Annotated in this window: 47 protein-coding genes (1 of these 47 only partly in view); 13 read left to right on the top strand and 34 right to left on the bottom strand. The window is 62.2% G+C overall.

Features of this window, described 5'->3' with window-relative positions:
- Positions 1 to 136 precede the first annotated feature (136 nt).
- Positions 137 to 1168: an IS110 family RNA-guided transposase gene (locus NCT03_RS07745; protein ID WP_250470253.1), complete on the top strand. Its 1032-nt coding sequence runs from the start codon at positions 137 to 139 to the stop codon at positions 1166 to 1168.
- Between the two features lie 349 nt (positions 1169 to 1517).
- Here NCT03_RS07745 and NCT03_RS07740 read toward each other — a convergent pair whose 3' ends face one another.
- The 3 genes from NCT03_RS07740 to NCT03_RS07730 all read right to left on the bottom strand — a co-directional run bounded on the left by NCT03_RS07740 (position 1518) and on the right by NCT03_RS07730 (position 3685).
- Positions 1518 to 2744, bottom strand: coding sequence for an RNA polymerase sigma factor (locus tag NCT03_RS07740; RefSeq protein ID WP_250492407.1), 1227 nt, complete (start codon positions 2742 to 2744; stop codon positions 1518 to 1520).
- 71 nt (positions 2745 to 2815) lie between these two features.
- On the bottom strand, positions 2816 to 3214 hold the full coding sequence (locus NCT03_RS07735) for a VOC family protein (RefSeq protein ID WP_244827868.1): 399 nt from the start codon (positions 3212 to 3214) through the stop codon (positions 2816 to 2818).
- Between the two features lie 114 nt (positions 3215 to 3328).
- Positions 3329 to 3685: a YciI family protein gene (locus tag NCT03_RS07730; protein ID WP_250492395.1), complete on the bottom strand. Its 357-nt coding sequence runs from the start codon at positions 3683 to 3685 to the stop codon at positions 3329 to 3331.
- Between the two features lie 472 nt (positions 3686 to 4157).
- On the opposite strand from NCT03_RS07730, the gene NCT03_RS07725 reads away from it, so the two are divergent.
- Together NCT03_RS07725 and NCT03_RS07720 are read left to right on the top strand one after the other, a co-directional pair.
- The gene (locus NCT03_RS07725; RefSeq protein WP_250492394.1) at positions 4158 to 6110 is read left to right on the top strand and encodes a hypothetical protein; all 1953 of its coding nucleotides are present in this window, start codon (positions 4158 to 4160) and stop codon (positions 6108 to 6110) included.
- A gap of 327 nt (positions 6111 to 6437) precedes the next feature.
- Positions 6438 to 6818, top strand: a complete 381-nt coding sequence (locus tag NCT03_RS07720; protein WP_250492393.1) for a DUF2917 domain-containing protein — start codon at positions 6438 to 6440, stop codon at positions 6816 to 6818.
- A 21-nt stretch (positions 6819 to 6839) separates the two neighbouring features.
- Here the strand turns inward: NCT03_RS07720 and NCT03_RS07715 are convergent, their stop codons facing one another.
- Positions 6840 to 8468, bottom strand: coding sequence for a tannase/feruloyl esterase family alpha/beta hydrolase (locus tag NCT03_RS07715; RefSeq protein WP_250492392.1), 1629 nt, complete (start codon positions 8466 to 8468; stop codon positions 6840 to 6842).
- Between the two features lie 185 nt (positions 8469 to 8653).
- Positions 8654 to 9514 (bottom strand): LysR family transcriptional regulator, encoded by an 861-nt coding sequence (locus NCT03_RS07710; protein WP_250492391.1) that lies wholly within the window; start codon positions 9512 to 9514, stop codon positions 8654 to 8656.
- Between the two features lie 161 nt (positions 9515 to 9675).
- On the opposite strand from NCT03_RS07710, the gene NCT03_RS07705 reads away from it, so the two are divergent.
- The gene (locus NCT03_RS07705) at positions 9676 to 11061 is read left to right on the top strand and encodes a DHA2 family efflux MFS transporter permease subunit (protein ID WP_244827874.1); all 1386 of its coding nucleotides are present in this window, start codon (positions 9676 to 9678) and stop codon (positions 11059 to 11061) included.
- 86 nt (positions 11062 to 11147) lie between these two features.
- The gene (locus NCT03_RS07700) at positions 11148 to 12143 is read left to right on the top strand and encodes an aldo/keto reductase (protein ID WP_244827875.1); all 996 of its coding nucleotides are present in this window, start codon (positions 11148 to 11150) and stop codon (positions 12141 to 12143) included.
- Here NCT03_RS07700 and rarD read toward each other — a convergent pair whose 3' ends face one another.
- Positions 12144 to 13019: an EamA family transporter RarD gene (gene rarD / locus NCT03_RS07695; protein WP_250492390.1), complete on the bottom strand. Its 876-nt coding sequence runs from the start codon at positions 13017 to 13019 to the stop codon at positions 12144 to 12146. It abuts the gene before it with no gap.
- Between the two features lie 258 nt (positions 13020 to 13277).
- On the opposite strand from rarD, the gene NCT03_RS07690 reads away from it, so the two are divergent.
- Positions 13278 to 14336, top strand: coding sequence for an AI-2E family transporter (locus NCT03_RS07690; RefSeq protein WP_244827876.1), 1059 nt, complete (start codon positions 13278 to 13280; stop codon positions 14334 to 14336).
- A 62-nt stretch (positions 14337 to 14398) separates the two neighbouring features.
- Here NCT03_RS07690 and NCT03_RS07685 read toward each other — a convergent pair whose 3' ends face one another.
- The 3 genes from NCT03_RS07685 to NCT03_RS07675 all read right to left on the bottom strand — a co-directional run bounded on the left by NCT03_RS07685 (position 14399) and on the right by NCT03_RS07675 (position 19450).
- Complete coding sequence (locus tag NCT03_RS07685) at positions 14399 to 15922, bottom strand: SpoVR family protein (RefSeq protein ID WP_250492406.1); 1524 nt, start codon at positions 15920 to 15922, stop codon at positions 14399 to 14401.
- Positions 15923 to 16077: 155 nt separating this feature from the next.
- Entirely contained in the window at positions 16078 to 17343 is a 1266-nt protein-coding gene (locus NCT03_RS07680) for a YeaH/YhbH family protein (RefSeq protein ID WP_244827878.1), read from the bottom strand.
- A 184-nt stretch (positions 17344 to 17527) separates the two neighbouring features.
- Positions 17528 to 19450 (bottom strand): PrkA family serine protein kinase, encoded by a 1923-nt coding sequence (locus NCT03_RS07675; protein WP_244827879.1) that lies wholly within the window; start codon positions 19448 to 19450, stop codon positions 17528 to 17530.
- 464 nt (positions 19451 to 19914) lie between these two features.
- On the opposite strand from NCT03_RS07675, the gene NCT03_RS34370 reads away from it, so the two are divergent.
- Positions 19915 to 20733, top strand: coding sequence for a zinc-finger domain-containing protein (locus NCT03_RS34370; protein ID WP_502800358.1), 819 nt, complete (start codon positions 19915 to 19917; stop codon positions 20731 to 20733).
- Between the two features lie 50 nt (positions 20734 to 20783).
- Here NCT03_RS34370 and NCT03_RS07665 read toward each other — a convergent pair whose 3' ends face one another.
- The 7 genes from NCT03_RS07665 to NCT03_RS07635 all read right to left on the bottom strand — a co-directional run bounded on the left by NCT03_RS07665 (position 20784) and on the right by NCT03_RS07635 (position 29352).
- The gene (locus NCT03_RS07665) at positions 20784 to 22508 is read right to left on the bottom strand and encodes a methyl-accepting chemotaxis protein (protein ID WP_250492388.1); all 1725 of its coding nucleotides are present in this window, start codon (positions 22506 to 22508) and stop codon (positions 20784 to 20786) included.
- Positions 22509 to 22715: 207 nt separating this feature from the next.
- On the bottom strand, positions 22716 to 23663 hold the full coding sequence (gene rbsK, locus NCT03_RS07660; protein ID WP_250492387.1) for a ribokinase: 948 nt from the start codon (positions 23661 to 23663) through the stop codon (positions 22716 to 22718).
- Positions 23664 to 23689: 26 nt separating this feature from the next.
- On the bottom strand, positions 23690 to 24709 hold the full coding sequence (locus NCT03_RS07655) for a LacI family DNA-binding transcriptional regulator (RefSeq protein ID WP_244827883.1): 1020 nt from the start codon (positions 24707 to 24709) through the stop codon (positions 23690 to 23692).
- A gap of 235 nt (positions 24710 to 24944) precedes the next feature.
- Complete coding sequence (locus tag NCT03_RS07650) at positions 24945 to 25943, bottom strand: ABC transporter permease (protein ID WP_244827884.1); 999 nt, start codon at positions 25941 to 25943, stop codon at positions 24945 to 24947.
- Complete coding sequence (locus NCT03_RS07645; protein WP_250492386.1) at positions 25944 to 27533, bottom strand: sugar ABC transporter ATP-binding protein; 1590 nt, start codon at positions 27531 to 27533, stop codon at positions 25944 to 25946.
- Positions 27534 to 27822: 289 nt separating this feature from the next.
- Complete coding sequence (locus tag NCT03_RS07640; protein WP_244827886.1) at positions 27823 to 28785, bottom strand: sugar ABC transporter substrate-binding protein; 963 nt, start codon at positions 28783 to 28785, stop codon at positions 27823 to 27825.
- A gap of 285 nt (positions 28786 to 29070) precedes the next feature.
- Entirely contained in the window at positions 29071 to 29352 is a 282-nt protein-coding gene (locus tag NCT03_RS07635; RefSeq protein WP_244827887.1) for a hypothetical protein, read from the bottom strand.
- Between the two features lie 315 nt (positions 29353 to 29667).
- Here NCT03_RS07635 and NCT03_RS07630 point away from each other — a divergent pair, with 315 nt between their 5' ends.
- From NCT03_RS07630 to NCT03_RS07620, 3 genes are all read left to right on the top strand, one after another.
- Positions 29668 to 29970, top strand: a complete 303-nt coding sequence (locus tag NCT03_RS07630; protein WP_244827888.1) for a PsiF family protein — start codon at positions 29668 to 29670, stop codon at positions 29968 to 29970.
- A gap of 236 nt (positions 29971 to 30206) precedes the next feature.
- On the top strand, positions 30207 to 30689 hold the full coding sequence (locus tag NCT03_RS07625; RefSeq protein ID WP_250492385.1) for a hypothetical protein: 483 nt from the start codon (positions 30207 to 30209) through the stop codon (positions 30687 to 30689).
- Positions 30690 to 31090: 401 nt separating this feature from the next.
- Positions 31091 to 31681, top strand: coding sequence for a BPSL1445 family SYLF domain-containing lipoprotein (locus tag NCT03_RS07620; RefSeq protein WP_244827890.1), 591 nt, complete (start codon positions 31091 to 31093; stop codon positions 31679 to 31681).
- 125 nt (positions 31682 to 31806) lie between these two features.
- Here the strand turns inward: NCT03_RS07620 and NCT03_RS07615 are convergent, their stop codons facing one another.
- From NCT03_RS07615 to mltG, 10 genes are all read right to left on the bottom strand, one after another.
- Positions 31807 to 32874 (bottom strand): glycosyltransferase family 4 protein, encoded by a 1068-nt coding sequence (locus tag NCT03_RS07615; RefSeq protein WP_244827891.1) that lies wholly within the window; start codon positions 32872 to 32874, stop codon positions 31807 to 31809.
- Positions 32875 to 33183: 309 nt separating this feature from the next.
- Positions 33184 to 34599, bottom strand: a complete 1416-nt coding sequence (gene otsA / locus NCT03_RS07610; protein WP_244827892.1) for an alpha,alpha-trehalose-phosphate synthase (UDP-forming) — start codon at positions 34597 to 34599, stop codon at positions 33184 to 33186.
- Between the two features lie 70 nt (positions 34600 to 34669).
- On the bottom strand, positions 34670 to 35902 hold the full coding sequence (locus NCT03_RS07605) for a mechanosensitive ion channel family protein (protein WP_250492384.1): 1233 nt from the start codon (positions 35900 to 35902) through the stop codon (positions 34670 to 34672).
- Between the two features lie 212 nt (positions 35903 to 36114).
- A complete protein-coding gene (locus NCT03_RS07600) occupies positions 36115 to 36471 on the bottom strand; it encodes a Rap1a/Tai family immunity protein (protein WP_250492383.1) in 357 nt (118 codons plus the stop codon).
- A 76-nt stretch (positions 36472 to 36547) separates the two neighbouring features.
- Entirely contained in the window at positions 36548 to 37222 is a 675-nt protein-coding gene (locus NCT03_RS07595; protein WP_244828029.1) for an ankyrin repeat domain-containing protein, read from the bottom strand.
- A gap of 129 nt (positions 37223 to 37351) precedes the next feature.
- Entirely contained in the window at positions 37352 to 38146 is a 795-nt protein-coding gene (locus tag NCT03_RS07590) for a TatD family hydrolase (RefSeq protein ID WP_250492382.1), read from the bottom strand.
- 3 nt (positions 38147 to 38149) lie between these two features.
- Positions 38150 to 38662, bottom strand: coding sequence for a GNAT family N-acetyltransferase (locus NCT03_RS07585; protein ID WP_250492381.1), 513 nt, complete (start codon positions 38660 to 38662; stop codon positions 38150 to 38152).
- 19 nt (positions 38663 to 38681) lie between these two features.
- Complete coding sequence (locus tag NCT03_RS07580; protein WP_250492380.1) at positions 38682 to 39731, bottom strand: DNA polymerase III subunit delta'; 1050 nt, start codon at positions 39729 to 39731, stop codon at positions 38682 to 38684.
- Between the two features lie 37 nt (positions 39732 to 39768).
- Complete coding sequence (gene tmk, locus NCT03_RS07575) at positions 39769 to 40389, bottom strand: dTMP kinase (RefSeq protein ID WP_244827898.1); 621 nt, start codon at positions 40387 to 40389, stop codon at positions 39769 to 39771.
- Positions 40390 to 41400, bottom strand: coding sequence for an endolytic transglycosylase MltG (gene mltG / locus NCT03_RS07570; protein ID WP_250464856.1), 1011 nt, complete (start codon positions 41398 to 41400; stop codon positions 40390 to 40392).
- A gap of 103 nt (positions 41401 to 41503) precedes the next feature.
- Here mltG and ygfZ point away from each other — a divergent pair, with 103 nt between their 5' ends.
- Positions 41504 to 42514: a CAF17-like 4Fe-4S cluster assembly/insertion protein YgfZ gene (gene ygfZ, locus NCT03_RS07565; protein ID WP_250492379.1), complete on the top strand. Its 1011-nt coding sequence runs from the start codon at positions 41504 to 41506 to the stop codon at positions 42512 to 42514.
- 5 nt (positions 42515 to 42519) lie between these two features.
- Positions 42520 to 43338, top strand: coding sequence for an NRDE family protein (locus NCT03_RS07560; protein ID WP_250492378.1), 819 nt, complete (start codon positions 42520 to 42522; stop codon positions 43336 to 43338).
- A gap of 101 nt (positions 43339 to 43439) precedes the next feature.
- Here the strand turns inward: NCT03_RS07560 and NCT03_RS07555 are convergent, their stop codons facing one another.
- The 8 genes from NCT03_RS07555 to NCT03_RS07520 all read right to left on the bottom strand — a co-directional run bounded on the left by NCT03_RS07555 (position 43440) and on the right by NCT03_RS07520 (position 51716).
- The gene (locus NCT03_RS07555) at positions 43440 to 44393 is read right to left on the bottom strand and encodes an alpha/beta hydrolase (RefSeq protein WP_250492377.1); all 954 of its coding nucleotides are present in this window, start codon (positions 44391 to 44393) and stop codon (positions 43440 to 43442) included.
- Between the two features lie 19 nt (positions 44394 to 44412).
- Complete coding sequence (locus NCT03_RS07550) at positions 44413 to 45267, bottom strand: SDR family oxidoreductase (protein WP_250492376.1); 855 nt, start codon at positions 45265 to 45267, stop codon at positions 44413 to 44415.
- Positions 45268 to 45304: 37 nt separating this feature from the next.
- Entirely contained in the window at positions 45305 to 46309 is a 1005-nt protein-coding gene (locus NCT03_RS07545) for an NADP-dependent oxidoreductase (RefSeq protein ID WP_250492375.1), read from the bottom strand.
- Between the two features lie 25 nt (positions 46310 to 46334).
- On the bottom strand, positions 46335 to 46805 hold the full coding sequence (locus NCT03_RS07540) for a PaaI family thioesterase (protein ID WP_250464844.1): 471 nt from the start codon (positions 46803 to 46805) through the stop codon (positions 46335 to 46337).
- Positions 46806 to 46810: 5 nt separating this feature from the next.
- Positions 46811 to 47113 (bottom strand): Dabb family protein, encoded by a 303-nt coding sequence (locus NCT03_RS07535; protein WP_244827908.1) that lies wholly within the window; start codon positions 47111 to 47113, stop codon positions 46811 to 46813.
- A gap of 68 nt (positions 47114 to 47181) precedes the next feature.
- Positions 47182 to 47808 (bottom strand): bifunctional nicotinamidase/pyrazinamidase, encoded by a 627-nt coding sequence (gene pncA / locus NCT03_RS07530; RefSeq protein ID WP_250492405.1) that lies wholly within the window; start codon positions 47806 to 47808, stop codon positions 47182 to 47184.
- An 11-nt stretch (positions 47809 to 47819) separates the two neighbouring features.
- A complete protein-coding gene (locus tag NCT03_RS07525; RefSeq protein WP_250492374.1) occupies positions 47820 to 49904 on the bottom strand; it encodes a 3-hydroxyacyl-CoA dehydrogenase NAD-binding domain-containing protein in 2085 nt (694 codons plus the stop codon).
- 153 nt (positions 49905 to 50057) lie between these two features.
- On the bottom strand, positions 50058 to 51716 hold the full coding sequence (locus NCT03_RS07520; RefSeq protein WP_250464839.1) for a 3-(methylthio)propionyl-CoA ligase: 1659 nt from the start codon (positions 51714 to 51716) through the stop codon (positions 50058 to 50060).
- Between the two features lie 150 nt (positions 51717 to 51866).
- On the opposite strand from NCT03_RS07520, the gene NCT03_RS07515 reads away from it, so the two are divergent.
- Positions 51867 to 53180, top strand: the 5' portion of a protein-coding gene (locus NCT03_RS07515) for a protein adenylyltransferase SelO (protein WP_502800357.1). Its footprint extends 297 nt past the window's final position; the window shows 1314 of its 1611 coding nt (coding positions 1-1314); its start codon is at positions 51867 to 51869; its stop codon lies beyond the right edge, outside the window.

Here is a 53180-nt window from a genome sequence, read left to right as displayed (position 1 = left end):
CGCGGGGTAAGCTTAGGCGGCTCGAAGCGGACATTTGAATCTGGCTAAAAGCAATGGGATGGACTCCTCCTCACCCCGCGGGAACAGGGCGCATGATTGCAGTTGTCTTCAACCGGTCAATCAGGAGGAACACAAGATGGACATCATTCGCGTCGGGATCGATCTCGCAAAAAATGTCTTTCAAGTTCACGGCGTGGATCGACGCGAGAAGACGGTCTGGCGTCGCAAGCTTGCACGCGATGAATGGCTGGATATCCTGCGCAAAACGGTTCCCCTGCATGCACAGATCGGAATGGAGGCGTGTGGCGGGGCTCACTATTGGGCACGGCGTCTCCAGATGCTTGGATATACGGTCAAGCTTATCGCTCCGCAGTTCGTGAAGCCGTACGTCAAGAGCAATAAGAACGACGCCAACGATGCTGAAGCTATCTGTGAAGCGATAAGTCGGCCTGGCATGCGTTTCGTCTCCGTCAAGACGGTCGGGCAACAAGACGTGCAGGCAGCTCACCGGGTGCGCACTGGACTGATGGAGCAACGAACCGCGAAAGCAAACCAGATTCGTGGCTTGGCCTCCGAGTACGGTCTCGTGGCTCCCAAACAGATACTTCAGCTACGACGCGCAGTTCCTGTTTGGCTCGAAGATACCAACTGCGGTCTGAGTGATCGTTTCCGTCGACTGCTCACGGGGATCTGGGAAGACCTGCGCTCACTGGACGATCGGATAGCACAACTAGACCGCGAAATCACTGCCATCGCGGCATCTGATCCCGTAGCGGTGCGTCTGCAGCAGTTGCGTGGCGTCGGTCCGATGGTCGCCACGGCCTTGTTGGCCGCAGTGGGCGATGCCAGGCAATTTGCCAATGGACGACAGATGGCTGCATCGCTGGGGTTGACGCCCAAGCAGAACAGTTCAGGCGGCAAGGAACGGCTTCTCGGAATCAGTAAGAGAGGCGATTCTTATGTGCGTTGCCTCTTGATTCACGGCGCTCGAGCGATGATCCAGATGGCCAAACGCAGGACTGATGCGCTAAGTCTCTGGGTCATGCGTATTGCGGCAAGCCGGCATCCCAACGTTGCCGCGGTCGCCTTGGCGAACAAGACTACGAGGATCGCGTGGGCGATGATCACACGGCAAACAGATTACCAGCCAAGGCTGGCTGCGCAGTAAAGTCGTTCGCGACTAGCGATACCTTCTTTAAGATTGCAAAACAAGCCGCATGATGGCCAACAGGTCGAACCGGCGCTGATCGAACCCGCTAATGTCCGGGGCTTCGAGCCCGTAAAAGCGATTGGGAATCAGCGCGCGAATAGCCCATCAGGGTCCGCTGCCTCATTGAGGCGCAGCTTCATGAGACCGGATATACGTGAGCGATCGATACTAGGGCTGACACGCGGAGTGTTTGCAAACGAGGAGGAGTCCATATACGGACATTACAATCTAGCCGCTACACGCAAAAACTGCGCTAATTTATCTTATGTAAACTCAAAGATTAGACACAGCAACCACGACCCCAACATCACCCCATTTCCTCCGCCCGCCTCAAAAGAAACGCCTGCTCCCGAGCATTCCTAGTCAACGCAGCCGCACGCGCAAACTCCTCGCGCGCTTCGTCTTTGCGTCCCAACTTCGCCAGCAAATCCGCACGCACACTTGGCAACCAGGGATAAGTCCTGAGCGCTGGCTCCTTCCGCAAATCATCGACGATATCGAGCGCAGCCTGCGGCCCATAAGCCATGCTCACCGCGACCGCGCGATTCAGCTCGACCACCGGCGTGGGCGCCGTTTGCATGAGCGCGTCGTATAACGCGACGATCATCAGCCAGTCAGTCGCGTCGGCGCTCGGTGCGCGCGCGTGACACGCGGCAAGCGCCGCCTGTAGCGCATACACGCCGCGCGCGCCGCCCAAGGTCTCCGAGCGCTGCAAGGCCGTCAACCCGCGACGAATCAAAAGCGGGTCCCAGCGGCTGCGGTCCTGATCGGGCAGCAAAATCGGCCGTCCTTGGGCATCGACACGCGCCTTCGTGCGCGACGCCTGAATCTCCATCAACGCGACGAGGCCGTGAACTTCGCTCTCCGTGGGCATCAGCTCGGCGAGAATGCGTCCGAGACGCAGTGCGTCTTCACAGAGCGCGGGGCGCATCCAGTCGTCGCCGGCGGTCGCTGAATAACCTTCGTTGAAAATCAAATAGATGACTTCGAGCACCGACGCAAGCCGCGCCGCCCGCGCGTCCGCCTGCGGCACCTCGAACGGCACGCGCGCCGCCGTCAGTGTGCGCTTCGCGCGCACGATCCGCTGCGCGATGGTCGGCTCCGGCACCAGAAACGCGCGCGCGATTTCATCGGTCGTCAAGCCGCCGAGCAGGCGCAACGTCAGCGCGGCGCGGGCATCGACGGAAAGAACGGGATGACACGCCGTGAAAATCAGCCGAAGAAGATCATCGCCGATGTCGTCTTCGCGGGCCGCGTCGAGGGCATCGACGAAATCGGGCGTGATGTGCATCTCCTGGGCGTCGAGATCGCGGCCCAGTTCCTCGTGCTTGCGCGCGTGCAGCGTGTGCTGCCGCAGCCGGTCGAGCGCCTTGTTCTTCGCTGTCGTCATGAGCCACGCTCCCGGCTTGTCCGGCACGCCCGCATCGGTCCAATGCTCGAGCGCCGCGACGAACGCGTCCTGCGCGAGTTCCTCGGCAAGCGCGACGTCGCGCACCACGCGGGCCACGCTCGCAATCACTTTCGCCGATTCCATTCGCCACACCGCGTCGATGGTCTTGCGCGTCGCGATCGACTGAGCCGCCCGCCCGGCGTCCGAACGCTCGCTCACGCCGCTTCCGGATTCATATGCACGAGTTCCCAGATGTGACCGTCCAGATCCTCGAAGCCGTGGCCATACATGAAGCCGTGATCCTGCGGTTCGCGCGGCGCGCGCCCGCCCGCCTTCAACGCCTTCGCGACGAGGTCGTCCACTTCCGCCCTGCTCTCGCACGACAAACACACGAGCGTTTCGGTGGCCTCGTGCGCATCGACGATCGCTTTTGCGGTGAAGGTCTGGAAGAACTTCTCGACGAGCAGCATCGCGAAGATGTTTTCGCCGATAACGAGGCACGCGGCGTCGTCATTGGTAAAAGCCGGGTTGAACGAGAGGCCGAGTTCCTTGAAGAAGGTCATCGAGCGCTTCAGATCGCGCACGGGCAAGTTGACGAAAATCTGTTGATGCATGGCGTAAGGCTCCGACGCGAATGGGAAGACGAGCGAAATTGCCGGCTTCATTGGGACGACGTTTGACGCGCCCGTCGATCGACAGGAAATCGCCCGGGAGCAGCGAAACTCGTCTCAGAGATAGCACGGCCCGACTTTGCGGACCTCGATCGTGCACCACGCGGCCGCCGGGCACGTTGCGGCAATTTCAACTGCTTCGGCGTGCGTTTCGCAATCGAGCAGGAAAAATCCGCCGATCATTTCTTTTGCCTCGGCGAACGGTCCGTCGATGATTCTCGCGTCATCCGCCGATGCCCGCGAAACCCGCGACGCATCCTTGAGCGAAGTCAGCGACTCGCATGCGCGCAAAACGCCACGCGCTTTCAGGCTGTCGGCGAACTCTCCCATCTGCCGATACGCCTCGCGCCCCTCTTCTGGCGTGCGTTGGCTGCGTTGCTCCACGGGCTCGATCACAAGTAGCAGATAAGCCACATCCACCTCCACGAAAAGTTTTTTAGCGTCGCTCAAGTTAAACCGTCGGGGCGCTATCGGCAAGGCTGGCGTGGGTTTGCCATGCGAATTCAAGCAAAAATCTATCCTCATACGTAACATTTTGTTACTCAGTATTACTCAACGCCATTCAATCCATCGAGTAGTATTTGCTTCCGACGAGTCGGAAATGTCTTAGAAACGAGCAATAGTTACCTTGCATCGATTTCTTCTCATCATTAGTTCCAGCAGACCACCCGCTTTTCGTCACCCTTCTATCTCGCGATATCGAGCGATATAGCAAACGTTTGCGCGTTCAACCGTTCGTGTAGCAAAAGCGGGATGCGTGCATGTCGAAGCCGGTCGGATGGCGTATCAGAACCCAGCCCGCCTGTCGAAAACCAGATGCTTTTTGCATCGCTGGGCGTAATCGAAATAACGCCTGGTTTTATCTGCGCTTATGCGTTTTGAATCGATGACCAAAAGTCCTTTCCTGCTTTCGACGCTCGTTCTCGCTCTTGCCGGTTGCGGCGGCAGCGACGGCGGTTCTCCCGCCTCCACGAGCGCGGCTAGCGCCGGCCCCGCCGGCGTGGCAAACGCCTCCGCCGCCTCCGGCTCCGAAGCCGATGCCACCGAACAAGCGGTTGCCAAGGCTGCCTCGAATTTGCGTCTGACGTGTGCTTCGCCGGCGGTGTCGTCGGCATCGGCCGGCAACGGCAAGATCACCGTCGATACCCCCGGAGGCGACGGTTCGCGCATGTTCGCGATCAACGCCAAGTTCAAGGTCGCCGTCACCACGCGCGCCGGCAGCGCCGATACGCTCAAGTGGACTATCGCCGACGCGCTCGGCAAGACGGTCGCGAGCGGCAGTTTCGCGGTGCCTTCGGTTGCAACGACCACCACCCTCACCTGCTCGTCCACGCTCGCCGGCTACTTTGCCGTGTCCGCGACGCTCGCCAATGGCGGCGGCCAGGTGCAAACCTCGGGCACGCGTCCGAATGGCTTCGCGAGCTTCGGCGTGACGCCGGATCTGAGCGGCACGATTCCGGCCGTGACCTACACGAAGCAGGAACAACATCGCTTCGGCATGCAAGGCTTCAACGACAACGGCGTCATGCTGTCGGCGCTCGGCATTTCCTCGACTATCGACGATCGTCAGATGTCGGTGATGGAACCGAACGGCCGCAACACCTTCAACCCGAGCGCGAACAACCTCGATCCGTTCTACACGTCGGGCAAGGTCATGCGTCTCGTGCGGCTCGACGGCATTCCCGGCTGGGCAAGCGGTCACGGCCTGAGCCCGGACTACGGCTATGCGCCGGCCGATCTCGGCTACTTCTCGAACTACCTGTCGCGCGTCGGTCAGGAAACCGAGGCGATTCGCCAGAAATACTATCCGACGATGTCGTCGAACTACTATCAGGTGACGTGGGAGCCGTACATCCTGTGGAAAGACACGGATGCCAACTTCGTCGCGCTTTACAAGGCCGCGTATCAAGGCCTGCATGCGAAAGATCCGCACGCGGTCGTGATGGGCCCGGCCGAGCCGTTCCCATCGCTGACGACGGATCGCCTCAAGCGTCTCGCGCCCTTGGGTTACGCGCAATATATCGACGGCATCGCGACGCACGGTTATTACGATGCGGGCACGTCGCCCTCGCATCCGCCGGAGCGTCATCACACGGACCCGGACCCCGCCGATGCCGCGAATTCGCTGCTCAACGAGATGCGCAACCTGCGCGCGGAGATGGCGAAGGAATACAAGCCGAACATGAAGCTGTTCGTGACGGAAACGGGTATCAGCTATGACATCGGTTCGAGCTATGGCCCGAACTATCCGTCGCCGAACATTCTGTACGCACAGGGCGCGGTGGTGGCGCGTACGCATATCATCATGCTCGGCGAAGGCGCGGATCAAACCTATGTCTTCTTCGGCCCGGACTTCCCGGGCGAACCTGGCTACGGCACGTTCTTCGACCTCGACAATCCGCAAGCGGCATTCGGCACGACCAACATCAGCCCGAAGCCGGCCGCGATGCAAGTCGCCACGATGACCCGCGTGCTCGATGGCACGGTGACGCTCGGTCCGGTCAAGAACCTGCCGGCCGGCGTGTACGCCTATCAATTCCAGCAGCTTGGCAGCGGCAAGATCATCACCGCGTTGTGGACGCATAACAATGCAGTGTGGCCCGCGGCCGACGGCACCTTTAGTTCGAGCTACAACACCTCGTACAAGCTGCAGGTAGGTGTGCCTGGCACGGCGGGCACGGTGGCGCTGATCGATCCGATGGGCAACGTGTCGAGCGCGCCGTACAACAACGGCGGCATCACGCTCACGCTGACCGAGTCGCCGCGTTATATCGTGTCGACGCTGGCGGACATCGCGAAGAACAACACGACGAAGCCGCTGGGTTATAGCGGCAACTAAGCGCGATCGAGATACTCGAACGAAGAGAACCCGGACCGTGGCAACGCGGTCCGGGTTTTTTATGGCTTTGAAAATCCTGTCTCGATATTGACAGCGCGCCTGGTTCCAACTGATACTCCATTCCATGCACGCAGACCTCGTCCTCGCCATCGCCGCGATTAAAAACCCAATGAACGCCATTAAGCATGGCGGGTCATCGGGAGAACGTGTGCGCTAGCAGCCAAGGCTCAAGCAGACAAGTTGGTTCCGAAGGCCCCGCCGAAAGACGGGGCCTTTTGTTTGATGCGTGCTGGCCTTCCGTCTTCGGCTCACGACATGGAGAGCGAGATGGAAGAAGGTTCGGAAGTGCTACAACGCGGCGTGTTGCACGGCGTGGCAGCGGGCAAGCTGGATGCGAGCGGCGCACGCGTGGTGGTGTATGTCGAAGTCGCGCCGCATCAGACGGTGTCGTGGCGTCTTGCACGCGATGCCGACTTGCGTATCGCCGATGCATCCGTGTGGCTCACGCGTCATCAGGATCCCTACGATTACTGGATGAAGCCCGGCGATATCGTGCGCCTGAAGCGCGGCGAACGCGTGTGGTTGTCGTCGGAGAGCGAGCACGCGGTCGAGATATCGCTGACGTCGTATCGCAAGAATAAGGCGCGCACTTGGGCGCGGATTCTCGCGCGCTTCATGCCGCGCGCCGCGAACGCGACCAGCTTCTGAGCGTGCGCTCAAGACGGGCACTCAAGGCAAGACACAGCGAAAGTTCGCCGCGACATTGATGCTGCCCTTACCCAGGTAACGCGGATAGCCGGGGTAACGGCAGATCGGCCGCGTGCGTCCGTTGGTGGCCGGCGCAATGTCGCTGCCGATGAGCGTCTCGGGCGCCGTGCCATTCGTGACCCACTCGTCAAGCGCGCCCAGTTCGTCCCATGCGGGAATGAACACGCCGTTGCCATGCTGAAAACCCGGCACCATGTAAAGCCGCATGAAGGAATCGACGCTGTCTTGGCCGTACTTGTCGATGAGCCCGTTGAAGAACGCGATGGTCTGGTTCGGGCTGATGACTTCGTCGGAGAGTCCGTGCATTGCAATCAGCTTGCCGCCGTGCGCGATGAATGCCGCGAAGTCCGGGTTCATCGCGCCGACCGTGTAGGCGAGCGTGATGAGCCGTTGCTTGTAGCGCGCGGGATCGTTCAGGTCGAAATTGAGCGAGTTGAACGAGAGATCGCGTGTGACGAAGTGGCGGATATACGCGTCGCCTTGCGCGAAGAGATAGCCATTGGCGCCGAAGGTTGGCGGCGAAAGCAGCGTGGGTGAATCGCCGAGACCGAGCGTGCCGGAGAAATCGACGCCCTGAAACACGTTGTAGCCCGGATAAGTATCGACGTTATACGCGAGCGGATACGGCAGCTTCAGGCCATCGCGCAGGAGTTCGAGCGTCTCGATCTGCGCGTCGGAAAGACAACTGTCGCGCAGTGAAGGCCGCTGCCCGTTCGCGCAGCGCAACGACGCGATGATCTGCGGCTCGAGCTTCCGGCAAGCTTCCACATTGCCGACGATGCCATCGGCCGCGCCGTCGAGCTTGTCGCATTCATGCACGACCGTTTCGAACAACCGCCGCTGCTGCGCGAGACCGACGAATCCGCCCGGCTTGGCATAGGACGCCTGCCCGACTTTCACGCCCATCAGCCGCACGCCCGAGAAGTTGATAGCCGGCGCATTGGCGATCACGCCGTCGTAATCGTTCGGAAAGCGTTCGATGACCGTGAAGCCTTCGCGTCCGCCGGTCGAGCCGCCCGCGAAGTACGTCTTCTCCGGCGAACGTCCGTAGCCCATCTGGATGAGCGCGAGCGCGACATCGCGGGTCTTCTTGAGATGCGCGAAGCCGAAGTTGACGATGGCTTCGTCGTTCACGGCAAAGTCCGCGCGCCCCGCGTTGCCCGAGTGCCCCGAGTCGGAACCGAAGGTCGCATAGCCGCGCGCGAGCGGCGTCGAGTCGGGCGCGAAAGGCATGGGTTCGGTGCCGGAGACGAGCGTGCCGTTATAGCCGCCGCCGCCCATCTGCAACGCGCGGCCGTTCCATCGGCTCGGCAGATTCACTTCGAAGCGGATGTCGGGCGTGTTGTCCTGGATTGCCCGGATGATGCCCGTGACGCGGCAATACTCGCCGTTGCGATTGCCCGGCGCGGCGGCCTTCGTCACCGACGCGCTCTCGATCAGCGCGCCGCGCGTCGGCAGACCGATGATCGATGCGGGCACCGTCTTGCCACCGAGGTCTTCGCAATGCTTCGTGAGATACGTGGCGGCATGCGCGCCCGCAAACGGCAAGGCGAGCGCCAAGAAGACGAGCAACTGCCGCCATGTCCTCATGGACAGGCCCGCGAGACAGCTAGATGAAAGACAGCAAAGACGTGACACGAGATGGGTTGGCCGCTTCGAACGCCGCTCAATATATAAGAAGCGATCGGCGAAGGCCAATCGCACCGGCTGCACGTTGTTGCGGCACAACCGCCGCACATCTCGCGCCTGCCCTCTTTCGCTTCTGGTCGAAGCGTTCATTCGCCGTCCCATTCGCCGCGCAGGTCGCTGCTTTCGAGCAACTGAAGCAGGGTCTCGGCGGGCCGGCTCAGATGTTTCGCGCCGAACGCGATGAACTCCACCTCCGGCAATCCCGGCAACGCTTCGCGATTCACAGGCGGCGCGAGTCCGCGTCCCGCCAGAAAATGCGAACGCACCGTGAGCCCGAGTCCGCCGCGCGCCGCCGCGATGCAGCCCGCATGGCTGCTGCTCGTGCAGACGGTTTGCCAGCTCGCGCCGGCCATGGCGAGCGCATCGAGTACCACAGCGCGCGTCACGCTCGGCTCGGCGACCAAGATGAGCGGCAAGGGCTGAGTCGTATCGACGATGGTGCCTGGCTTTGCAAGCCACTCCAGTCGGCCGCTGAACAGCCGCGTGCCGCGCGCATCGCCGATACGGCGCTTGCCGACGGCAAGATCGAGTTCGCCAGCATCGACGAGTTGATACAGCCGTCCCGTCATGCCGATGGTGATCTCCAGTTCGACATCCGGATGCGTGTCGCGAAAGGCGGCAAGCACGCTCGGCAGCGGCCCGAGCGCCAGATCGTCCGATGAACCGAGCCGCACGCGTCCGCGCAGCCGCGGCGAACTGAACTGCGATTGCGCATGCGCCATCGCTTCGAGAATCACGCGGGCGTGAACGAGCATGGCTTCTCCATCGGCCGTGAGCGCGAGAGAATGGGTATCGCGCACGAGGAGCCTTCGTCCGACGCTTTCTTCGAGGCGTCGAATGTGCTCGGAGACGCTCGACTGGCGCAGACCGAGCTGACGGCCGGCGTCGGTAAAGCTGTGCGACGTGGCCACGGTCGCGAAGGTGGTCAGCCACACGGCATTCAGCATGCGGCATTGTGATCGGAAATCACGATCACAGTCAATGCGGTTAGCGGTCTTCCCGATAGCGCGCGGAGTCATTAACATTTCACAATGCGCGCTGACGGGCTTTTCACTAGCCTTTCGTCAGGCTTTCGCGGCGCGCCGCTTCCTGCCACTTCGCCCCTCAAATGAACAAACTGTCATCGCACACGGCTCTACTCTGGATCGTCGCCGTGGGCTTCTTCATGCAGGCGCTGGACACGACCATCGTCAATACGGCGCTGCCGTCAATCGCCCGCGATCTGCACGCGGCGCCGCTCGCGATGCAGTCCATCGTCGTTGCCTACACGCTCACGATGGCGCTTTTCACGCCTGCTTCGGGCTGGCTCGCCGACCGCTTCGGCACGCGGCGCGTGTACTTCGTCGCGATCACGTTGTTCGTGATCGGCTCGCTTGCCTGCGCGAGCGCTCACACGCTCGATCAACTCGTCATGGCGCGCGTGCTGCAAGGCATCGGCGGTTCGATGTTGCTGCCAATCGGCCGCCTTGCCATTCTTCGCACGATGACGGGCGAAGCCTACGTGTCCGCGCTCGCGATGATTTCGGTTGCCGGACAGGTCGGCCCTATTCTCGGTCCGACGCTCGGCGGCTGGTTCGTTCAGTCGTTCACGTGGCACTGGATCTTTCTGATCAACGTGCCGATCGGCGCGGTCGGCCTTTATGCCGTGCGGCGCTTTCTTCCCGACGACGCCATCAGGAACGCGCCGCCTTTCGACTTCGTCGGTTGCGGGCTCTTGTCCCTGTGCATGGTGGCGTTTTCGTTGGCGCTGGATAGTCCGGTGCAAACGCATCGCGGGCTCGTGTCGGCGGCGCTGTTCGTCGTGGCCGCCGTCTCGGCCTTCGCGTATATCCCGTATGCGCGCAGAAAGCGCAATCCGCTCTTTCATCTCGCGCTCTTTCGCGAGCCGAACTTCAGCGTCGGGCTGATCGGCAATCTGGTGTGCCGGATCGGGTCGAGCGCGGTGCCGTTCTTGTTGCCGCTTCTCATGCAGCTCGAACTCGGCTACAGCCCGCTGCATTCCGGCTTGATGATGCTGCCTATCGCGTTCGCGGGCACCTTGTCGAAGCGCTGGATCGCGGGGCTCGTCAAGCGCTACGGCTACGACAATTTTCTGCTGGTGAATACGGCGCTGGTGGGCGCGTCGATCATCGGCTTTGCGCTGTTTTCGCCGTCGCTGCCGCTCGTCGTGGAGATCGCCATTCTCGCGCTCTTCGGCGCCTGCAATTCGATGCAGTTCGCGGCGATGAACAGCGTCACGCTCAAGGGCCTTTCCATCAAGGATGCGGGCAGCGGCAACAGCCTCTTCTCGATGGTGCAGATGCTTGCGATCGGGCTTGGCGTGTCGATCGGCGGGTCGCTCGTGCAGGTGTTCGAGCATCAGTTCGGCTCAGGCGCGATCGGTTTCAGACTGAGCTTCCTGTGCATGGGCGTGGTGACGTTGCTATCGGGTCTCGTGTTCAGACGGCTCGACAACGCGCCGCGCGCCGCCGCGCCCGCGCCTGCCGCGCGCTGATAGCGGCGTGCGCCCGGGTAGCCCCGAGCGCGCCGCACGCATAAAGACTATCCTGTCGATCGCTATTCAACCTCGGGAGCGCAATCGTGCAATATCGCAAATTCGGCAGCACCGGTCTCACCGTCTCGCGTCTCACCCTCGGCACGATGACCTTCGGTTTGCAGACGGAAGAAGACGCGTCGTTCGCCATCATGGATCGCGCGGCCGAGGCGGGCGTCAATTTCATCGACACCGCCAACGTTTATCCGCTTGGCGCGACGAACGACCTCGCGGGCCGCACCGAGGAAATCGTCGGACGCTGGTTGAAGGGCCGGCGGCATCAATACATTCTCGCCACCAAGGCCGTGCACGCGATGGGGCCGCTTACATGGGATCAGGGCGCATCGCGCAAGCATCTGCTCGATGCAATCGATGCGTCGTTGAAGCGTCTTGGCACCGACTACGTCGATCTCTATCAACTGCATAACGACGATCGCGACACGCCGCTCGACGAGATGCTCGAAGCGCTCGATATCATCGTGAAAAGCGGCAAGGCACGCTATGTCGGGGTATCGAATTTTCTGGCGTACAGGCTCGCACGTGCGCTAGGTCGCGCCGATGTACTGCGCACCGCCCGCTTCGTTTCCGTTCAGCCGCGTTATAACCTGCTGTTTCGCCAGATCGAGCGTGAACTGCTGCCGCTGACGGTGGAAGAAGGGCTCGCCGTGATTCCGTATAACCCGCTCGCGGGTGGCTTGCTGACGGGCAAGCACAAGCACGACGCCGCGCCTTCGGACGGACGCTTTACCGCGACGGTCGGCAAGGCGGGAGAAATGTATCAGCAGCGCTACTGGCACGAGCGCGAGTTCCAGACCATCGAAAAGCTGAAAGATGTGGCGAAGGAAAACGGCCGGTCGCTTGCGAGCACATCGCTTGCATGGGTGCTGGCGAATCCGGCGGTGACCTCGGCGATCATCGGTGCAAGCCGCGTCGAACAGCTCGACGAGACGCTCGCGACAGTGGATCAGCCGATCGATGCCGAGCTCAAGGCGAAGCTCGACGATCTGACGGTGGAGTACCGATGGGGTGACGCATTGCGTTGATCACCCTCGCCCCGGCCGCGCCCGATACAAGCCTTCGAGCGAATAAATCGCCAACGCCGCCCAGATCGCGCCATAGCCGATCAGACGGTCATGCCCGAACGCCTCCTGATAAATCACCACGCCGATGAGCAACTGCAGCGTCGGCGTGATGTACTGAATCAGGCCGAGCATCGACAAGGGAATGCGCCGCGCGCCGGCCGCGAACAGCAGCAACGGCACGGCGGTGATCGGCCCGGCCGCCGCGAGAAGCACCTCGATGCCCACGGACGCATCCAGGAAACCGCTATGTCCGTTCGCGCCGAGCACGAATAAATAAAGCAGCGCGACAGGACACAGCAACATGGTTTCGAGCGTGAGCCCTTCGAGCGCGCCGAGCTTCGCCGTCTTGCGCAACAATCCGTAGCCGCCGAAAGTCAACGCGAGCGCGAGACTGATCCAGGGCGGCGCGCCGTTCACCCAGGTGAGCCACAGCACGCCGAGCGCGGCGATGACAACGGAGAACCACTGCATCGGCCGCAACCGCTCGTGCAGGAAGGCCATTCCGAACAGCACGTTGACGAGCGGATTGATGAAGTAGCCAAGACTTGCCTCGACGATTCGCCCGTCATTTACCGCCCAGATGTAAATGCCCCAGTTCGTCGATAGCAACACGGCGCTCGCCGCGAAGCGCGCAAGCAGACGTTTGTCGCGCAGCACCGGGCCGAGCCAGCGCCACTGACGCCGCACCGTCAGGACGATGAAGAGGAAGATCAGCGACCAGGCCATGCGGTGCGCAAGCATCTCTAGCGCGCTAATCGAATGCAACGCCTTGAAGTAGATCGGAAACAGGCCCCAAAGCGCGAAGGCCGCGAATGCGTAGACGACACCAGGATTCATTGTTCGACACATAAAGCGCACCGTGGCACGCACGTGGAACGCGCATTGCTCTTGCATCCGGCTCGATTGAAACCGGAAGCGGTCCGCAAGGAATGAAAGCCGGATTTTAGTCGAGAGCGGTGTCAATGGTTGAACGCTGACCGAACCGCCGGTCGAAACAGCGCTCCAATGCAGTGCATGAATGAGGTCGGCAGCCGCGTGCTAGCATGCGCGAACTCGAGCGGCGCTGCCCGCTCCCCTTCCGCTTAACCGGTCCCAATGAATAATCAGTCCGTCCATCAAAGCTTCTTTCATATCCTGTTGTTCGTCGTCACGCTCGCGCTTGCGTGGGTGCTCCTGCCTTTCTTCGGCGCGATCTTCTGGGGCGCGATTCTCGCTATCCTGTTTCAGCCAATGCAGCGCTGGCTCACCGTGCGCTTCGGCAAGCGGCGCAACCTCGCCGCGCTGACGACGTTGGCTGCGGCGATTCTCATCGTCATCATCCCATTGGCCGTGGTGGCCGTGACGCTCGTGCAGGAAATCGCGCTTGTCTACGCGCGCATCAAGAGCGGCGACCTGAATTTCGGAGTGTACTTTCAGCACGTGCTGCATGCGCTGCCGACTTCGGTGCAGCAGATGCTCGGGCGCTACGGTCTCGACGATATCCCTGGCATCCAGCGTCGACTCATGGAAGGCGCGGCGCAGATCAGTCAGTTCGCGGCGGCGCAGGCGTTGTCCATTGGCCAGAACACGTTCCAGTTCGTCGTGAGCTTCGGCGTCATGCTGTATCTGGTGTTTTTCCTGCTGCGCGATGGCGGCGAGATCGGCCGGCGCATCCGTCGCGCCTTGCCGCTCGATCCGGCGCCGAAGCAGCATCTGATCGCGAAGTTCACGACCGTCGTGCGTGCAACGGTCAAGGGCAATATCGCGGTCGCCGCCGCGCAGGGTTTGCTGGGCGGGCTCATCTTCTGGATTCTCGGCATCAACGGCTCGCTCTTGTGGGGCGTGCTGATGGCGTTTCTCTCGCTCCTGCCCGCGGTCGGCGCGGCGCTGGTCTGGGCGCCCGCCGCGATCTACTTCTTCGCGACCGGCCAGATCTGGCAAGGGCTCGTGCTGGTTGGATTTTGCGTGGTCGTGATCGGTCTCGTGGATAACGTCCTGCGCCCGATTCTCGTCGGCAAGGACACGAAGATGCCTGACTGGGTCGTGCTCATTTCGACGCTCGGCGGCATGGCGCTTTTCGGCATCAACGGCTTCGTGATCGGGCCGCTGGTTGCGGCGCTCTTCATGGCAAGCTGGGACATCTTCACGCAAGACGAGGAAGGCAAGGAAATCTGAAGCCTGCTTCGGACAAGAAAAAAACGGCTCCGCGAGGAGCCGTTTTTCTTTAAAGCTACCGATCAGCGCGCGTGATTCGGCGGCGTGTACCGACAGTCGAAGCGCTTTCTCACCGTGCCATTTTCATCGACGCTCTCCAGATAAACGTCGAACTGCCACAAGCGCGCCATGTGCTTGAGCACTTCGTCGCTGTCGTTCGACAGATGCCGGTTGTCCGTCATGAAGTGGCGCAGCGTGAGACTGCGGTCGCCGCGCGTGTTCACCGAATAGACCTGAATGTTCGGCTCGCGATGATGTATGTCGTATTGGCGCGACAACGCCTGCCGCACATAGCGATACCCGCTGCCGTCGTGAATGGCCGAGACTTCGAGCGAATCGCGCATGTCGTCGTCGAGAATCGAAAAGAGGCGCATTTCCCGGATCAGATGCGGCGACAAATACTGCGCGATGAAGCTTTCGTCCTTGAAGTTGCGCATGGCGTAGTGCAGCGATTCGAGCCAGTCGCTGCCCGCGAGTTCGGGGAACCACTCGCGATCTTCATCCGTCGGGTTTTCGCAAATGCGGCGAATGTCGCTCATCATCGAAAAGCCGAGCGCGTACGGATTGATGCCGCTGTAATACGGCTTCGTCACAGGCGGCTGATACACCACGTTGCTGTGCGAATGCAGGAACTCCATCATGAAGCCGTCTTCGAGCCGGCCTTCGTTATAGAGCGTGTTGAGCAGCGTGTAGTGCCAGAACGTGGCCCAGCCTTCGTTCATTACCTGCGTCTGCCGCTGCGGATAAAAATACTGCCCGACCTTGCGCACGATACGAATGACTTCGCGCTCCCACGGTTCGAGCAGCGGCGCGTTCTTTTCCGCGAAGTACAGCAAGTTTTCTTGCGGCTCTGGCGGATAACGGCTTTCGATTTCCTCGGCAGATTGTGCCTTGCGATTCGGCAAGGTGCGCCAGAGTTCGTTGACTTGCGACTGCAGATATTGCTCGCGTTCACGCCGCATCGCGGCTTCCTTCGCAAGCGAAAGTTTCTGCGGGCGCTTGTAGCGATCCACGCCGTAATTCATCAGCGCGTGGCAGGAATCGAGCAGTTCCTCGACGCGATCCAGCCCGAAGCGCTCCTCGCATTCGGCGATGTAATTCTTCGCATACACGAGATAGTCGATGATCGCGTGCGCGTCGGTCCAAAGCCGAAAGAGGTAATTGCCCTTGAAGAAGGAGTTGTGCCCGTAGGCCGCGTGCGCGATGACGAGCGCCTGCATCGTCATCGTGTTCTCTTCCATGAGGTACGCAATGCATGGGTTCGAATTGATGACGATCTCATACGCGAGACCCATCTGCCCGCGCCGATAGCTCTTCTCGGTCGACAAGAAGTGCTTGCCGAAGGACCAGTGCCGATAATTCACCGGCATGCCGACGGAGGCATAAGCATCCATCATCTGTTCGGCGCTGATGATTTCGAGCTGAATGGGATAGACGTCGAGCCCGTATCGGTTGGCGACGCGCGATATCTCGGCGTCATATTCCTCGATCATCTCGACGGTCCAGTCGGACGGGCACGGCAGCGGCCGCTTTTCTGCAACATTCATCCTGCCTTCCTTGTGCGTCTCCTCGGACGCCTTGTCTTCGACTACTTCCTTGTCTGCTTCCTTCCCTTCTTCCAGTTCCAACGTCGATGCAACCGCACGATCGTCCGTGCCATCCGGTTGAGCCTTGCGCGCTACCTTCTGCACATTCTGTTTCGTCATGCAGCCGCCTGTTGCTTTTCGAAGAGTTCGCGGAACACGGGGTAGATGTCCGCGGCGGAGTCCACCTTCTTCATGGCCAGTTCAGGCGCGCCGAGCGCAAGTTGCGCATATTCCACCCACAGATTTTGCTCTTCTGGCGCAACTTGAATATAGGCGAAATAACGTACCTTCGGCAGGATGTCGTCCGAAAGGAGCTTGCGGCACTTGGGGGAATCGTCGGTCCAGTTGTCGCCGTCCGATGCTTGCGCGCCGTAGATGTTCCATTCTGTCGGCGAATAACGCTCGTCCATGATTTTCTTCATGAGTTCGAGCGCGCTCGACACCACGGTGCCGCCGCTTTCGGTCGAATGGAAGAAAGTGTCTTCGTCCACTTCCTCGGCTCGCGTGTGATGGCGGATGAACACCACTTCGATTTTCTCGTAGTTCCGCTGCAGGAACAGGTAAAGGAGAATGAAGAAGCGCTTGGACAAGTCCTTGCGCTGCTCGTCCATGGAGCCGGAAACGTCCATCAGACAGAACATGACCGCCTTGCTCGACGGCGTGGGCTGCTTGACGCGATTCACATATCGCAGATCGAATGGGTCAATGAATGGGATACGCGTGATCCGGCCCTGCAGGATCACGATGTCCGCTTCCAACCGCGCGATGTCTTCGGGATCGGCGTTATCGCTCTTGAGTGCTTCGAGCTGACGTTCCATCTCGCGCAGTTGCGCGGTGAGCGGCATGCCGAGCGCGATACGCCGCCCGAGCGCGCTCCTCAGCGAACGCACCACGTCGATGTTGTTCGGCGTACCTTCCGCCGCCCAGCCCGCACGCACGTTCTTCCACGTGGGCACCGCGAGCAGTTGCGTCTTCACGAGACGCGGCAGTTCGAGATCGTCGAAGAAGTACTGCATGAATTCTTCGCGCGACAGTTCGAACACGAAGTCGTCCTGGCCCTCGCCTTCGTTGCTCGCGCTTTTGCCGCCGCCGCCCGAACCGCCTTGCGGACGCGGAATCTTGTCGCCGCGAATATAGTCGGCGTTGCCCGGATGAACATACTCGCGCTTGCCGCCCGGTCCATGACGGAACGAGGGCTCGGCGATATCCTTCTTGGGGATGGTAATGCTCTGAGTGCTCTGAATATCCTTGATGCTGCGATCGCGCACTGCGTCCGAAACCGCGCGGCGAATGTAGTTCTTGACGCGTCGCAGAAAGCGCTCGCGATTGGCGATGCTCTTGTTCTTACCAGCTAACCTGCGGTCGATGATCTGGTGCAGCACATTCAGTCTCCCGCGTTGATGGCGAGGATGCGAGGCGCTGCGCGAGCCTTGGGCGTGCCGCGAAGGGCATGCCAGCGTCTCTCTCTCGCAAAGTGCCCGCTTTGCCGCTCAGGAAGTCACACCTTGCGGCGCAAACTTCGGTCCCGAGCGGCGCGGACCTACATTACAGCATGCTGCGTCCTGCTTACGACGACTTGCGCACGCGCAGATACCAGTCGCAGAGCAGCCGGACCTGCTTCGGCGTGTAGCCCTTCGCGACCATGCGATTGACGAAGTCTTCATGCTTGCGTTGCTCTTCAGCCGAACCTTTCGCATTGAACGAAATGACCGGCAGAAGTTCTTCGGTGTTCGAGAACATTTTCTTCTCGATTACCACCCGCAGCTTCTCATAACTGATCCACGCCGGGTTCTTGCCGCCATTGGCCGCCCGCGCACGCAACACGAAGTTCACGATCTCGTTGCGGAAATCCTTCGGGTTGCTGATGCCTGCCGGCTTTTCGATCTTTTCCAGTTCCGCATTGAGCGAGGCACGGTCGAAACTCTCACCGGTATCGTGATCGCGGAACTCCTGGTCCTGAATCCAGAAGTCGGCATACGTCACGTAACGGTCGAAGATGTTCTGTCCATACTCCGAATACGATTCCAGATAAGCGGTCTGAATTTCCTTGCCGATGAATTCAGCGTAGCGCGAAGCCAGCACGTCCTTGATGAACGACAGATACTTCTGCTCCGTCTCCGGCGGAAACTGCTCGCGCTCGATCTGCTGTTCAAGCACGTACATGAGATGCACCGGATTCGCCGCGACTTCCGACGAGTCGAAGTTGAAGACGCGCGACAAGATCTTGAACGCGAAGCGCGTGGACACGCCCGTCATGCCTTCGTCCACACCGGCAAAGTCGCGGTACTCCTGATACGACTTCGCCTTCGGGTCCGTGTCCTTGAGGTTCTCGCCGTCGTACACCTGCATCTTCGAAAAGAGGCTGGAGTTTTCAGGTTCAGCCAAGCGCGTGAGCACGGCCATCTGCGCCATCATCTTGAGCGTGCCTGGCGCGCATACCGCTTCGGCCAGCGACGAGTTACGCAGAAGCTTTTCGTAGATCTTGACCTCTTCGCCGTAGCGCAGGCAATACGGCACCTTCACGACGAAAATACGATCGAGCAGTGCCTCGTTGTTCTTGTTGTTGCGGAACGCCTTCCATTCCGACTCGTTCGAGTGAGCGAGAATCACGCCGTCGAAAGGGATCGCGCCGAAGCCTTCCGTGCCCTTGAAGTTGCCTTCCTGCGTAGCCGTCAACAACGGGTGCAACACCTTGATCGGCGCCTTGAACATTTCGACGAATTCGAGCATGCCCTGATTGGCGAGGCACAGGCCACCCGAATAGCTGTATGCATCCGCGTCGTCTTGCGAATAGGTTTCGAGCTTGCGGATATCCACCTTGCCGACGAGCGAGGAGATGTCCTGATTGTTCTCGTCGCCAGGCTCGGTCTTGGCAATGCCGATCTGACGAAGAATGGAAGGATAGCGACGCACCACGCGGAACTTGCGGATGTCGCCGTTGTACTCGTGCAGGCGCTTCACGGCCCACGGAGACAAGATGCTCTTGAGATAGCGGCGCGGAATGCCGTATTGCTCCTCAAGCACGGGACCATCTTCGTCGTAATCGAAGAGGCCAAGCGGTGATTCGTTGACAGGCGAGCCCTTGATCGAATAGAACGGGACGCGCTCGGCAAGCTGCTTCAAACGTTCGGCGATCGACGACTTGCCGCCGCCCACCGGACCCAGCAGATACAGGATCTGCTTCTTCTCTTCCAGACCCTGCGCCGCGTGCCGGAAATACGACACGACGTTCTCGATCACTTCCTCCATTCCGTAGAACTCACGGAATGCCGGATACACCTTGATGACCTTGTTCGCAAACACACGCGAAAGCCGCGGGTCGAGTCTCGTGTCGACGAACTCGGGTTCCCCGATGGCCGTCAACATACGTTCGCCCGCTGTTGCATATGTGGCAGGATCTTCCTTGCAGAGCGCGAGATACTCTTCGAGCGAGAATTCCTCCTCGCGGGTTTTTTCGAAGCGGGTCGCGAAACTGCTGTAGATATCCATGCTACCTCCTCGCCGAAGTCAGAAAGCTATGCCGTGCGCAACGCGCGTAATCGAAACGACATCGCTTGAATTCATCCTAAACCCTTTCGAATTTTTTTTCACGCACTTGCGAAGCTATCCATCTGAGAAGAAGTGCTAGCTACACGAATTATTTTCGGTGCCCTACAATCCTCATCCCAATCTCCTCTTTTGCACATGGTCTTGCGCGGCGTTCTCGCCGCCTGTACGCATGACCGCGCTTTTGTCACTCTCACCCTGCCTTCATCCGCCAGCATCGTTGGGCGCCGCACGCTGTTGTTTCCATCTCATGACTCATACGTGCGCGCATGCATGTCAGATGCAATAACGCGGCTGTCGTGACAATAACCGCGCGTGGCGTGTGGACTCTATGAACGCGTGGTGCGACGTGACATCAAGCGTCAGGTAAGAACGAGTTCGAGCTCGCCGATGCGGTCGATCGCGCCATGCACCATCGCGGGACCTTCCACGCGATAAGCGCCCGTATAAGAACCCGTGGTGATAGTCCAGAACGGTTCGACCGTCAGTCCCATGCGCGAACAATGATTGACGAGCCACGGCAGCAAGACGCGCGGATCGCCCGCTGGATTGCCTTGCGCGGCCGGAGCAATCGGCAGGCCATCGAGCGTCAATTCGATACGCGGCGTCAAGAAGTCGAAGCCCGCCGATACGACCTCATAAGGCTCCATGCCGCTCACGATGAGCGCGCCGTTGTTCTGCGAATCGGCAAGTTGCGCGAGTGGGTCGACGTTGGGCCATTGCGCGAGGCGGCTATCGACGATTTCGAGTGCGACGGCCATGCCGCCCAGTGCGTCGAGGACTTCGGCGTGGCTGTAAGGGTCGCTACGCGGCGGCAGCGCGTAGGCGAAGCGAAACGCTATTTCGAGTTCCACCAGTACGTGAAAAAACGAGTCGAACGCGAGCCGCGCAGGCGATACATGCACGAGGTCTGCATTGATCGGTGCGCCTGCGGCGAGCGCATCGGGCGCGCGGGCGCCGATCTTCCATGCGCCGATGCGCGCGTTTGCCGCACGCAGCGTCTCGTGCTGAATGGCATAGGCCGTGGGCGCGTCTACGGGAATGTCGCGCGGCGCAAGCGTCTCGATGCTCCGATGCTGCCGGCGCGCTTCCACGAGCTGTGCGGCGAGTGTCGATCCGGTCATGTCGATGGTCCTCGTATGCAAGATGATGCGGTGGCATCAGTGTACGGGGACGCGCTCGATGATGGCGACAGGTGCGTCTTGCGTTCGCACCTCCGGCTTTAGACTTGGCGCCGTCACGCGCGCGACGGCGAAGTTCCGTTACCGCAGCGGGCTCAAAACGTCTCCCAATCCCCGCTTGCAGCCGCCGCTGCAACCGCCGGCGTGGCAGCCGGCTTTGCTGCCTGCGAAGGCTTGACGGGGACGGGGCGCTTGCTTGCCGCCACAGCCGCTGGCTTGCGCGTAACGCGCCTGGCTGCGCTCACCGAAACCGAAGCCAAAGGCGTATCCGCGCTGAAACCCTCATTCACCTGAAACACCGCAACCGCCTGACGCAAACGTCCCGCCTGATCTTCCAGCGATTGCGCCGCTGCCGCCGCTTCCTCGACGAGCGCGGCATTCTGCTGCGTCACTTCGTCCATCTGCGTGACCGCGAGCGACACCTGGTCGATACCACTCGACTGCTCCTCCGACGCCGCCGCGATCTCGCCCATGATGTCGGTCACGCGCTGCACCGCGCCGATGATCTCGTTCATCGTGCGGCCCGCTTCATCGACGAGCGTGGTGCCCGACTGCACGCGCGCCACCGAGGTATCGATCAACTCCTTGATTTCCTTCGCCGCCGCCGACGAACGCTGTGCAAGCGAGCGCACTTCGCCCGCGACCACCGCGAAGCCGCGCCCTTCCTCGCCCGCGCGGGCCGCTTCCACGGCTGCGTTGAGCGCGAGAATGTTGGTCTGGAACGCAATGCCCTCGATGATCGTGATGATGTCCGCGATCTTCGACGAACTGCGGTTGATCTCGCCCATGGTATCGACGACCTGCATGACGACCGTGTTGCCCTTGCCCGCGATCTCCGACGCGTTGGCCGCGAGCGCGCTTGCCTGACGCGCATTGTCGGCGTTCTGACGGACCGTGCCGGTCAGCTCTTCCATGCTCGACGCGGTTTCCTGCAACGCGGATGCTTGTTCCTCGGTACGCGACGACAAATCGGTATTGCCGGCGGCGATCTGCTGTGTGGCCGACGCGATCGATTCGCTGCCCGAGCGCACGGTGCGAACCGTCGTCAGAAGGCTTGCGCGCATCTTGGCGAGTCCTTCGAGCAATTGCCCCATTTCGTCGCGCGAAGTGACCACGACTTCACGGCGCAGGTCGCCCGCGGCAATCGCCTCGAAATGGCCGAGCGCGGCTTCGAGCGGGCGCGCGATGGCGCGTCGGAGCGAAACCCACGCGAACGCCGCCGCGGCCAGCCCGAGCGCGATGGCAGACATCGCGACCGCGCGGAACCACAGAAACTGGCTCTGCGCGTCTTCGTAGCTCTTGTGCGAGGACTCGGACAGAAACTTGCGCAGCGTTTCGTTGGCGTTGGCGTAATCGTTGTAGATCGCCTGCATCGACTTGGCGGAAGCGATGATCGCGTCGTGGTCGTTGGCGGCGACGGCCTTGAGGCCCTTGTCGAGCTCACGCTGCAGTTCGAGACGTTTGGCCTGCGCCGCTTCCGCGAGGCGCGCTTCGCCGGACTCTTGCGGCAGCGCCGTGTATTGCTTCCAGAAGCCATCGGCGCGCTCGCGCATCAGGCGTGAACGCTCGATGGTCGCCGCGACTTCCGCCGTGCCCGCGAGCAGCGCGCCGCGATCGAACACGAGCCGTTCGCGCATGGCGTACATCTCGGTGTTGCCGACGGCGATGGCGCTCGGCATCTGATTCGAGTAGGTATCGAGAAACGCGGTGTTCGAGTGATTCATGCCGCTGAGGCCGAGCGCCCCGATGGCGATCAGCAGCGCGCCGAGAAACGCCATCGAGATGCCGATGCGCGCCTTGATGGTCAAAGCCTTGTTCATGTGTCGTCCCATGCCGCTCGTCAATGCGGTCGTAGCCAGGTGAGGGCCGGCGCGCGCGGAGAGTCGCCGCAACCGATTCGCGTAGCAGCGCTTCTGCGCTCGCTCACTATGTAAACGGCGCGAAAGGGACTGGCTTGAGGATATTTATTTCATCAGACGAAAAGAACGGCGCAAGCTACGCGCCGCTTTTCAGTGAAAACTGAACACTTATGCGGAAATTTCGCTGCGATGCGGAATCGAAGGCTGTGCGCCCTCACGCGTGACCGCAAGCGCGGCGGCGCGCTGGCCGAAACCGATGGCGTCGAGCACCGCCGAGCCGCGCGCGAGTTCCGCGGCAAATCCGCCGATGAAGGTATCGCCTGCCGCGGTGGTATCGACAGCCTGCACTTTCGGCGAAGGCAAGTGCTGGCCGTTGTCGTCGCCGTTACCGTCTGATTCGAGCAGCGCGAAGACGCCCTGCCCACCGAGCGTCACGATCACGTTGCGCGCGCCTTTTTGCCGGAGCGCGTGCGCGGCGCGGCGCGCATCGTCGGGTGTGGAAATGGCAATGCCCGACAGCGTCGCGGCTTCGAGTTCGTTCGGAATCAGATAATCGATGAGGCCGAACCAGTCGGCCGGCAACTCGTTCGCGGCGGGCGCGGGGTTGAGGATGGTCGTGCGCTGCAGGCGCCGGCCGGCGGCAAGCGCCGCGCGCACCGTGTCCGGCGGCGTTTCCAGCTGGCAAACGATTACGTCGGCGCGCGCAAGAAGCGCCTCTTGAGACGCGATGCTCTCGGGCGTCACCTGCGCGTTGCTGCCCGCCACGATCACTATGGCGTTCTGGCTCGCATCGTCGACGATGATGAGCGCGACACCCGTCGGCGCGTCGGTGCTGAGAGCCACCGTGGCGCAGTCGATGCCTTCCGCCTCGAGACTCGTCTTGAGCGTCGCACCGTTGCTGTCGTCGCCGACGCAGCCGATCATTGCGACCTCCGCGCCCAGACGCGCGGCCGCCACTGCCTGATTACCGCCCTTGCCGCCCGGCACTTGCGCGAACGCGTGGCCTGCGAGCGTCTCGCCGGGTTTCGGCAGACGCGGCGCGCGTGCGACCAGATCCATGTTCAGACTGCCGACCACGGTGACGCGGCCTTGCTTGGCTATTGACTTGTCGCTCATTACGCTCCTTGTGTTGCTTCCAACTTCTATCCGGCGCGTCGCGCCTCGTGCACGACCGCCGTCGATTCGCGCCGCACGAGACGCGGCGCCACGACGCGCCGCCGCGTATTGCCCGCGAGCTTGCCGGTGATTCGCTCGATCAGCGTTTGCGCGGCCATTTCGCCGAGCGCGCGCACCGACTGTCCGACGGTAGAGAGCGCGGGATACGTGTACCGCGAGAGTTCGACATCGTCGAAACCGATGATCGAGCAATCCGTCGGCACGTTGATATGGCGTTCCGCGGCCGCCCGCAATGCACCGATGCCCATCATGTCGTTGCACGCGAAAATGGCCGTCGGCTTCATCGAGTCGAACAGTTGCGATGCTGCCGCGTAACCGCCTGTCGCCGAGAAATCGCTCTGCACGATCGCGTTCGGCTCGATCTCGATACCGCGTTCGGCCATCGCGCGAATGAAGCCATGCAGACGCATAGCGCTCACCGCCGTCGCGACCGGCCCGGTAATGCAGCCGATCTCCGAATGCCCGAGTTGCAGCAGATGCCGCGTGGCGAGATACGCGCCCTTCTCGTGGTCGATCTGCACGAGATCGGCCGTGACGCCTTCGATATTCCGGTCAACGATCACGAGCGGTTCGCGCGATCCGGAAAGGCTGTGCGCGAGCACCGAATCCTCACCCGCCGATGCAATGACCAGCCCGTCGATGCGCTTTTCCTGCAGCACGCGCAGGTAGTGGCGCTGCTTCGCGGGATCGTCGTCCGAATTGCAGAAGAATACGCAATAGCCGTTCTTCGCGCAGCCGTCCTCGACGCCGCGCGCGAGTTCCGCGAAATAAGGGTTCGTCGCGTTCGGCACCAAGAGGCCGATGGTCGCGGTGGATTTCGCCTTCAGCGAACGCGCGACGGCCGAGGGCACGTAATCGAGTTCACGAATTGCCCGTTCTACCTTCGCCCTGACATCGGCCGATACCGGCCTCGAATTGTTGACCACATGGGACACCGTCGTAAACGACACCCCGGCAATGGCTGCCACGTCTTTTATCGTCGCCATACATCGTCCTTCGCTATCTTTGTGCTGCTGCTCTCTTATTTGAAATAGGCGTTCGGTGCGCACTGGCCTCGCGTGCGCTTTTTGGTTTCGCTGTTCCCGTCAGCTACGGCGTAATGCTGCCGCTTCCCCGATCGCCCTGGTCTTTGCTGCATGCTGCCTGTCATCCCGGCGCGCCCCGTGCGCGCCGTACTGCCTTACCCTTTGCTCCTTGGTCGAATTCGCCTGGCGCTCCCCGTCAAGCCCGCTTACGCCGGCTGCGATACGTGTCGAGCACGACCGCCACCACGATCACCGCCCCGGTGATGATGCGCTTGGTCGGTTCGTTCGCGCCGATCTGCGCGAGCCCCGCCGCCAGCACGGAAATGATCAAGACCCCGAAGAACGTGCTGATGACCGAGCCGCGCCCGCCCATCAGACTCGTTCCGCCGATCACCACCGCCGCGATCACCTGCAACTCCAGCCCCGCGCCGCCGTTAGGGTCGGCGGCTTCGAGGCGCGAAATCTGAAATAGCGCGGCGAGCCCGGAGAGCGCGCCCATCAACGCGAAAACGATTACCTTGTAAGGACGCGGATTTACGCCCGCAAGCCGCACGGCTTCCTCGTTCGTGCCTATTCCTACGAGATATCGGCCAAAAACCGTCCGAGTCAAGACCAGGTGCGCAATTATCATCACGGCAACCGCGATCACGAACGACGGCGAGATGCCGAAAGCGATCGGATTCGACAGAAAATCGAAGGCGTCGCCGATATACGCGGTCCGCGAATTGGTCATCTGGTAGGCGACGCCGCGCGCCGCTTCCAGCACGCCGAGCGACACGATGAACGACGGAATGCGCCACGCCACCGTCACGAGCCCGGTCAGCGTGCCCGTCAGCGCGGCGGCGGCCATGCCCATCAGCGCGGACGGCAACGCGGGCCAATGCCACTTCAACGCGGCGACGCTCACGACCGATGCGCCGAGCGCCAGGACCGACCCCACCGACAAGTCGATTCCCGCGATGATCAGCACGAAGGTCATGCCGACCGACATCACGACCAGATCCGGAATCTGGTTGGCGATGGTGCTGAACGTCTCGTAGGTGAGGAAGTGCGAACTCAACACCGAAAACAGCGCGATCATCGCGGCGAGCGCGCCGACGAGACCGAGGTAATTCGAAAAGCCCAGCCGCGTGCCGATGCCCTTCGGACTCTTCGGCGCATCGGCTGGCAGATTGGCTTGAGTCTGACCGGTCATTCAGTGCTCCACTTTTTGGTCTTGTTCGGGCGGCTTCGCGTCCGGCGCGAGCGGCTCGTGCAGCATGGCTTCGCGTTTCGCATAGCCCGCGAAGGCTGCGGCAAGCAGCGCATCCTGCGTCCAGTTGGCGCGCTCGAACACGCCCGTCATCCGTCCCGCCGACATCACGCCGATACGGTCGCAAATCAGCATGAGTTCGCGCAGATCGCTCGACACGACCACGAGCGCGCGTCCTTCGCGCGCCAGTGCGCCCATGAGCCCGTAGATATCGAACTTCGCGCCCACGTCGATGCCGCGCGTCGGTTCGTCGAACAGGAGCACGGTGCAGTCGCGGGCGAGCCAGCGGCCGATCACCACTTTCTGCTGATTGCCGCCCGACAGTTCCGAGACGGCCTGCGCCGGCCCGGATGTGCGGATACGCATGGCGTCGATCTGCGTCTGCGCGAGCGCGGCTTCGCGCTTCGTGTCGATCACGCCGTGACGCGACACCGCGTCGAGATTACCCAGTGAAACGTTCGCGGCGATAGGCAAGCCAAGCAGCAGGCCCTCGCCCTTGCGGTCCTCCGTGATGAGCGCGATGCCGTGCTTCACCGCATCCGATGGCGAATTCACGGCAACGGGCCGCAACGCCTGCCCGCCGTGCGCAATCGAGACCGTGCCGGAATCCGCGCGATCCGCGCCGTAAATCAGGCGCATGAGCTCGGTGCGGCCTGCGCCAATCAGCCCGCTCACCCCGAAAATCTCGCCCGCCTTCACTTCGAAGGAGACGTCGCGCACCACGCTGCCGCGCGTCATGCCGGCGACCTTCAGCGCCACGCCGCCGATTCTTCTCTCGCCCAGGTCGATACGCTCGCCGAGTTCGCGTCCGACCATCAGCGTGACGAGCCGATCGCTCGACAGTTCGGCCATTGGTCCGAGATGCACGAGACGCCCGTCGCGCAGCACGGCCGCGCGCTCGGCAACGCGGCGCAATTCCTCGAGCCGGTGCGAGATGTACACGAGCGCGACGCCGCGCGCTTTCAGGCGGTCGATCTGCTCGAACAGCAAATCGACTTCGCGCGCGGTGAGCATGGCGGTCGGTTCATCGAGGATCAGCACGCGGCAATCGCCGATCAGGTTGCGCGCGATCTCCACCATTTGCTGATGCCCGATGCCGAGCGCACCCACGAGCGTGTCCGGGTCGATGGCGTCGAGCCCGACTTGCGCCATTGCGTGGCGCGCATCTTCCGCGAGCTTCTTGCGGTCGATCCAGCCAAAGCCGCCTTTTTTCGGCAGGCGGTTGAGGAACAGGTTTTCCGCAATCGACAAAGTCGAAAGCAGATTCAGCTCCTGCATGACCATGCGCACGCCGAGCGCTTCGGCCTCGGTGCGGCTTTGCGGCGTGTACGGCTTGCCGGCGAGCGTCATCGTGCCGGCCGTGGGGTTCACCAGGCCGCCGATGATCTTCGACAAGGTGCTCTTGCCCGCGCCGTTCTCGCCCGTCAGCGCGAGCGCTTCGCCCGGCACGAGGTCGAGCGTGACGTCCACGAGCACCGGCTCGACATAGGTCTTGCCGACGCCGCTGACTGTCAGCACGCTGGCATCGTTCACGTCGTTCGCTCCTCGAAAGGGGCGCCATGAAATTGGCTACGCATCCTCGCTTTGTGTTCCGCTTGGGGCCCGACGGCTTGGCGCAAAGCGTCGCGCAGGCAAGAGCCTACGTCGACGTTCAAACGCGCTCGTTCGTGCTTTATCGGCATGAAAGCCGCGAAACTTGAATGGACCGAGGCTCGCGCATTCATGCCGAAGTGAAGGTTTGCGCCCGCTCTGTGTTCCGGCGGGCGGAGCTGACTGCTGCATCGCCGCGTGCGACGACAGGCAGCAGCTCGTCATGTCATGCCTACTTCGTGATCAGTTCGACCGGCGTTTCCACGACCGTCGACAGCTCCGACTGTTTCTTCTTGCCGGAAATCGCCTTCAGCGCCACGTCGATCCCGAACACCGCCTGTTTTGCGGCGTATTGATCGGCGGTGGCGAGCACGCGGCCGTCCTTCAACATCGGCTTGATGGCCGTGATGTTGTCGAAGCCGACCACCTGTACCTTGCCCGCCTTGCCCGCCGCGCGCACGGCCGACACCGCGCCGATCGCCATGTTGTCGTTATCGCACAGGAGCGCCTTCACGTTCGGGTTCGCGTTCAGGATCTGCGAGGCGACCGCGTTGCCCTTGTCGATTTCCCAGTCGCCCGACTGCAGCGCGACGACCTTCATGCCGCCGCCTTCCATCGCGTCCTTGAAGCCGGCGCTGCGCGCCTGCGAATTGGTCGTCGTGGTCACGCCTTCGACGATCGCCACTTCATCGCCCTTCTTCAGATGCTTGGCCAGATAGTCGCCGACCTTCTTCGCGCCCTTGCGGTTGTCCGGGCCGACGAACGGCACGTTCAGATTCTTCGACTTCAACACGTCCGGGTCCAGCCGGTTGTCGATATTGACGACGATGATGCCCGCATCCGCCGCCTTCTTGATCACCGGCACGAGCGCCTTCGAATCCGCCGGCGCGATGATGAGCGCGTCGACCTTGGAGACGATCATCTGCTCGACGATGCGAATCTGCGCGGCGGTATCGGTTTCGTCCTTGATGCCGTTGGTGATGAGATCGAACTGGCCGGAGTTGTGTTGCTGATAATCCTTCGCGCCGTTTTCCATGGTCAGGAAGAACTCGTTGGCGAGCGACTTCATGACGAGCGCGACTTTCGGCTTGGCCGGCGTCTGCGCAAAGACGGACGACGATGCGAACGGCAGCGCGGAGCACGCGATCAGCGCGACGGCGGCCGACAGCACGCGGCGGCGGATGTTTCGATTCATGGATCTCCTCCAGTACTTTCGTTTTGAGTTGTCTGGGCGAAACTGATTCTGGTCAATCTCATAGCCTGACGAGCGTCGGCAAACGCGAATGTCCAGTCGCTGCTTTCAACGCTGTTCAACGTTTGCCCGCCGTCGATTCTCGTTGCGAAGCGGCGTCGGGTCAATCGGGCTAACGTGTAGTGGGCGCTTTGAACATGCGCCGAAATGATGGCTCGACCGCATTCGCAAGAAGAAAGCCGCCAGCCGCGGCCGTTGGCGGATGCAATGTGCTTGCGGTCAAGGGTTTCAAAGGTCTTCCACCGACTCGCCTTCGATCTCGTTGTCGATGATCTTGCGCGCGTAGTCGATGCCCGCGCGCACCGCGTCGATCGGGCTTTCGAAAGGTTCCTGATCGGGCACGCCGAACATCGCGGTGCGGCCGCTGTCGCCGTGCGCGCTGCGGGATATCGTCGTGACGATATCGAAATGGCGCGGACCGTCGTCGGGTTCGTCACGCTCCTTCGCGCGCCGCAAAGCCTGCACCTTGATTTCGAAACCCTTGTAGTGATCGGATAGCGGAGTGGACATGCGCGTGCTCCTTGTCGTTGGTGGCGGCCGTGGGTAGGACAGCCGTCTTTTCTGAATGCTGCACTAAAAACTCTCGAGGCGTCCATGAACATGCCGGTCTTACGGCGAGCTGCATACGCGCGCTCTTTCGCCTTGTAGCGAAAGCCGTTTGCAAGGCGTATTCCCTCTCGCCTCCCGATTTCACCCGATGCCACACATCAGTGATATTCGGTTTGCCATAATGCACGGGCACGGGCGGATGGCGCGTGCTTGTCAGGAGCGCATCCGGCATTCGTCGTCCAAAGAACAAACTTCATTCAAATCAGGGAGCGTCACATGATCATTCGAGCCACCGCCCTTGCAGCAGTCATCGCTGTTTCCAGCCTCACGATCAGCGCGAGCCCGGCGTTCGCCGCCAACAGCCAGCAATCGAAGATGACCGACTGCAACAAGCAGGCAGCCGACAAGAAAGGCGATGAGCGCAAGGCGTTCATGAAGAGTTGTCTGTCGTCGTCGGCGCCCGCCGCGGCGCCCATGACCCAGCAAGAGAAGATGACCGCGTGCAATGGTCAGGCATCCGGCAAGAAGGGCGACGACCGCAAGGCGTTCATGAAGAGCTGCCTCAGCAACAAAGGCTGATTGCTGGCATTGCGTAATGCGCCGCGCGGCATCGCGCGGCGCCCATCCTTCGCCACTTGCTGCTTGGGGATATTGCACTTGCCGCTTGGGGATATTGCACTGCACCCAAGCAAATGATTCGCACCGTCGTCTTTTTCTCCTAAGATGGCGCGAAGGCGGCCCCCCAATATTCGAAGAAACACGCCATCGGCCGCCGCTCGTCTAGCGGGGCGTCATGCCTCGCACGGAGGCAATGGATGGCATGGAGACACAAGAACCGCTGGTTCAGGCGGTGGCTCGTCACGATCACCTTCTGGCTCGTGCCGGTGATGATCGTCGCGGTCAATGAAGTACGCGACGAAATGGCCTACAACACGGTCGATCTGCAAAAGTCGCTATCCACGTGGGAACTGACCGATGCCCAACGCGCATCGGGCGCCGCGGCCCGCTGTCATGGCGCGCCCGACGAAGCGCGGGCCGCCGGCTGTCCCGCCGACATCCTCAGCGCCAATGCGGGCAAGCATCAGGAAGCGCTCGACGAATACGATCATCGCAAATCCACGCTCGCGGGTTATCTCTGGCACGCGTTCGTCGGCTACTGGGTCGTTCCTGCTGCATTTTTGTTCGTGCTCGGCATGGTAATCGGCATCATTCGACGACTGCTACGGCGCACGCCAGGCGAGCAAAACGCTTCGGCAGCCGCGCCCGCGCCCAAAGTAAAAACGACGAGTCACCCTTGAAGCCGGTTCGGGAACGGTCGTTGCTACTGGTGACAGCGGCCGCGGCGTAACATCGACGGCCGTGCGGTGAAATAAATGCAAGCCATACGGAAACGGTTCGGGCGAAAACGCGCTGTCAGGTCTTTCCAATCGAGCGGTTTCCGGGTGAGCGTTGCGCTGTATCGCATGACGAAGGTTTTTGTCGTGTAGCTACGCAACAACGATATCAGTGACAGATTGGGAGTAAGCTTGCCAAGTCAAAGTTACCGAAGGGAGCGGCGGCACTGCGCGCGGGTTGGTTCGAAGCAATTTTTCGGGTCATCCGGCGGGGTCTGGTGGTTGCACGGTGCTGTGCTATAACTTGGCGAACCTCACCCTCCCGATCTAATGGGGTTTCCCAAATTCCACGATGGAGAACAACGATGCAAAGACGAAACTTCATGCTCAAGTCGACGGCTGTGCTGGCACTTGGCGGCCTCACGCTGGCGGGTTGTACGACCAATTCCAACACGGGTCAGGAAAAGGCCGCAGGCACTGCTGATGACCGCCGCTCCATCGACGCGGACGTCGACAGCGCAATCCAGCGCCTCTATTCGACCGTCGCCGGTTCGCGCGAACTGGTCGCCAAGTCGCGCGGCATTCTGGTGTTTCCGTCCGTCATTCAGGCTGGCTTCATCGTCGGCGCGCAATATGGCAAGGGTTCACTGCGCGTGGGCGGCGGCACGGTCGGCTACTACAGCACGACCTCCGGCTCATTCGGCCTGCAGGCAGGCGCGCAGTCGAAGTCGCTGATCTTCCTGTTCATGACGCAAGACGCGCTCGACAAATTCCGCAATTCGGACGGCTGGTCTGCCGGTGCGGATGCATCCGTGGCACTCGTGAAGATGGGCGCAAACGGCGCGGTGGATACGAACACGGCCACCAGCCCGGTCGAGGCGTTCGTGCTGACCAACGCCGGCTTGATGGCCGACGTATCGCTGGCAGGCACGAAGGTGACGCGCCTGAAGATGTAAAAGCGTGCTCGCGCGGCCAGGCCGCGCGTTTTGCTGCTTTTGGCGTCGACAAAGCATGACCGCCGTGTGTCGCGACCTGATGGTCGCGGCACACGGCGGTTTTTTTGTGCTTTCGCGTTGCCGACTTAAGTCGTCGCGCGATCGATCAGCTTGAAGCGCGAGCGCTTCTGCGCGCGCACGACGGACTGATACGCATCGATATACTGCCGCGCCATCCGGTGCGCGGTGAAGCGCTCCTCGAAACGCTTGCGCACGCCTTCGCGCGACAGCGTATGCAGCCGATTCACGGCCGCGACCGCGCCGATCTCGTCTTCGACGATGAACCCCGAGACGCCCTCGTCCACCACTTCCGGCACCGCGCCACGATTGAACGCGATGACGGGCGTGCCGCACGCCATCGATTCGATCATCGCCAGACCGAATGGCTCCGGCCAGTCGATCGGAAAAAGCAAGGCATGTGCGCCCGATAAGAACTCGGCCTTCTGACTGTCGTTGATCTCGCCGATATATTCAACGTACGGCAACTTGAAAAGCGGCGCGATCTCACGTTCGAAGTATTCGTGGTCCGCCGCGTCCACCTTGGCGGCGATCTTGATCTTCAAGCCACAACGCCCGGCAATGCGAATGGCCGTATCCACGCGTTTTTCCGGTGAAATGCGCCCGAGAAATGCCAGATATTCCTGCTTGACCGGTTGCGGTTCGTAGAGCTTTTCCGGCAGCGCGTGATAGACCGTCGTCACCCACTTCGCCTGCGGTAGCGGATGACGCTGCGCATCGGAGATGGACACCACCGGCGCGGTGTTGAAAGTATCGAAAACCGGCTGCTGCTCGGGCAGATCGAGCCGGCCATGCATGGTCGTGAGAAACGGCGTGTCCTGGCGCTTGAACAGCGAGAACGAGTAGTAGTCCATGTGGAAATGCAGGACATCGAAGTCCTCCGCGCGGCGGCGCACCATTTCCAGCAGCAGCATGTGCGGCGCGATACGGTCGCGAATGGCCGGATCCAGACGCAACGCGCGCGGCCAGACGGCTTCGAGATTCGCCTTGGTTTGCGAGTCGCCGGTGGCGAAAAGCGTGACTTCGTGACCGAGCTCGACGAGCGCCTCGGTCAGATACGAGACGACGCGCTCCGTTCCGCCATACAACTTGGGCGGCACCGATTCCGTCAACGGGGCAATCTGGGCAATTCTCATCGTTCTCGTCTCCCTGTCGGCCGTGAACTTCGTGCCGGCCGGCGTCAGCGCTGCAGTGCTCGTTCTCGCGTCATGCGAAAAGGTCGCGCCAAGTTCCCTAAACGTTCGGGCAAGTCGCCTGAACGTGTGTCGAGTATGACAGTAGGCCGTAAGGTCTGGATAACGAGGTTTGCCCTAGGCGACGGCGCGCTCGTTTTGCGCGCTGGTTTGGCACGTGATGTCATTATCGATGGCTCATGCGTTAGCACCGCCGCCTATTTCACTTTCATCGCTCTGTTACAGGTCCGAAACAATCGTTTCGGATGGCGGTTACGGGTTCTTTTTCATGGCCGGCGCGGGCTTTTTGCGCGGTTTGCCACGAAGATCGGCAAGGAAATTGTCCCGCCACACGCCCAGATCGTATTTGCGCAGCGAAGTCATGTTGGTTTCGTAGCGCTGGCGGCGTTCCGCGAGCGGCATGGCGAGTGCGCGCGAGATGGCGTCGCTGGTGCCGACGATGTCATGCGGATTCACCATCACCGCGCCCGTCATTTCCGCGGCCGCGCCGGCGAATTGCGACAGCACGAGCACGCCCGGATCGTCGGGATTCTGCGCGGCGATATATTCCTTGGCGACGAGATTCATGCCGTCGCGCAAGGGCGTGACGAGCCCGACTTGCGATTCGCGAAACAGCGACATCAGCTTCCACCGGTCGTAACGCTGATTCAGATACCGGATAGGCGTGTAATCGAGGCCGGAATAGCGCCCGTTGATGCGCCCTGCTTCGTATTCCAGATTCTGGCGGATCTGTTGATACGTCTCCACGTCCGAACGCGTAGGCGGCGCAATCTGCACGAGCGTGACATTGCCGCGCCATTCCGGCGACTTCTCCAGAAAATGCTCAAACGCGCGAAAGCGCTCGACGAGCCCTTTCGAATAATCGAGCCGATCGACGCTCATGATGAGCTTGCGCCCTTCCAGACTCTGCTTGAGGTCCATGACATCCTGACGCGCTTCGCCGCGCTCGGCCTGTTCGGCGATCTCGTCCGGAAACACGCCGATGCGGTAGACGCCCGTCGTGAGCTTGCGACCGAACGCTTCGACATGTCCGTCGGGCGTCGCCGTGCCGTGCGCGTGCCGCACGATGTAATCGTGGAACGCGGTCTGATCGCCCTCGGTCTGAAAGCCCACGACGTCATAGCAGCACAGGGACTTAACGAGCTCCTCGTGAGGCGGAATGTTCAAGAGAATTTGCGGCGACGGAAACGGAATATGCAAAAAGAAGCCGATGCGATTCGTCACGCCCGCGCTGCGCAACGCCTCGGCGAACGGAATCAGGTGATAGTCGTGCACCCAGATCACGTCTTCCGGTTCGAGCAGCTTGATGAGTTTGTGCGCGAGCCACGAATTCACGCGCCGATACCCCGCGTATTCGTCACGATCGTAGACGGCGAGATCGTTGCGATAGTGGAAAACCGGCCACAGCATGGCGTTGGAAAAGCCGCGGTAGTACTGGTCGTAGTCCTTCTTCGGCAGGCCGACGGTGGCGAAGGTCACCGCGCCGTCCTGCTGTAGCGTCGGCCCCTGGTTCGCGACGGTCTCGCTCACCACGTCCCCGCTCCAGCCGAACCACACGCCGCCGCTGTCTTTCAGCGCGCCGAACACGCCGACGGCGAGGCCGCCTGCAGAGCCTTTGGTTTCGGTCGGGGTAGCGACCCGGTTGGATACGACGACGAGACGGCTCATGAGTATTCCTTTTTCGTTTGCTGACTACGATGATTCGGTTGCGGTGCTTCGCTTGAGATTTCTGTCGCTTCTATCGCTTCAGCGCATCCACCGGCGCGGTCGATGCCGCCGAGTTCGCGCGCGGATCGGGACCCGTGCGCTCGCCCCGGCTCGCGACCGGGTCCGCCGCGGTATTCGCGGTGGTGGGCGATGCCGTGTTGGCCCGTTCCAGCGGCGGCGCGAAGTCTACGTGCTTGCTGTCGGTGGAGAGATCGGCCCGTGCGCGTGGCAGATACTGCGGATACGCCGCCTGCACGAAATTCAGCAAGCCTTCGCGCACCCGGCAGCGCAAATCCCAATTGAGCGCGGAGTCGAAGGAACTGACGAGCGCGCGCAATTGCATGGCGTGCTCGGTGGCATCGGTGACTTGCAGCACTTGCACGCGGCCGTCCCACTCCGGCGCGCTCGCCAGAATGCGTTCGAGTTCCGCGCGCAGCGGCGCGATCGGCATGCGGTAATCGACGAAAAGAAACACCGTGCCAATGATCTGCGAACTATTGCGTGTCCAGTTGGTGAACGGATTCTCGATGAACCATTGCAACGGCACGATCAGCCGCCGCTGGTCCCAGATGCGGATCGACACATAGGTACCCGTGATCTCTTCGACGCGGCCCCACTCGCCCTGAATCACGACGACGTCATCGAGACGAATGGGTTGGGACAGCGCGATCTGCAAGCCGGCGATCAGATTGCCGAGCACGGGCCGTGCGGCGATACCCGCGACCAAACCCGCCACACCGGCGGAAGCCAGCAAGCTCGCGCCGATCTGCCGCACGCTCGGAAACGCCATGAGCGCCCCGCCAAAACCGATGATCACGATCACCACCATGACCGAGCGCGCCAGCACGCGCGCCTGCGTGTGGATGCGGCGCGCGTTGAGATTGTCGTCGGTATCGAGCGGATGCGCCTGCACGATCGCCTCGCCCACCGCGCTCGCCGAACGCGCGGCGAGGAACGTGAGCGCGCCGATCAACGCGACGGTTTCGATATCGCGCAATACGCCGATGAGCGGCAGCATGTCCGGCGCCTCGAAGATCACGAAGCCGAACGCGAGCATGATGACGAGGACGAGCGCGGGCGCGTCGATGTAGCGCAACACCGTGCTCATCAGCGGATACGGCCGCGCGACGCGCGTCAAGACGCGCGCACCGGTCCGATGCACCCCGATGGCGACGATCAGTGCGATGGCGGCGGCGCACAGCGCGCCGGGCCAGGTGCCGAGCGGGCGCTCGGCCAGATCGAGAAAGCGGTCGAAAGAAAGCATGAGCGTCGCGGGATCAGCCTCGCAGGAAGGTGGATACGGCGGCCGCGTGCACGAGCCTTGCCACTATGCGCCATGTCGGACGCATCGTGCGCGGTTCGTGCTGCCGGGGTGCGTCTTTAGTCGGCGTCCAGGTCGGCTTCTACGTCTTCAAGTGCAGAGGCGGGCGGCGTCGAGCATCAAGCAAATTCGCTGCCCGCCTCGAAGCCTTGCGATCAACGTTCTGCCTTGCAGGGAAACGCCTTGCCAAGTCCGAGCGACACCATGGTCGTCGCATTGAAACCGGACTTGTCGGGATTGGCCGCGATGTACTTGCGCACTGCATCGGTCAGTTGTTGCGGCTTGACTTCGGCGGGCAGGCAAAAGTATTGGCCGACTTGCGGGCCGGAGGTTCCGCCAATTGCCTCGATGGTGTTATACACGCCGTCCGCGGCGCCTTCGATATAGGCCGCGCAGGCAGTACGGGAGTTCGGGTCGGTCTTGGTGCAAAGTTGATTCAAATCGCTGCCAGTGAATGCGAACGCGCTGACGGGCGTGGCGAGAACACAGGCGAAGACGAATTTCCGCAGCATGGTCTTCCTTTTATGTGGAGCGGCGGCTCGAAGGGGCGCGGCGGCCGCGCCTGGCCGCCCGCTCCCCGTGGTTACGTTATTTTGCACTGTTTGTGCTGCTTGCGGCGCCCGTCGAGGCCGCCGGCATGGCGTCGAGGCGAGCCTGCAGGCCTTCCGCGACGTCCTTCTCGTTGTACTTCTTCGCGAAGTCCACAGCCGTCATGCCAAGCTGGTTCTTCACGCGCAAGTCCGCGCCTTCGTCGAGCAAAAGCTTGCAGGTGGACAGATGCCCGCCGCGCGCGGCCATCATGAGCGGCGTCGTGCCGTTCGGCGCGCCGGCATCGATATAGGCCGAATGGTCGAGCAGAATCTTCACGATATCGTCATGACCGTTGGTTGCCGCGTAGTGCAGCGGCGACCAGCCCTTCTTGTTCACTTCGGCATCCTTGGCGATCAGGAGATTCACGAAAGTCGCGTCGCCGTTGAGCGCGGCGAGCATCATCGCGTTTTCACCGGCCGGGTCCTGCTTCTCCAAATCGGTCTTGGGATTGTCGGCAAGCGCCTGGCCTACCTTGTCCGACTTCTCGCGCGCGGCGATCACGATGAGCGGTGCGCCCGTGTTGTCGACGGTATTCGGGTCCGCGCCTTGCGAAAGCGCCTTCTTGACCGAGGAGATGTCGTCGAACTTGACGTCCTTGATGAGCGCGTCCACGGACTCGGCCAACGCGGGTTGCGCGAACGCGCACGCGGCGAGCAGCACGCCGACCAACATTTGCCGCGTGCTCGAACGTGTGCTCGTGCGCTTGCTTTGTCCCGCTTCACGCGAGGAAGACATCGGGGATTTATTCATAGTGAACCTTTGGATTGCCTTTGAAACAGTGGTTCTCGCCGAGCGTGCCGGTCAGACGGCCTGCGCGCCCGGCGGGATCTTGAACAGCCGGAAGAAGTTGTCGGTGGTGGCTTTCGCGACCGCTTCGTCCGTCTCTTCGCGCAACTGCGCGATGTGACGTCCGACATAGCTCACGTAAGCTGGTTCATTCGGCTTGCCGCGATACGGCACCGGCGCGAGATATGGCGAGTCGGTCTCGATCAACAGACGTTCGAGCGGCACACGCCGCGCCACGTCGTGCACGTCCTCGGCCTTCTTGAACGTGACGATGCCCGAAAGCGAAATATGAAAGTTCTGCGCGAGCGCGGCTTGCGCCACTTCCCACGTCTCGGTGAAGCAATGCATCACGCCGCCCGGCACGCTCGCGCGCTCTTCTTCCATGATACGCAGCGTGTCTTCCGCCGACGAACGCGTATGGATGATGAGCGGCTTGCGGGTCTCGTGCGCCGCGCGAATGTGGTTGCGAAAGCGCTCGCGCTGCCATTCCATGTCGGCGATGCTGCGGCCTTCCAGCCGGTAATAGTCGAGCCCGGTCTCGCCGATTGCGCAGACTTTGGGATGCCGCGCCAGTTCCACTAGTTGCGCGACGCTCGGTTCCGTTGCGTCTTCGTGGTCCGGATGCACGCCAACCGATGCGAAGATGTGCTCGTGCCGCTCGGCGATATCGAGCACCGACGGCAGCGTCTCCAGATCCACCGACACGCAAAGCGCGTGGGTGACCTTCTGCTCGCGCATCTTGTCGAGCACTTCGGGCAGCCGGTCGGCGAGGCCTTCGAAATTGATGTGACAGTGGGAATCGACGAACATTCGCTACTCCTTTGCTCTCGCGCCGAGCCGCAAGCCGAGAATGACGAGATCGCGCTCGACGCCGTCCAGAACCGCGACGCGCGGCAGCGTGCCCCACGACTCGAAACCGAAGCTGCCGAAAAGCTTCATGCTCGGCTCGTTATGTCCGAAGACGAAGCCCAGCACGGTATCCACGTCAAGCGTCGGCGCGCGCTCCAGCGCCTCGTGCAACAACTGCTTGCCGAGCCCCTTGCCGCGCGCGCGTTCGTCGAGATAAATGCTCACTTCGACCGTGCGCGCGTAGGCCGGACGGCCGTAGAAATCGGAGAAGCTCAGCCACGCGATGACTTCGCCGCCCTCTTCCACGACCCACAGCGGACGCTTGTCCGGTCCGTGCGCGTGAAACCAGGCAAGGCGGCTTTCGACCGGAACCGGATCGAGGTCGGCCGTGACGAGGCGCGAGGCGACCGTCGAATTGTAGATGGCGACGATGGCGAGCAGGTCGTCCAGCGTGGCGTCGCGGTATTGAAGACTCATGGCGTGATTGCGTTCAGGTTCAGGCGAAGATGCCGCGATAGCCCATGAAGAGTTCCTCGAACACGAGACGCGCGTTCAACGGATGATTCTCCACGGCGCGTTGCCGCGTGACGGTTTTCATGTAGCGCGAAAGCGCGGCCGGGTCGGCGCTGGCGGCACATCGCGCGAGCGCCTTGGCCGCGCCCGGAAAATAGCGCGGGCGGCCTGCCGTGCGCTCGGCGAGTACGTCGTAAAGCCAGCGTTGCAGCCAGCCGAGCACCAGCGGCACCGGCAGTTTCTGCAGGTTCTCGCCGCACGCGAAGGCGTCGCAGTTCGGGCCGGCCGCAAGTTGCGCCAACGTGAAATCGCGCAGCGCGAGGTTTTCGTCGCTCGCGAGCGCAAGCGCGTTGAGCGGCGCGCCGCCCGCTTGCGCGAGAAGCCCGGCGGCATCGTCGATACCTCGTGACGCAAGCCACGCGCGCGCTTCGTCGAAGGGCGGCACGCTCATCGGCCAGTGTCGGCAGCGGCTGATGATGGTTGGCAACAAGCGGTCGATACGCGCCGACACCAGCAGGAACACGACGCCCGAAGGCGGTTCTTCCAGCGTTTTCAAGAGCGCGTTGGCCGCCGCGACATTGAGCGCTTCGGCGGGATAAAGCAGCACGACACGCAAGCCGCCGCGATGCGATCCGAGACTGCAGAAGTCAAGCAGCGCGCGTACCTGTTCGATCTTGATTTCCTTGCTCGGCGCGCGGCTCTTCTTGCCTTCGTCGCCATCGGCTTTCTCGGCTTTCTCGGCGGATGCATCGGCGGAAGAATCCGCGCCTGCCGCCGCAAGCCCCGCAAGCGCCTCGGGCAACACCGCGCGGTAGTCGGGATGATTGCCCTGCGAGAACCACAGGCAAGCGGAACACGTGCCGCACGGCTCGCCGCTCGGCAGATGCGTTTCGCACAGCAACCCTTTCGCCAGATACTGCGCGAATTGCAGCTTGCCGATGCCCGCTTCGCCATGCAGCAAAAGCGCATGCGGCCAGTTCGCGCGTAGCTGCTGGAGACGCTGCCAGTCGTTGGCTTGCCAGGGATAAATCATCGGCGGTTCAGTGGGTTAGGCGTTGCTTGAGCGTGGATCAAAGGCTCGCGATGACATCTTCGAGCTGCGTGCGGATATCGTCGATGGGCCGGCTCGAATCGACGATAAAAAACCGCTGCGGCGATTCGGCCGCGCGCCGCAGATATTCGGCGCGCGTGCGCTTAAAAAATGCCTCCGATTCGCTCTCGAACTTGTCCGGCGCGCGCGCGGCCGAACGGCGCTCGCTCGCGGTCTCCGTCGGAATGTCGAACAGAACGGTAAGGTCCGGCTGAAAACCGCCCTGCACCCAGCGTTCCAGCGCTTCCAGCTTGTCGCGCGGCAGACCGCGTCCACCGCCCTGATAAGCAAAGGTGGCATCCGAAAAACGGTCCGACAGCACCCAATCGCCATGCGCGAGCGCCGGTTCGATGACCTGCGCGAGATGCTCGCGGCGCGCGGCGAACATGAGGAGCGCCTCGGTTTCGAGGTCCATTGGCTGATTCAGCAGAATGCCGCGCAACGTTTCGCCGAGCGGGGTGCCGCCCGGCTCGCGCGTCATCACGACCGAGCGCGCGTGCGCGGCGAGTTTTTCGGCGAGCCGCTCGCGAAACCACTCCAGATGCGTGGTCTTGCCCGCTCCGTCGATACCCTCGAATGTAATGAACTTGCCCCGCGCCATTCACTGACCCCGGATGTATTTGTCGACGGCCTTGTTGTGGTCGCCCAGGTTGTCGGAAAAGATGCTGCTGCCGTCGCCGCGCGACACGAAATAGAGCGCATTGCTCGCGGCGGGATTGAGCGTCGCGGTGAGCGCGGCCACACCGGGCAGCGCGATCGGCGTGGGCGGCAGACCCATGCGCGTGTAGGTATTGTACGGAGTGTCGGTCTGCAGATCCTTTTTCTTCAGATGCCCGCCGTAAGCCGGACCGAGGCCGTAGATGACGGTCGGGTCGGTCTGTAGCGGCATGCCGATCCGCAGCCGGTTGGCGAACACCGCCGCCACGAGCGGCCGGTCGGTTGCGCGCCCCGTCTCCTTCTCGACGATCGACGCCATGACGAGCGCCTCGTAAGGCGTCTTGTAAGGCAAATTCGGCGAGCGCGTGTTCCAGGCTTCGGTGAGCCGCTGCTGCATGATCCGGTACGCGCGCTTGTAGACCGTGAGGTCGCTCGTGCCTTTGTCGAAAAGATAGGTATCCGGGAAAAACAGTCCTTCCGCCGATGCCTTGTCCACCTCGGGCGCGCCGATTGCACGCAAGAGGTCCGTGTCGGACATGCCGGCGGTGTCGTGCGCGAGCGCGGGGTTGGCGTCGAGTTCGGCGCGCATTTTTTGCAACGTCCAGCCCTCGATGACGGTGGCCACGTACTCGTTGACGTCGCCGCGCGCGATCTTTTGCAGCACTTCATACGGTGTCACGCCGCTTTTGAACGCGTAATTGCCGGATTTGAGCTGCGACGAAAGCCCGAGCACGCGCGTCATCAACACGAAAAGCTCCGATTCGACCGGCACGCCGCCGCGAATCAATTGGGCGCTGACGCTGCGCAGGCTGCTATGAGGCTTGATGGTGACGTCGAGTTCGGCGGGCGTGAGGTTCATCGGCCGATTGGCCCAGTAATAAACGCCACCGGCGAGCGCCGCCGCGAGCACCGCGACGATCACCACCGCCACGACGCATTTCTTGAAAAGGGACATGCCAGACACACTAGGAATAAGACCAATATAATAACTTGCCCGCCTGCGCCCCGGTCAGTTTGACCGGCCGGACCGACTGACAGGATTGACCGCACTTGACGCCATGAATTCCCAAACCCAGCTTTCCCCCGGTTCCGCTCCAAGCGCCATTCCCGCCGACGACTTCGAAGCCGTGAAGACAGCGGGCGTTTTCGTGACGCTCACGCAGTTCGGCGTGATCGACATCAAGGGCGAGGATGCCGCTTCGTTTCTGCACAACCAGGTCACCAACGACGTCCAGCATCTCGACGCATCCACGGCGCGCCTCGCGGGCTATTGCTCGCCGAAGGGACGCCTGCTGGGTTCGTTTCTCATGTGGCGTTCAGCCGATACCGTGCGTCTCTTGATCTCGCACGACGTCCAGACGCCCGTGCAAAAGCGTCTGTCCATGTTCGTGCTGCGCGCAAAGGCGAAACTGAGTGACGCGACGCCGGAACTCGCGGCAGTCGGCTTTGCGGGCGATGTGCGCGCGGCGCTCTCCGGCATCTTCGATGCGTTGCCCGACGGCGTGCATGTCAAGGTGGAAGGTCCGCATGGCGCGCTGATTCGTGTGCCGGATGCGGCGCATCGGCCGCGTTTCCTGTGGGTCGGCCCGAGGGCCGATATCGAAGCACGACTGCCCGAGCTCGGCGAGAAGTTGCGGCGCGCGGGACCGGCGCTGTGGGACTGGCTCGACATCCACGCGGGCGAGCCGCGCATCACGCAGGCGACGACCGAGCAGTTCGTCCCGCAGATGGTCAACTTCGACGTGCTGGGCGCGGTGAACTTCAAGAAGGGTTGCTATCCGGGACAGGAGATCGTCGCGCGCAGCCAATATCGCGGCACGATCAAGCGACGCACGGCGCTCGCGCACGGCGAATCGGCCACGCCGGGCGCCGAGCTGTTTCATTCGGCCGATCCCGGTCAGCCTTGCGGCATGGTTGTCAACGTGGCGCCGGCCGAAGGCGGCGGCGTGGATTGTCTCGTCGAGATCAAGCTGGCGTCGCTGGATAACGGTTCGGTGCACGTCGGCGCCGCCGATGGCCCCGCGCTCGAATTCGTGCCGCTGCCCTACGCCTTTCCTGCCGACGCCTGAACGCCATGTGCCTGATCGTCTTCGACTGGCAACCCCAGGCCGCGCTCGCCAACGGCCGCGCGCTGCTGACGCTGGCGGCGAATCGCGACGAGTTCTTCCGCCGCGAGACCGACCCGATGCATTGGTGGAGCGACGCGCCCGGTGTGCTCGCGGGCCGGGATTTGACGGGCGGCGGCACGTGGCTTGGCGTAACGCGCGACGGGCGCTTTGCCGCGCTGACGAACTATCGCGCGCCGAGCGAGATTCGGCCGGATGCGCCCACGCGTGGCGCGTTGGTCAGCGAATATTTGACGGGCGAGCGCGTCGAGCCTTTGACGTATCTGAAGCGCGTTGCCCTGGAAGGTCATCGGTACAACGGCTTCAATTTACTGTGCGGGGATTTCACACGACGTGAGCTCGGCTGGTACGGCAATCGCGCCGATGCCGAGCCGGTTTTGCTCGAGGCGGGCGTGCATGGGTTATCGAATAGCTTGCTGAATACGCCGTGGCCGAAGCTCGTCGCCCAGCGCGATGCTTTACGCGATTTGATTCACGCCGATGAGCGGCCATCGCTCGACGAGCTGATCGAAACCTTGCGTGACCCGCGTATCGCCGACGATCACGTCTTGCCATCCACTGGCCTTTCCATCGAGCGTGAACGCGTGTTGTCGGCGGCGTTTATCGAGACCGATGGATACGGCACGCGCGGGACGACGGCGTTGCAAGTGTTGCCGCTGACGCATGGTATTGAGCTGCATGTCAAGGAACGCAGTGACGATGACGGTTCGCACAAGGTCGTGCGGCCGGGGGATTTTGTGCGGGCGTTCAGGTTTGAGGTGGCGTGACGCATGATCGCCGCGACCCACGTTTCAACAGTAAGAGCACTATCAAGGTAATCGCAATGGCGATAAATCTGCCATGTACTTTTCAGAATCTAATCAAGCCCTCAACCCAACGCCTTCCTCAACGCAGCCACCGCATCCGCATGCGCCCGCGCCACGTCGCGAACAAACCCGCCCATCTTGAAGAACTCGTGAATCATCCCTTCATACCGCATGAGTTCCACCGATACGCCCTGCGCTGAAAGCTTCTCCGCGTAAGCGATATCTTCATCGTAAAGCGGATCATGATCCGCAGCCGCGATCCACATCGGCGCCACGCCACGATAATCCGGCTGCCCGCCCGCCGCATCCAGCGGCGCAAAACGCCAGTCGTCCCGGTCGCGTTCATCGCGCACGTACTGCTCGAAGAACCATTGAATCGTCTCTGCGCTCAGCAAGTACCCTTCGGCAAGCCGCGCATGCGATTCGCTTCGCTGCCACGCGCTCGTCCCCGGATAAATCAGCATCTGCAATTGCAAGGCGATGCCTGCATCGCGCGCCAGCACCGAGCACACCGTCGCGAGCGTGCCGCCCGCGCTGTCTCCACCAATCGCGATGCGAGCCGGATCGATCCCCAACGTGGACGCCTCGCGCGCGAGCCATTGCAAGGCGTCGAAGGCATCGTTCACGGCGACCGGAAACTTGTGTTCGGGCGCAAGCCGGTAATCGACCGATATTACCGCGCAGCCCGCGTCGTGCGCGAACTTGCGGCACAGCGCGTCGTGCGTCTCGATGCTTCCCACCGTAAAGCCGCCGCCATGCAGATACATGAGCGCGCCAAGCGGCTCCGCCCAATTCGGCTCGATCGGATAATACGCACGCACACGAATGGACCCGCCATCGCGCATAGGAACGGGAAGATCTTCGACACGCGTCATGGGCAACGGCGCGACATCGAGAATGGGCGCGCTCATCGCATAGGCGGCGCGCGCTTCTTGCGGCGTGAGCGTGTGATAAGGCGTGCGCCTCGCGCGTGCGATCATCTGCAAGACTTGCGCGACCTGGGGATTGAGCTGCATTGTCATGCCGATGCCGAGGTCAACGCGACTTGAGCGACATGGGATCGCTCGGGTCGCGCAGCTGCGCGATGTCGTCCAGCCGCAGCTGCACCGAAGGCATGATGTTCGGATGCGTGACCACATAAAAGCGATTCGCGCGGATGGCGTCGAAGGTCAGTTCGGCGACATCTCGCGCCGATAGCTTGCCGTGCTCCACCGCCTTTGCCAGTTGCCGCGCCGCGAGCTTCTGCGACGCCGTCATCTCTTCGTCGTTGACGAGCGCGCCGGGCCGCGCGCGTTCGGCATCGGCGATACCGGTCGGCACGAACGCCGGACACAACAAGGACACGCCGACCGACGCGCGCGCGAGCCGCAGATCGTGATAAAGCGTCTCGGTCATGGCCACGACCGCATGCTTCGACGCGTTATAGACGCCCATTGCGGGCGCGGCGAGCAGCCCCGCGACCGAAGCCGTGTTGACGATATGCGCCGGTTCGTTCTGGGCCAGCATGATCGGCGTGAACGCGCGAATGCCGTTGGCAACGCCCATCACGTTGACGCCGAAGACCCATTGCCAGTCGTTCGCGCTGCTCTCCCAGATGAAGCCGCCGGCGCCCACGCCCGCGTTGTTGAAGAGCAGATGCGCGCCGCCGAAGGCATCGAGCGTGGCGCGAGCGAGTGCATCGACGTCCGCGGGATTCGAGACGTCCGTTCGCACGCCGCGCACCTCGGCGCCTCGTTCGCGCAGCGATGTCACGGTGGCATCGAGCGCGGTGGCGTCGATATCGGCGAGTACGAGCTTCATGCCGAGCGCCGCGCCCTTTAGCGCAAACTCGCGGCCGAAGCCGCTCGCCGCGCCGGTGATCACGGCGACTTTTCCTTCGAAGCGGTCCAAGCGGGCTCCTTTCTCGCGTGGTGTGGTACTCGGCGCGTCAGATGAGCTTGACGAGCTGCTTGCCAAAGTTCTTTCCGCGCAAAAGACCGAGGAACGCTTCGGGCGCATTTTCCAGTCCCTGCGCAATGGTCTCGCGGTAGATCAGCTTCTTGGTCGCGACGCGTTCGCCGAGTTCCTTCAACGCTTGCGGCCAGAGTTCCATGTGCTCGCTCACGATGAAACCCTGCAGCTTCAGACGCTGCGTGAGCAGAATGCGCGGCGCCTGCAGCGGCAATGGCTTGCCGTCGTAGCCCGAGATCATGCCGCACAACGCAATGCGCCCGTGTGCGTTCATGCGCGGCAACACGGCATCGAGCACTTCGCCGCCGACGTTTTCGAAATAGCCGTCGATGTCATCCGGCGCCGCGGCTTTCAGCTCGTCGTACAAATGGCCCGCCTTGTAGTCGATGCATGCGTCGAAGCCCAGCGTCTCGACGACATAGCGGCACTTCTCGGCGCCGCCCGCAATGCCGATCACGCGGCAGCCCGCCGCCTTCGCCAGTTGCCCGACCACGCTGCCGACCGCGCCGCTTGCCGCGCTCACGGCGACCGTATCGCCAGCCTTCGGTTCGATGATGCGATTCAGGCCATACCAGGCCGTCACGCCCGGCATGCCGACCGGACCGAGATACGCGGACAGCGGAACGTGCGTGGTATCGACGGCATAAAGACCCGTGCCGTCCGATGTCCCGTATTCCTGCCAGCCGTACATGCCGACCACGTTGTCGCCGACCTTGAACTTCGGATTGCGCGACTCGACCACTTCACCGACCGTGCCGCCGATCATCACTTCGTTCAACGCCTGCGGCGCGGCGTATGACTTGGCATCGCTCATGCGCCCGCGCATGTACGGATCGAGCGACAGATAGTGATTGCGCACGCGCAGCTCGCCTTCCCGCAGCGGCAAAAGCGGTGTTTCGACGAGCCTAAAATTGTCGGTCGATGCCTCGCCTTCCGGTCGCGATACCAGCAATACCTGGCGATTCTTCTGAGCGTCTGCCATTGCGAATCCTCCTGTTCGGAATGAATCAAGCGTCGCTGGGTCCCGGCGTGGCCTTGGGATCGGAACGCATTTTCTGTTTCACGATATCGCGGCCCACTGCGAGCCTGCGCATGTATTTGAACGTGCCTAGCGCCTTGGCGACGAAATGCCCTTCGCTGTCGCGCACTTCGCCTTCGCAATACGCCATGGTGGTGGAGCGATGCAGCACGCGCCCGATGCCGCGCAATTCACCGCGCCCTGGCTGCATGAAGTTCACCTTCATCTCGACGGTAACGACGCCGATGCCATTGCCCGCGAGACTGCGTGCGGCGAGTGCCAGCGCGGAATCGAGCAAGGTCATGGTGACGCCGCCGTGCGCGATGCCCCACGTGTTCAAATGCGCATTTTCGAGCGCGAGCCGCACTTCCGCTTCGCCGTCGGCGGCCTTGACCAATTCCACGCCCAGCGAGTCGATGAACGGGCTTTCGATGGCGACGTCATGTGGCTTGTCGGTCATGGTCGTTACACTTCGTAGTCGACGCATTGACGGTCTTCGCGCACCGCGGCAATGAAGTCTTTCAGCGCCACGTGCTTCGGATGCACCTGATAGGCAACGAGCGCCGCTTTGTCGTCGAAGTCGGAGACCAGCACGACATCGTAAGTGCAGTCGAAACCCGGTTGCGCCGTACCGACCTCGAAATGTCCCTGCCCCTTAACGATGCTGCGGCAGGTTTCGAGCTTCTCCTTGAGCTTCTGCGCATTCTCCGCGCGGCTCGCGCCTTCCGCCGACTCCTTCAGCTTCCACATGACGATGTGACGTAACACGGCAACTCCTGGTCAAGAAAACGATGAAGGCTGAAGCGTAGCAAAGATTCGCCGGCAGCTTCGGAGGCTCACGCGAGCAAATAATCGGAGCGTATACGTTCGATGCCCGCGTCGCGCATTTCGCGCCACGCTCGATCCAGCGAGCCTTCGAGATCGATCGCGCGGCACGCGTCTTCTATCACGCTCACTTCGAAGCCCGCGCGACGCGCATCCAACGCGGACCACGCAACGCAATAATCCGTCGCCAGTCCCGCGACCCATACGCGCTTCGCACCGACGTCGCGCAGATAGCCTGCAAGACCCGTGGGTGTCACGCGATCCGCTTCGAGAAACGCGGAGTAGCTGTCGACATGTTCGTGATGCCCCTTGCGGATCACGAGCCGCGCGTGCGGTAGTTGCAGGCCGCGATGCAGCGCAGCGCCCTCGGTGTCCTGCACGCAATGCACCGGCCACAGCACCTGTTCGCCGTAAGGCATTGTCATCATGTCGAAGGGCGCGCGTCCTTCGTGATTCGCCGCGAACGAGACATGCGAGCGCGGATGCCAGTCCTGCGTCAGAACGACATGCGAGAACGCGCGCGCCAGGCGGTTGATGACGGGCACCACCTCATCGCCTTCCTTCACGGCGAGCGCGCCGCCGGGCATGAAATCGTACTGCACGTCCACGACGAGTAAAACGTCTTCTACGGGTTTCATCATGCTCATCTTCAAGGGTTGAACCGGCCGTTGACCGCCGCGAGTTGCGTCACGCGGGCGGCGGGCTGCCATGCGTCGCCGTTGGGCTGTTGCGCGTAGCGGCGCATGGCGCGTTCCACGGCGGCAAGGCCGATGGTGTCGGCGTAGAACATCGGGCCGCCGCGCCAGAGCGGGAAACCGTAACCCGTCAAATAGACCATGTCGATATCCGAGGCCTTCGAAGCGATGCCCTCTTCGAGAATACGCGCGCCTTCGTTGACGAGCGCGAGCATGAGCCGCTCGACGATTTCATCGTCCGCGATACGCCGTCTTTCGATGCCTGCTTCCTTCGAATACGCGACGATCATGTCGTCGACCGCTTGTGATGGCAGCGCGTCGCGCTTGCCTGGCTCGTAGTCGTACCATCCCGCACCGGTCTTTTGTCCGAAGCGGCCCGCTTCGCACAGCCGATCCGCGATTTTCGAATAGCGCAGCTCCGGCTGCTCGACATAACGGCGCTTGCGAATGGCCCAGCCGATGTCGTTGCCCGCAAGATCGCTCATGCGAAACGGCCCCATGGCGAAGCCGAAATCTTCGATTGCGCGATCGATCTGCGCGGGCAGCGCGCCTTCCTCCAGCATGAAAAGCGCCTGCCGCAAGTACTGTTCGACCATGCGGTTGCCGATGAAGCCATCGCATACGCCCGAGACCACGGCCGTCTTCCTGATCTTCCGCGCGAGTTGCATGACGGAGGCGAGCACGTCCTTGTCCGTTTTCGCGCCGCGCACCACTTCGAGCAGCTTCATCACGTTGGCGGGACTGAAGAAGTGCGTGCCGATGACATCGCCCGGACGTTTCGTGAACGCGGCGATTTTGTCGAGATCGAGCGTCGATGTGTTCGATGCGAGAATCGCGCCGGGCTTCGCGACTTCATCGAGGCGGCGGAAGACTTGTTCCTTCACGCCCAGGTCTTCGAATACCGCTTCGATGATCAAGTCCGCGTGCGCGAGGTCCGCGTAATCGAGCGTTGGTTGAACGAGCGCCATGCGTTCATCGACCTCGTCTTGCGTGAGCTTGCCCTTCTTCACTTGCGCTTCGTAATTGCGGCGCACGTTCGCCAAACCCCGGTCGAGTGCGTCCTGTTTCGTTTCGAGCAGCACGAGGGAAAATCCCGCGTTGATGAAGTTCATCGCGATGCCGCCGCCCATCGTGCCCGCGCCGATCACGCCAATGCGCTCGATCTTTCTGACGGGCGTGTTCGACGGCACATCCGCGATCTTGGACGCCGCGCGTTCGGCGAAGAACGCGTGCCGCAGCGCGCGGCTTTCCGGTGTCTGCACGAGCGCGAGAAAACATTCGCGCTCGAAGGCGAGCCCGCGTTCGAAGCCTTCTTTCAGGCCTTTTTCGATGGCATCGATGCACTTGTGCGGTGCCGGAAAATGCTTCGCCGTCGCGATGGCGTTCGCGCGCGCGGCCTGGACGATTCGATCGGCATCCGTGTGTTCGATGGGGCGTTCGCGCACTTGCGGGTGCTTGCTGTCACGCTTGGCGACGTGCTGAGCGAAACGCACGGCGCCATCGAGCAAGTCGCCTTCGATCATTTGGTCGAAGAGCGCGGTATTCGCGAGTCGTTCGGCTAATACCGGCGTCCCTGACACGATCATGCCAAGTGCCCTTTCGAGGCCAACCACGCGCGGCAGCCGTTGCGTGCCGCCCGCGCCGGGCAGGAGGCCGAGCTTCACTTCGGGCAGCGCGATCTGCGCGCCGGGCGACGCCACGCGGTAATGCGCGCCGAGCGCGAGTTCGAGGCCGCCGCCCATCGCCACGGCGTGAATCGCCGCGATCACCGGCTTCGCGCTGCCCTCGATTGCTTCGATGATGCTCTTGAGCGTCGGTTCTTGCGTCGCCTTCGGCGTATTGAATTCGGTGATGTCCGCGCCGCCCGAAAACGCCTTGCCGGCGCCGATCACGACGATGGCGCGCACGTTGTCTTCGTCACGCGCGTGCTCGATGCCTTCCACGATGCCAAGCCGTGTCGCGTGCCCGAGGCCGTTCACCGGCGGGTTGTCGAGTGTGATGACGGCGACGCCGTCGTGGATCGTGAAGTGCACAGCCATGAAGATGTCTCCCGTTCGCGCGTCTTTGGCGAGGTTATTGTGAGTGATCGACGCAGAATACACAAAGGAGAACGATCGTTCAAATGCGCGTCGTCCGGCGAATGAAAACGCCCCGGATCGACCGGGGCGCGAGGTCAGTCGGAAGCGCTGGCATCAAGATGTCTTCTCACCCTTCTCCGGCAGCACATGCTCCCGATACAACGCGCGCAGCCGCACCTTCTGCAGCTTGCCCGTTGCCGTATGCGGCAACTCGTCGGCGAACACGACATCGTCCGGAATCCACCACTTCGCGACCTTGCCCTCGAAATGCGCGAGCAAATCCTCACGCGTGATGGTCGCGCCCGGACGCAGCACGGCGACGATCATCGGCCGCTCCGTCCACTTCGGATGCGAGCACGCAATGCACGCCGCCTCCGCCACCTGCGGATGCGACACCGCGATGTTCTCCAGATCGATCGAACTGATCCACTCGCCGCCCGACTTGATCACGTCCTTGCTGCGATCGGTGATGTTCATGAAGCCATCGGCGTCGATGGTCGCGACATCGCCCGTTGGAAACCAGCCGTCGATGAGCGGCGACTCGTCGCGCCGGAAATAGCGGTCGATGACCCACGGTCCGCGCACGTGCAGATCGCCGAACGACTGGCCGTCCCACGGCAGTTCGTGGCCGTCGTCGCCGACCACTTTCATATCGACGCCAAAGAGCGCGCGCCCCTGCTTTTCGAGCGAGATGCGCTGTTCCTCGGCCGAACGCTGCTTCTGCCGGAAACTCAGCCGCGCGAGCGTGCCGAGCGGCGACATCTCCGTCATGCCCCACGCATGAATCACCTGCACGCCGTAGTCTTCCTCGAAGGTCTTCAGCATGGCGGGCGGACACGCCGAGCCGCCGATCACCGTGCGCTTCAACGTCGAAAAGCGCAAATCGTTCTGCTTCATGTAGGCGAGGAGCGCCAGCCATACGGTCGGCACGCCCGCCGAATAGGTGACGCCTTCCGCTTCCATCAACTCGTAGAGCGACTTGCCGTCGAGGTCCTTGCCGGGAAACACCAGTTTCGCGCCGACGAGCGGCCCCGCATGCGGAATGCCCCACGCGTTGACGTGGAACATCGGCACGACGGGCAGGATGGAATCGCTCGATGACGCGCCCATCGCATCGGGCAAGGCCGCGCCATAAGCATGCAGCACCGTCGAGCGATGCGAATACAGCGCGCCCTTCGGATTGCCTGTCGTTCCCGACGTGTAGCAAAGAAACGATGCCTGACGTTCATCGAGCATCGGCCATTCGTAGACGCCATCCTGTTCGCCGACGAGACTTTCGTAGCTCATCACCGGCACGCTCAGGTTCGAAAGATGCTGCTCGATGCAGGCGGCATCGCCGAGTGCGATCCAGCCTTTCACGTTCGGACACTGCGGCGCGATCATCTCGACGAGCGGCGCGAAGGTCATGTCGAACAAGACGTACGAATCGTCCGCATGATCGATGATGAACGCGACCTGATCCGGAAAGAGACGCGGATTGATGGTGTGGCACACGGCGCCCATGCCCGCCACGCCGTAATAGCACTCCAGATGCCGGTAGCCGTTCCAGGCCAGCGTTCCGATGCGCTCGCCCTGCTCCACGCCGAGCGCGATCAAGGCCTGCGCGAGTTGCTTCGCGCGCTTCTCGCAATCGCGGTAGGTGTAGCGATGGATATCGCCTTCGATACGCCGCGACACGATTTCCGTATCGCCGAAGTGGCGCGAGGCATGGGACAACAGGGACGACGCGAGCAACGGTATTTCCATCATCTGGCCGTAAAGCGGCGACGTCATGGGTGATTTCCTCGGTGAGTCGGTTGGCGAGTCTGGGCTCGAGTCATTGGGTCGGTCATTGGCTTTGCGCCGCCCGATGCCCGGCCGGGTGCGGCCCTGCAGGCCCGCGGGCGCGGATTTACAATATCGTTTAACCAAAAGGCGCTCAATATGTCGTTTTCCCCAAGCAATGCCGTGCGTGCAGCGTCCGGCGAGAAGGCTTCCGGCGCTGATTCCATGGACGCCATCGCCGCCGCGATCAAGGTTGGCCAGCCCGGCTCGTTCGCGGCGCTCGGGGCCGCGTTTCTGACGCGCCTTCCCGCCACGCCGGTGCCCGATCCTTATCTCGTCGCGATCTCGCGCGAAACGGCGGACATGCTCGGCATCGATCCGGATGTCGCGGAAGGCAGCGAGCAAAAGCGCTTTGCCGAATACTTCGCCGGCAATCCCACGCGCGAATGGCCCGCCGGCGAACTGCCTTACGCAGCGGTCTATTCGGGGCATCAGTTCGGCGTGTGGGCAGGTCAATTGGGCGATGGCCGCGCACTTACACTCGGCGAGATCGAGCCAGACGCCGATCGGGACCATGACGGCACACGCTTCGAACTTCAGCTGAAGGGCGCGGGCCGCACACCGTATTCCCGCATGGGCGATGGCCGCGCCGTGTTGCGTTCGTCGATCCGCGAATTCCTGTGCTCCGAAGCCATGCACCATCTGGGCATTCCCACGACACGCGCGCTCGCCATCGTCGGCTCCGATATGCCGGTGCGGCGCGAGAGCATGGAAACAGCGGCGATCGTCACGCGCGTCGCGCCGAGCTTCGTGCGCTTCGGGCATTTCGAACACTTCTATTCGAACGACCGCGTCGACGATCTCAAAGCGCTTGCCGATCACGTGATCGAGCGCTTCTATCCGCATTGCCGCGACGCCGACGATCCCTACCTCGCGCTCCTCGACGAAGCCGTGCGCAGCACCGCCGATCTGATGGCGGAGTGGCAAGCCGTCGGCTTCTGTCACGGCGTGATGAACACCGACAACATGTCCATTCTCGGTCTCACGATCGACTACGGCCCGTTCGGTTTCATGGATGGCTTCAACGCGCATCACATTTGCAACCACACGGACACGCAAGGGCGCTATTCGTACAGCCGTCAGCCGCAGGTCGGCTATTGGAACCTGTTTTGTCTGGCGCAGGCGCTGGTTCCGCTCGTCGGCGCGAACCTGCCGGAAGAAGACCGTGCGCAACGCGTGGTCGAGGAAGCGCAGAAGGTTCTCGAACGCTACAAGGCGCGCTTCGGCCCCGTGTTCGAAGCGAAGATGCGCGCCAAGCTCGGCCTCGAAATCGCGCGCGAAGGCGATGACAAACTCGCCAACGGTCTCCTCGAAATCATGCACGCGAACCGCGCGGACTTCACGCTCACGTTCCGGAACTTGTCGAAGCTCGCGAAATCCGATACCTCGAACGATTCGCCCGTGCGCGACCTC

The sequence above is a fragment of the Caballeronia sp. GAWG1-1 genome, assembly GCF_023631465.1.
Lineage (GTDB): Bacteria > Pseudomonadota > Gammaproteobacteria > Burkholderiales > Burkholderiaceae > Caballeronia.
Note: the sequence above shows the minus strand (reverse complement) of the source record. Positions and strands in the feature narration are given on the sequence as shown.

Excerpts from the sequence above, each read along its gene's own strand:
- NCT03_RS07620 (WP_244827890.1), top strand. The coding sequence starts at position 31,091 with ATGCAAAGACGAAACTTCATGCTCAAGTCGACGGCTGTGCTGGCACTT.
- NCT03_RS07595 (WP_244828029.1), bottom strand. The coding sequence starts at position 37,222 with ATGTTGGTCGGCGTGCTGCTCGCCGCGTGCGCGTTCGCGCAACCCGCG.
- NCT03_RS07735 (WP_244827868.1), bottom strand. The coding sequence starts at position 3,214 with ATGCATCAACAGATTTTCGTCAACTTGCCCGTGCGCGATCTGAAGCGC.
- NCT03_RS07615 (WP_244827891.1), bottom strand. The coding sequence starts at position 32,874 with ATGAGAATTGCCCAGATTGCCCCGTTGACGGAATCGGTGCCGCCCAAG.
- tmk (WP_244827898.1), bottom strand. The coding sequence starts at position 40,389 with ATGGCGCGGGGCAAGTTCATTACATTCGAGGGTATCGACGGAGCGGGC.
- NCT03_RS07580 (WP_250492380.1), bottom strand. The coding sequence starts at position 39,731 with ATGATTTATCCCTGGCAAGCCAACGACTGGCAGCGTCTCCAGCAGCTA.
- NCT03_RS07590 (WP_250492382.1), bottom strand. The coding sequence starts at position 38,146 with ATGTTCGTCGATTCCCACTGTCACATCAATTTCGAAGGCCTCGCCGAC.
- NCT03_RS07520 (WP_250464839.1), bottom strand. The coding sequence starts at position 51,716 with ATGACGTCGCCGCTTTACGGCCAGATGATGGAAATACCGTTGCTCGCG.
- NCT03_RS07710 (WP_250492391.1), bottom strand. The coding sequence starts at position 9,514 with ATGCTGAATGCCGTGTGGCTGACCACCTTCGCGACCGTGGCCACGTCG.
- NCT03_RS34370 (WP_502800358.1), top strand. The coding sequence starts at position 19,915 with ATGCACCATCGCGGGACCTTCCACGCGATAAGCGCCCGTATAAGAACC.
- NCT03_RS07625 (WP_250492385.1), top strand. The coding sequence starts at position 30,207 with ATGGCATGGAGACACAAGAACCGCTGGTTCAGGCGGTGGCTCGTCACG.
- NCT03_RS07560 (WP_250492378.1), top strand. The coding sequence starts at position 42,520 with ATGTGCCTGATCGTCTTCGACTGGCAACCCCAGGCCGCGCTCGCCAAC.
- NCT03_RS07650 (WP_244827884.1), bottom strand. The coding sequence starts at position 25,943 with ATGACCGGTCAGACTCAAGCCAATCTGCCAGCCGATGCGCCGAAGAGT.
- NCT03_RS07635 (WP_244827887.1), bottom strand. The coding sequence starts at position 29,352 with ATGTCCACTCCGCTATCCGATCACTACAAGGGTTTCGAAATCAAGGTG.
- otsA (WP_244827892.1), bottom strand. The coding sequence starts at position 34,599 with ATGAGCCGTCTCGTCGTCGTATCCAACCGGGTCGCTACCCCGACCGAA.
- pncA (WP_250492405.1), bottom strand. The coding sequence starts at position 47,808 with ATGAAACCCGTAGAAGACGTTTTACTCGTCGTGGACGTGCAGTACGAT.
- rarD (WP_250492390.1), bottom strand. The coding sequence starts at position 13,019 with ATGAATCCTGGTGTCGTCTACGCATTCGCGGCCTTCGCGCTTTGGGGC.
- NCT03_RS07720 (WP_250492393.1), top strand. The coding sequence starts at position 6,438 with ATGGAAGAAGGTTCGGAAGTGCTACAACGCGGCGTGTTGCACGGCGTG.
- NCT03_RS07600 (WP_250492383.1), bottom strand. The coding sequence starts at position 36,471 with ATGCTGCGGAAATTCGTCTTCGCCTGTGTTCTCGCCACGCCCGTCAGC.
- NCT03_RS07630 (WP_244827888.1), top strand. The coding sequence starts at position 29,668 with ATGATCATTCGAGCCACCGCCCTTGCAGCAGTCATCGCTGTTTCCAGC.
- NCT03_RS07685 (WP_250492406.1), bottom strand. The coding sequence starts at position 15,922 with ATGAATGTTGCAGAAAAGCGGCCGCTGCCGTGCCCGTCCGACTGGACC.
- NCT03_RS07715 (WP_250492392.1), bottom strand. The coding sequence starts at position 8,468 with ATGAGGACATGGCGGCAGTTGCTCGTCTTCTTGGCGCTCGCCTTGCCG.
- NCT03_RS07585 (WP_250492381.1), bottom strand. The coding sequence starts at position 38,662 with ATGAGTCTTCAATACCGCGACGCCACGCTGGACGACCTGCTCGCCATC.
- NCT03_RS07525 (WP_250492374.1), bottom strand. The coding sequence starts at position 49,904 with ATGGCTGTGCACTTCACGATCCACGACGGCGTCGCCGTCATCACACTC.
- NCT03_RS07740 (WP_250492407.1), bottom strand. The coding sequence starts at position 2,744 with ATGGAATCGGCGAAAGTGATTGCGAGCGTGGCCCGCGTGGTGCGCGAC.
- NCT03_RS07725 (WP_250492394.1), top strand. The coding sequence starts at position 4,158 with ATGACCAAAAGTCCTTTCCTGCTTTCGACGCTCGTTCTCGCTCTTGCC.
- NCT03_RS07655 (WP_244827883.1), bottom strand. The coding sequence starts at position 24,709 with ATGGCGACGATAAAAGACGTGGCAGCCATTGCCGGGGTGTCGTTTACG.
- NCT03_RS07540 (WP_250464844.1), bottom strand. The coding sequence starts at position 46,805 with ATGACCGACAAGCCACATGACGTCGCCATCGAAAGCCCGTTCATCGAC.
- NCT03_RS07705 (WP_244827874.1), top strand. The coding sequence starts at position 9,676 with ATGAACAAACTGTCATCGCACACGGCTCTACTCTGGATCGTCGCCGTG.
- NCT03_RS07675 (WP_244827879.1), bottom strand. The coding sequence starts at position 19,450 with ATGGATATCTACAGCAGTTTCGCGACCCGCTTCGAAAAAACCCGCGAG.
- NCT03_RS07555 (WP_250492377.1), bottom strand. The coding sequence starts at position 44,393 with ATGCAGCTCAATCCCCAGGTCGCGCAAGTCTTGCAGATGATCGCACGC.
- NCT03_RS07690 (WP_244827876.1), top strand. The coding sequence starts at position 13,278 with ATGAATAATCAGTCCGTCCATCAAAGCTTCTTTCATATCCTGTTGTTC.
- NCT03_RS07665 (WP_250492388.1), bottom strand. The coding sequence starts at position 22,508 with ATGAACAAGGCTTTGACCATCAAGGCGCGCATCGGCATCTCGATGGCG.
- rbsK (WP_250492387.1), bottom strand. The coding sequence starts at position 23,663 with ATGAGCGACAAGTCAATAGCCAAGCAAGGCCGCGTCACCGTGGTCGGC.
- mltG (WP_250464856.1), bottom strand. The coding sequence starts at position 41,400 with ATGTCCCTTTTCAAGAAATGCGTCGTGGCGGTGGTGATCGTCGCGGTG.
- NCT03_RS07745 (WP_250470253.1), top strand. The coding sequence starts at position 137 with ATGGACATCATTCGCGTCGGGATCGATCTCGCAAAAAATGTCTTTCAA.
- NCT03_RS07545 (WP_250492375.1), bottom strand. The coding sequence starts at position 46,309 with ATGGCAGACGCTCAGAAGAATCGCCAGGTATTGCTGGTATCGCGACCG.
- NCT03_RS07605 (WP_250492384.1), bottom strand. The coding sequence starts at position 35,902 with ATGCTTTCTTTCGACCGCTTTCTCGATCTGGCCGAGCGCCCGCTCGGC.
- NCT03_RS07640 (WP_244827886.1), bottom strand. The coding sequence starts at position 28,785 with ATGAATCGAAACATCCGCCGCCGCGTGCTGTCGGCCGCCGTCGCGCTG.
- ygfZ (WP_250492379.1), top strand. The coding sequence starts at position 41,504 with ATGAATTCCCAAACCCAGCTTTCCCCCGGTTCCGCTCCAAGCGCCATT.